Here is a 48,996-nt window from a genome sequence, read left to right on the forward strand (position 1 = left end):
GAAGTCGAAGTGACCGAGACGGGCGGCGGGCTCTTGGTCGAGGAACTGCGGCTCGGTCCACAGGCCGATGCTGACCACGAGCCAGGTGTGAGGGCGGTCCGGGTCGTCGCACAGCCACAGGTCGAACGTGCCGGCCAGTAGGTGCTCTCCCCACTTCCAGACCTTGGCCCGCGGTTCGAGGTCGGCGGCACCGTCAATACGCAGCGGCATCAGCGCCTGCTCGAACGGGGTGATCACATCGGCGTAGGCGGCCCGCAAGGCAGCGCTGGCGACGTTGTCAACCGTCAGCTCACGGTCCGGGGTGATCTCCCACTCCAGGCCGGAGGGCACCTGGCCGTCCAGGTATTCACGGATCGGGGCGAGGGCCAGCGGCAGACCGTCCTTGTCGCGTCGGGCGTGCTCGGCCGCGGGCATGCGGACCCACCAGGCGTAGTAGGGCGTTCCGCTGTCGTAGGAGTCGTAGTCGACGCACAGCCCGTAGACGCAGCCGAGCGAGGCGGCGAGCTGCTTCATCGTCGCCTGGGTGCGCTCGTCCAGGTCCGGACCCTCACCGGCGAGCTGCTGCGGGTCTTGGACCTCCAGCTTCCATACCACCCAGTCGAAGTCCTCCCAGTGCTTCGCCTGCTTCACGTCCTGTGCCACCGCCGCCTGCCCCTCCGCCTGCTTGTGCTGGTTCAAGGGCAAGTACATCAGCGGGTAGGAGGCGCCGTACGGCGTTCACGCTCCCCCGCCCCCAAGGAGCGAATCACCCTGCCGGGTGTGGGGCGTGCCCGGCTGCGCGGCCGGGCTACCAGCGGCGTAGGTCCTTGGTGAGGTCACGGTGCCACTCGGTGCGGCGCGGCACGTACTCATCGGGTGCCGCACCGAGAGCGACGGCCTGGTCCGTGATCCCGTAGGTGACCCGGTAGGCCAGGACCTGGGTGGCGTGGTCCATCCATTCCTGCGTCTTGTGCGCCGGCGGGACGGGACCGAGCACGGTCACGAACCACATGGGCAGCAGGGCGCGGACGCGGATCGCGTCGGCCAGGCGGCCGCGTAGCAGCCAGTTCAGTTTCCGCTCCGCCTTGTCGCCCTGCTCGATCAGGGATGCCTTGGCCTGCCGCAGAGTGTCGTCCTGGGCTAGTGCGGCCTGCGCGGCCTGGGCGGGGCCGGCCAGCTTCTGGGCCCGCTGGCCGTGGCTTTCGGCGAGGGTGCGGGACATGCCGAAGTCCATGACGGCCTGCTTGAACTCGCGGGACGTGCGCGGCTGGCTGGCCAGGATTCCGGCGGCCTCCACCACCTTGTCGCGGTGCTCGTCGCGCTCTTCGACTGCCCCTTCGTAGTGGCGGATGTTGAGGCGGTGGGCCTCGCGCTGGTGTCCGGGGAGCAGGCCGGAGCGTACGTTCCATCCGTGGCTGGCGGTCCTGGCCAGCTTCATCCACTCCGGGTCGATGGTGTCGAGGTCGGCGAGCGGGGCGCCGCCCGCGGCGAGCAGGTGCGCTTCGAGGACCTGGACGCGGCCGGTCAGCCGCTTGAGGGCCTGCTCGGTGTCCTGGATGTCGCCGCGAACGTCGTCGTCCAGCTCGGTCAGCTCGGTGCGGACAGTGCTGAGGTCGTCCTCGAGGCGACGGACATCGCCGCGGATGTCGCTCAGCTCGTAGTCGAGGTCTTCCAGCTCCCCCAGCTTCGAACGCAGCGAGTGCAGCTCGCTCTCCACCCCGCCGGTCCGGCTCTCCAGACGGCGGACCTGATAGCCGTAGTCGTCGCTCACCGCCGCGCCCCCTTCGGGTCCGCGCCCGTGCTGTCCATCACAGACCCGGCGACCAGCATCCAGCCCAGGGCAGCGGCGAAGATGAACCACCGGCTGATCACGCTCAGGCTGATCAGGGCCACCAGGAGCGCGACCACGTGCAGCCCGACGGCTCCGAAGCGGCGGTCACGGTGCTGTTCGGCATCGACCTTCTGGAAGCAGCCGGCCACCGTGCCCGCGAAGTGCGGGACCAGCAGGACCAGCCACCAGGTCGAGCGGTCCATGACGAAGACCAGCGCGATCAGCGCGGCTCCGACGGCCGCCTGGCCGCGCCAGGACCACGTCACGATGCGCTCACTGCGTCTGCGCTCGGGCTCGGCCAGCCGCTCGGGGATCGTCTTCTCGAACTCCACCAGCCTGCTTGTGGAGTTCACCAGCCGGGCGTACTCCACCGCGAACTGGTCGTCATCGACGTCGTGTTTCAGGACCTCCGCATGGCGAGCGCCGACATTCTGCTGAAGCTGCGCCAACTGCTCCTCGATCTGCTGCTCGGTGCTGCCCACCGAACCACCCCCACCCACGATGCGACGACACGCCGACCGGACACTTCCCAGCCGACTGCCACCGCCAGCCGTCAAATCGATCGACCGTATCCGCAGCTGTCCGGGCCCCGCCGGGCAATCAGATGCAGTGGCTGAAACCATGCCGATCAAGTGCATCGGTGCCTGCCCAGGGGCGTCACGTTGTCTCCGTGGCTTGGCAGAGGCAGCCGTCATGAGTTCTGCAGGGCGTACACCTGGTACGGCACGGTGGTTCCGCCTTCAACCTGCCGGTCGGACGTCCCGATGTGGGTGAACCCGGCCTTGATCAGGACGCGGCCGGAGGCTGGGTTGTCGGGGTGGTGCATGGCTTCCAGCCGGTTGAGGCCGACGGTGGTGAAGGCGACGGTGACGACCTGGTCGGCGGCGTGGGTGGCGTAGCCGTTGCCCCAGCTGTCTTCCCGGAGGATGTAGCTGATGGTGCCCATGGACGGGGTGCGCCGCCGCAGGGAGATCAGGCCGATCATCTCGTCTGCGGCGAGGACCCCCCAGCTCCACTGTGCACGCGGGGTTTCGGCAGCTCGGGCGAGGGACGCGCGGATCTTCTCGTGGGCCTGGTCGAGGGTGAGGGGCTTGCCGGTGGTGTGCCGGATGGAGGCTCCGCTGTAGATGCGGGTGAGGGCGGGGGCGTCGTCGAGGGCCAGGGAGCGCAGAGTCACCATGCGGTGGTCAGCTCCTTCGCGGTGGGGCGGTTGGCGGGGTCAGGGGCCAGGCACGCGGTGATGGCGTCCTCGAACTCGGGGAAGGGCCAAGGCCGGACGTCGCGCAGCGCGGTGGTGGTGCCCTGGGCGATGACGGCCAGCTTCTCGAGCCGGTCGAGGTCGTCGTCGTAGGTGACGGGGCGCTGTCCGGTCCAGCACCAGAACAGGGAGGCGCCCAGGCTCCAGATGTCGCCGGAGGGTTGTGCCTGGATGTGGGTGTCGGCGGGGGTGTCGAGGATCTGCGTGGCGAGCTCGGGAGCGGTGGTGTGGGTGAGGGCTCCCCGGTAGGGGACGTGGCGGCCGTCGCCAGGGCCGCAGGCGAGGGCGTAGTCGATGACGGCTGCGTGGCCGTCGTGTGTGACCAGGGTGTTGGTCGGCTGGACGTCGGCGTGGGCCCACCCGGCGGCGTGCATGCGGGCGAGGTGCTCCGTCCAGGTGCGGGCGATGCCCGCGAGCCGGGGGCGGACCGAGGCTCGGTATCCTTCCGGGCCGCGGGCGAGGGCGAGGGCCCGCCACAGGGGCGCACCGTCGATCCAGTTGACGGCCAGCCACCGGCCGCCGTCCCATGTCCCGGCGCTCACCCGGTAGTCGGGGCTGAGGGCGCCGGCGCTGGTGAGGCGAAGGAGGTGATCGTCCTCTTGGGCCATCTCGGCGGCCTTGTCGCGGGCGTTGTCGCCGTCGGGGTTGTTGGCCTTCAGCGCGACGGTGCGCTTGAGGCCCTGGAGCTTCCAGGCCCGGGAGCCGCGCCGGTCGCTCAGGACTTGGATGGCGGTGGGCTCGCCGGTCTGGCCGGTGAGGAGGGCGACGGCTTCGCCGGGAGGAGCAGGTGCCTGGCCCATGTGCGGATCTCCGTCCACTCGGTGGGGATGTGCTCGAACACGTCGCGGCCGTCGTCGTCGGCCGCGGCGAGCACGGCGGCCAGGTCGGGGGTCGCACTCAGGAAGCGTGGGTCGCGGCGCCGGACGGCGGCCCTCACGGGGAGGAACGAAGCGGGAGCGGCCGGGATCCGGTGGCCGGCCGCGGTGACTTCCTCTTCTCCCGCGTAGAACTTGCCGAGCATCACCCCGACCGGCCCGTATAGGTTCTTCAACGCCCAGTGCGGCCAAGCCATCAGGTCACGGTGCCGGGTACCGGATACGTCGCCCAACAGGACGATGTTCTCGCACCGCAGCAGGCCGTGCGGCCGGTTCAGCAAGGGCCGCAGCCATTCCGCGGCCTGGGCGCCCGCGTGGAACAGCTCGGCCTGGACGGCATCGGCGTCGCCGTCGGCGCGGTAGACCGTCCAGGTCGTCAGACCCCGTTGGAGGGAAGGGGCGAGGTAGGGGCAGCGGGCTGTCATCTGCCGCATGTAGTCGCTGATGTCCACGGACGTGGGCCGGGTGGTGCTGGCCTCAACGAGGCGCAGCGCCCCGGCGGTGGGCCGGGGCGCTGCGCTGGTGCGGCCGGTGGTCACCGGCGGGCGGTCTCCGGCTGGTCGGGCGCTACGTCGTCGCCGTCACCGCCGGCGGGGCCGCAGTCCCACTCCGCGACCACGGTGCCGGTCTCCCGGTAGTGGGCGACGGCCTCCTGGTCGAGATTGCCGTCGGCGTCGGTGAACCAGATCTCCGGCAGGGGCCCATACGCCTCTTCGTAGGCGGCGACCCAGGCGATCGGGCCGTGGCCGTTGTTGGCGACGTGCCGGATGGGCTGGCCGGCGGTCTCCAGGCACAGGGCCTCGTAGGCCGGGGTGCCGAGCTGCTCGTGCCACGCCTTGTCCACGGCCGGGGAGAACATCTCGGGTGCGCTCTGGCCGGTCTTGAAGCGCCGGCCGGTGATGGTCAGGAACCGGCGCAGCTCGGTCGTTGCGGTGCTCATGGTGGTGCCCCTCTCGGTCTGTCGGGTGGTGCTCTCCCCGTTCGGGTTGGAACGGGTGCGGTGCCGGGTGGTGCAGTGCGCCGCGCACCCGGGGTCGTTGGTCTCGTCCGGGTGCGCGGCGGTCTCAGGGGGCCATGACGGCTTGGGGTGCGACGCTCACGAGGCGGTCCAGGCGCTCGTACAGGGCGCGTACGAGGCGGGCGTGGCGCTGGGTGCAGCGCGCGGTGCCCTCCGCTGGGACGGACAGGCGTCGGTCTGCTTCCTCGAGGACGACGTCGGCGAGGGCGCGGGGGGCGTGGTCTTCGGGCAGCGGGTCCGCGGCGCGGCGGACGTCGGCGGCGACGGCGCGGGCGGCACCGGTGAGCAGCAGCGTGAGCTGCTTCAGGTCCGCAGGCGGCAGGCCGGGGTCGCCGGTCCATCCCAGCACGGCTTTGACCAGACCCTTGTGGAGCTCCCGGTCCAGGGGTAGCTCCGCTTCGAGGCGTCCTTCGGGGGCGTGAAGGACCACGTGTGTGCTGCTCATCGGTGCCTCGCCGGTTCGGTGGTCGCGGGCGGCACGGTCTCGTTCGTCGGACGTCGACCGCATCCCGACCGTACGAGCGGACCCGATGCGGTAGGACTGACCGTGAGTACGGGTTTGGGTGCGCAGGGCGACCGGGGAGCAGGCCGGTATGGGCAGGCCGCGACGAACATCAGCAGGTGTGGTGACCGGCTTCGTGCTGCGTCTGATCCGCGAGTCGGTCCCGTGCACGCAGGCCGCCCTGGCGGAGGTCCTGGGCGTGGACGTGGACACGCTGCAGGGCTGGGAGTCGGGACGGCGCCCGCTGGCGAACATGCGGGCCGGGGCTCTGCTGGAGCTGCGCAGGCGGCTTCCGGCGCTCGGCGGCGACGTGGCGCTGGTGGTGTGGCTGGACGCGGCGATGGACGCGGACCGGATCATCGCGGCCGGGCTGGACGGCGAGGTCGGCGGGCCGCACCCGCTGGCCGGGTGGGTCCATACCCGGGACACCGCGCACATGCTGGCCTGGGCGCTGAACGGCACCGTCCCGCCGGCGCTCGCCGGACGCTTACCCCGCCCCCGGCGCGGTCCGGTCGCCGTCGCGCCGCAGCTGGCGGCCGCGGACCGGGCGGTGTTCTTCGACCACCTGCGGGGCACGACCGAAGCGGCGGCCCGACAGGGCGAGGGCGGGGTGCTGCTGCACCGCCAGGCGCTCTACCTCGCCTCGTACGACCGGGGGCCGGACGCGGCTGCTTGGACCGCACACACCCTTCACCGGCGCCGGGACGTGCTGGCGAGGCGGGGCTGGTCGCCGCACTGGGCGGAGGCCCGCTCCACCGCGACCGCGCTCGCCCGGCTGGGAGATCCGCAGCCACTGCTGGACTTCATCAACCGCGCCCTGGCCGACGACGACACCGCGGAGGCGGCGAACCTCAACTACTGGGCGCTGTGGCTGGGGGCGTTGACGTTGCCGCAGCCGGACGACGCGTTCATGCGGGACCGGGACCTGTCGGGCTGGGATCCGGTGACCCTGCTGCGGGGCCTGGCCCTCGGGCTGCATCTGGCGCCCGGCTACGTCGACCTGTACGCGCACTCGCTGTGGGCGCTGCTGACCGCGTTCCCGTGGCTGCCGCAGGCCGCCGGACCGCTCGCGGGCCCGCTGCGCGAGCAGGCCGGCCAACTCCTGGACGGGGCGGCGCTGTCAGCGAGATCCCGGCGCGAACTCGCCCACGTCCACTACGTTTTCGATCACAACCGCTGATATCCGGAGGACCTTATGGCCGACGACACCACCAAGGGCACTGCGAGCTTCATCTCCGAGATGGGCGTGCTCAAGCGCGTCGCACGGACCGGATGGTGGTTCACCGGCAACAAGCAGCCGGAGTCCGTCGCCGAACACTCCTTCCGCGTCGGGGTGATCGGCTCCGTCCTCGCCATGATGGAAGGGGCCGACCCGGCCCGGGTCGCGTTGATGTGCCTGTTCCACGACAGCCAGGAAACCCGGATCGGGGACATCGCGCACATCGGCCGGACGTACATCAGGGCCGCTCCGAACGGTGAGGTGACCGCCGACCAGGTCGCCAACGCCCACCCGGCCGTACGCACCGGGGTTCAGGGCGCGGTCGACGAATACGAGGCCGCCGAAACCCCAGAGGCGATCGTCGCCCGCGACGCGGACAAGCTCGAATGCCTGGTCCAGGCGGTGGAGTACCGGGAGCAGGGCTACAGCCTCACCCAGAACTGGATCGACACCAGTCTCGCCTCGCTCAAGACCCCGTCCGCGAAAGCCCTCGCGAACGCCGCGCTGAGCATGGACTCGCTCCAGTGGCAGAAGAACTTCCTGCCCTAACCGATTCCAGGCGAGCGCACTGGTGTTGAGCAGCCTGAGTACGCAGAGCCGGGCCCCGGGGGCGTCATGCCTTCCCCCGGGGCCCCTGGCGTGTCCGCTCGCTCTACCGATAGCAGCGGGCGGGGCCGACGCGCCCGGCATCGCGCACCGGGTCAGCGGCCGGCGGGCTCGGGGTAGCGCTCGCGGCGACGGTCCGGGGCGTCGACGCCGATCTCGTACCAGGGCTCGCCCTGCTGGAGCCGGGGCAGGGTGTTCACCCACACCGCGACGGCGATGCCCCGCACGTCGGCGGTGAGCGCCTGGAGGCGGTTGTCGAGCAGGTGCTCCGCCTTCCCTTCCAGGACGACATGCAGCCGCGGGAAGGTCTTCGAGCGGGTGTAGCGGTGGCGCTGCCAGAACGGGTACGTCCCGCCGATCGTGCCGCGGGCGCCTTCCCAGACGCGGTGCCCGGCGTAGCGCTCGTAGTCCCAGACCTCCTTCGCGAGGCGGGCCTGGGACATGGTGCCGTTGTCGAGCTCGAACAGGCGGACCTCGCTGGTCTTGGTCGGCCACGCGAGGACGGCGTCGGTGTTGAAGCTCAGGCCGGTCTCCTTGACGGCGTGGTTCACCTCCACCTGCCAGTCGTTCAGCGAGCGCCGACCGCCGTAGGCCAGGACCGTGTCGGTCACCGCGAGTCCGTGCGGACCGAACCCGGCCTTCACCGCCTTCGCTCCGGTGCCGGCCTTCGGACGCGGTGGCAGCTCGTTGCCGTCAGCCAGAGCCCTCTGTCCCGCAGGAGTCAGGTTCCAGATCTTGTCCTTGCCGTGCTTCCCGTTCGTCTCCGCCAGCCCGAGCTCCGCCAGTTCCACCATCGCCCTGCGCACGTACGACCGGCCGTCCGACTCCTCCGCCGTGATCACCGAAGCCATCTGCCGAACCGTCGCTATCCGCACACACCCCAGCATCCGCAGCGCATCGGCCCGCACCTTCCCGGCCGTGGGAGTGGACCTCTTCCCCTTCGCCGACGTCTCAGGGGAAGGGGAAGAGGTGTCAGCGTGCCGGGAGGCACCCTGACGGGCGGTGTGAGCTGCGGTGATCGGCACGACGTTGGAATCGTTCACGGCACCGTTCACGGCACTGGATTCCGGGCCGCCCGGAAGGCGCTCAGCACCCCTTGTCCAGGTCGGGCGCGACTCCGGATCGGGCTGCCCGGCACTGCTGGTGTACGTCATGGTGAAGCTCCTCACGCAGGTGGCGCGGGGGTCCGGATGGAATCCCCCTTCACTTGCTAGAGGTGTCGCGAAAGTCGACGGTGTGACGATCCGCCCTTCACCGTTACCGAGCCGTGATCACCCGGTGGGCGCCGCGCAGAGCTCGGAGACGATCGCGAACGACGTCGTCACCATCGGCACCGCCATCGCCGGCGGCATCACCGCGTGGGTGGTCTGGCCGTGCGCCATCCCGTTGCGGATCTGCCGACCATAGTCGAGGTACTCCGCCTGCCGGGACGTCAGGATGCCGTCGGCCGCGCCCTGCTTGATGAGGCCGTGCAGCGGCTTCTTGCCCGCGTCCGGGATCCGGTCGCGCAGCACGATCTCCACCGCGATCAGGGAGTGCATGACCGCCACGGTGGAGAACTCGTAGCAGTAGTACGACTGGCGCAGCAGTTCGCGCGCCGTACGCAGGACGGTCGCCGCGGCCTCGGGCACGCCGTCGGGCACGACCAGGTCCTTCACGAGGTCGTGCATGTCGGCGTAGGAGGTGACGAAGTAGTGGGCCCGGTCGTCGGGGACCGGGAACGGCAGCCGCTGCGTGGTCATCTCCGAAGTCTCCCAGCGGCACGTCCCGGGCGGCAGCGCCTTTTCCCCGGTCGTCGCGCAGCGTGCCGGGACGGAGATTTCTCCCCCGTTGAAATGGGCGGTATGTCGCAGGTAGCGGACCGTGTCAAGGGGAAACGTGGTGAGGGGCCAGGCCGTGGCTGCTCACCGTCGGTGCTCGGACTCTGTCCACAGGGCTGCGGCTCGAAGGTGTCTTCGAGGCCGCCGCGATCAGCGGGGCGGCCCGAAGAGAGGGAGCCACCCATGCCCGAGAACACCGTCACCGCGCCGCTCGCCCCAATGCAGCCGGCCGACGTCGCCGACGCCTTCGCCTACATCCGGGCGATGCAGGCCGGCGACATCGACACCGCCTGCGCGGTCGCCGCCGACGCGGGCCCGGAGCTGCACCGGCTGCTCCTGGACGTCGCCGCGCGCGTCTTCATCCCCATCACCGCCGAGGACGACCACGACGGGGAGCCGTGCGCGCACTCCTTCCTCGCCGCCGCGCTCGGGCGGCTGCTGCTGGAGCTCCTCTGCCACAGCGTGTGCCTGGCCGGTGCACCGAGCATCGCCGACACCATCACCCGCTTCACCGAGAACAGCCTCACCGAGGACCACAGCGACGTCGCCGACGTCCTGCGCCAGCTGGGGGCCGCCGGGATGAAGCAGGCGATGGAAGCGCACCCGCCGCACCGCACCACCGCATAGCGCACCTTCGGGACAGCGGTGGTGCGGTCCGGCGCGCATCCCCGACGCACCACCGTGGTGCGCACCACCGCACCGCACCGCACCAACTCGGTGCGCACCACCGCACCCACCGCACCGCATCGCCGGGCGCCACGGCCGGGCGGGCTCCCCTATCACACACCCCCTTGACCACGACCTGATCGCGAGCCGAAACGGGCTGTGTCAAGGGGAAACGTCCTTGGTGGCGGAGCTGGTCAAGGGGGTGCGGCTGAGCCGGACAAGGGGGTCGCACGCGCCCGGCCGCACCCGGACAAGGGGTCGTCGACGGCGAGCGCACCGGTGCGGTGCGAACTTCGAGCACGGCGCATCGGGTGCGCACGTGCGTGCCGGACATCGTCGGATGGTGCGCACGGGGTGCGGTGGCGGACATCGTGGTGCGCAGCAGAGTGGCGTCCATCGTCATCCGGTGCGCACCACGGTGTCGTCCACTCGGTGCGGCCCACCGGGTGGAGCCCATCGGATGGAGTCCACTCGATGTCGTACATCGCCACGGGATGCAGAACATCGCGGGTTCCACTCGGTGGACGATCTCCGGCATCCTCACCGCAGCCAGGCGTTGGAGTGCCGCACCCGGAACAGGGCGCGGGCATCGCGGCGGGCAGCCGCGTTGCCGATCCGGCTCTGCCGGGAGCGGGGCCGGCGCGACTCCCCCGCGGCGAGGCGGCGCTTGGCGGCGTCCTGGAGCCGCTCCCGCTGATCGTCCAGCTGCTTCTTCTTGGCCGCCTTCGACTTCGGTGTCCGGGGCCGCTTCCAGATCGGCTGCCAGCCCACGGGCACCTCGGGCTCGGGCTCCTGGTCCTCACCGAGCACGGCGGCCATCTCCCCACTGGCTGCGCGGGCTCGGGCGAGGACGTCCTTCACCTCCGGGATCTCGGGGGTCTCCGGTGTGGTCATGCGAGTCCTCCTGTGGGTGTCCGGCCAGGTGTCGGCTGCGCGCCGGGCGGCGGGGTGTGTGACGGTGCGGGCGCCGGCGGGGCGGGCTGCTGCCGGGCTGCGCGGGCGGCTGCGCGAGCGGCGGCGCGCTCCCGGACTGTGTCCTGGAGCCTGGCGGCCATCTGGGCGACGGCCTCGATCGTGGCGCGGGTCTGCTCCAGCGCGGCAGCCTCGGTCCCCTGCTGCTGCTCCTGGGCGCGGTCGGCCTCCCGGTCCAGGCGCGAGGGACGCAGGCCAGTCCTCGAGGTGCCGGGCACGGCGACGGTGTGCGGGCGGGCTCGGGAGCCCAGGCGCTCCGCCCGGCGCGCCGCGTGCATCCGGGCCTTCAACGCGTCGGCGGCGAGGCGGGCCCGCGCGTAGAGAGGGAGCGTCCGGTTGCGGGTCAGCGGGCGCAGCACGGCCTGGTCGCCGGTGTCGCGGGGGTACAGGGCGTGCAGGTCGGCGGTCATCATCAGGCCCCGGCCGACGGGGCGGGTGTAGTCGTCGACGACGGTCTGCACGATTCGTTCGTCCAGGCCCGGCTGGTGGGGTCGGCCGCGCAGGACGTAGGAGAGGTAGCGGCGCGCTTCGGCGAGCAGGTGGTGGCGTTTGAACGCCCCGCGCATCACGTACACCACGGCGACGACGTCAACGGCCGCCAGGGCGACGTCGACGACCGGCCACACCCGCGCCCACACCGCTGCGGCCGCCGCTCGCGCCCGCTGCGCCAGCCGGTCGATGACGTCGGCGCCAAACGAGCCGATGGCTGACTCCCGCCAGCTCTCGCGCAGCTCGGACAGCGCCCGCGGCTCCTTGCGCTTGGGTGGGCGTGTCCGGTCGGCGGCCCGGCAGGCCAGCGCGTAGGCGGCCCTCTCCCCCGGCGCGTGCCCGTGCTCTTCCACGTACTCGGCAGTGAGGACGAACAGCGCTTCCTCGATCTGCTGGCGGCGCGTGGACTGCCAGCCGATGAGCCGCTGGTCGATGCCCGCGATCTCCATGACGGGACGGCGGCCGGGTGTCACCTCGCGCGGCTCCCAGGCCCACCCGAGCCGGGCGGACACCTCTTCCATGAAGAACAGGAGGTACAGGGTGTCGGCGGCGACGATGTGGGACAGCAGCGTGTCCGCCGACAGGTTGCCCCACGTGCCCTTGGCGTCCGGCCGGCGGGCGCGGATTGACACGACCGCGTGATCGTGGAGCAGCGGCTTCGACTCCTCCGCTCTGGACTCGTAGTGCCGGAACACAGCGACGATCAGCCCGTCGCGGACCGGTGTACGGTGCTTGCCGCCGCTCCCCGACCGGATCTGCGCGACCGACTCCCCCAGCCACTTCAGCGTCTTGTCCACGGAGATGTCCTGGCACAGCTCCAGCACCCGGCGTTCCTCGTCGTCCATCAGCGCCCACGCGATGTGCGCCGTCGGCGGCGGCCGGAACACCAGGTCCATGCCCAGCCAGGGGATGCGCTCCTTGGCCTTCTCCGTCTTCGGCGACCGGTTGTGCTCGATCGGCCTGCCCAGCACGCTCGCCCGCCGGGCCTTCGCCGGATCGTCGCCCGCCTCCAGGCGCTCGCGCTCGATCCGGTCGGCGTCCGGGTGCCGGCCTTCCCCCAGGAGCAGTTCGGCCTGCCGCTCGCCCACCACGTCCCCGGCCGTGAGGCCGACCGCCTCCAGACCCCGGCCCCGCCAGATCCCGGGCGGGACGCCGGCCTCGTCCTGGGCGTCGCGCAGCGCCGTGCCTACGGGGCGGTGGCCGTCACCGACCATCACGCCGCGGAAGAGATAGCGCACTCCGTCACCCGGACGGAGCTCCGATTTGCTGATCACCGGGCCATGGAACACCGGTCATGACCTGCACAAAAGCGCGATCCGGGGTCCTTCCCGCCGGGCGGGAGGCCATCACCAAGTCTTTACCGCAGCGCCCGCCAGGCGGGCCGTCACGTCAGCCCGCGACGGTAAGCCGCCGACGTGTGCACAGTCCGCCGCATGACCAACGAACTGCTTCACGGAGACCTCTGCCCGCTGTGCGGCCAGCCCCTCACGCTGCGCGCGACCGCCGACGTCCGCTCGAACACGCCGTACCCCAGCCGAATCGACACGGTGCCCCACTGCACCAGCTGCGCCACCGACATGACCCGCGCGCAGAAGTGGGCCGACCTGATGCGCGCCCGATACGAGAGCTGACCCCGGCCGTGCGAATGCTGCGCGCCGACCACACGAGCACCACCCGCCACGAAATACGACTCCAGCCGACTCCAACGTCCACCAGCGCCAGCACGCACCAACGCACCACTCCCCCGACCAACCACTGAGCACACCGCGCCACCAACGCCCTTCAACACGACCAGCCACCACCGCCCCCGGCCGACCGGCCGGGGGCTTCGTGCGTCCTGGAGGAGTTCACCGTGCCCACGTACGAGACCCTGCCGCGCTTCACCGCCGACCTGGACCGCCTCACCCCGGAACAACGCCGCAAGTTCCACCAGACCGTGGTGGCCTTCGTCGAGGACCTGCGCGCCGGAGGACGCTTCCGCGCCGGTCTCCGCGTCAAGCGTGTTCAACGGGCGACCGGGATCTACGAACTCACCTGGTCCATGGGCGCCGGCCCCGCAGGACGCGCCACCTGGCAGTACGGGGCCGCCCGACGCCCCGGCACCCCGCACGTCATCTGGCGTCGCATCGGCACCCACGACATCCTCACCGGCCCGTAGCGCCTCATCGCGTCGCGTCCGCGTCGGGAGGCAAAGTGCCCGCGGCCTTGTACCGAGGGGGTGGATCGAGGACGTCATCATGTGATCAGCGCGCACGACCTTGCGCGGCTGCATCTTGTTGGGTGGGACATGAAGCTGACTGGTGAGCCCGGCGGGGTCGAGGCGCTGGCGGAGGAGGCCGTCGTCGCGGCGTGCACGCTGGCCGACGCCGCCGACCCGGCGCGGTGGAGCGCGGGCGCGGTGGAGGATGCGGCCGCTGCCCTGGAGGTCCTGGCCGGTGCGCTCGCCCAGCTCGACCCGGAGTGCGCGGAGATCCTCTCCGTCGTGCCGGTCGCCGTGGCCGCCGTCGTCGAGCGCGCCGAACAGGCCGCAGCCGGGACGAGCGAGTCCGCCGACGGCAGGGCGACAGCCGGGACGAGCACGGCGCTGCGCCAGGCGCTCGCCGCGCACGGTCTGACCCGGCACCGTGTCCACCAGCTCGGCGCCGCGCTGGTCACGGTGACGCTGGACGCACCCGAGGCGCAGGCCCTGGCCGCGGTCCTCAGCCGACCCGAGGCCCTCCCCCAGCAGGCGCAGCAGGGGGTCGAGAGCGGTTGGGGGGCCGGGCCGGCGGAGACTGCGGCGGCCGCGCTCGCCGACGCTCTACGCGCACACGGCACGGGCGCGTACGCGCGGGTCCTTGCCTCCGGACAGGTGAGCGCCGGCCTCACCCCGCAGACCGCCCACACGATCGTCACGGCCCTCACCTCCCGGCCCGGGACCGCAGCACGCGGCAAACGACGCGGGCTCGGTCCAGGGTTCAAGGGCATCGCCGCCCAGCAGTCGGCGCCGTAGCGCCCCACGGGATCCCCCGGCCCTGGGCTCCTGATCCTCGCCGAGCGCGGCGGCCATCTGCTCGCGGGCGGCTCGGGCGCGGGCGAGGGCTTCGTCGGGGGTGGGCTTGTCTTCCGGGGTGTTCACGTGGACTCCTGGGGTTGGGCCCGGTGTGTGCTGGGGTGCCAGGTGGCTGGGTGTGCGGCTGCGGGGTCGTCGCCGAGGTGGGCTGCGGGAGGGGCCGTGGGCGGCTTCGCGTGCCCGTCGGCTGTCCTGGAGGGTGGCGGCCACCTGCGCGGCGGCGGCTTCCAAGGTCTGGCGGGTCCGCTCCACCGCGTCGACATCGGCACCGGTCTCCGGCTCCAGGAGGGGGCCGTCCTTCTGGCCGTTGCGGAACGGCTGCGGGTGTGGCCTTGAGGCGGCGGGCACGGCGACGGCATTCGGGCGGGATTCGGCACCACGAAGGCTTCGGTTGGCGAGCCAGGCCGTCAGTCGCTCGGCCTCTGGCGCGGATCGCGGCCGGGGTCTGGCAGCCGGTCAGCAGGACCGGCGCGCCTTTCTGGGACGAGTAGTCAAAGGCCCGCTCCAGCGCGGGGAAGACACCCGTCAGCACCCCGGCCGTCCCCGGCACACCCTCTGCCCGGCACCCCCTCCCTGGCGGCTCGCCTGAGCTGCTTCACGGCCTGCCAGGCCGCGGAGGACGCCTCGTGGGGCACGGTGTATCCGTGGCGGCGGGCTTCGGACGTCGTCCCGATGACCCGCCGCTCGATGGTGTTCAGCGGAGCCGAGACGATCCGGTCCAGGTACGTGACAAATGCGAGGAAGGTACCGACCGTGATGTCACCGTCCGCGAGACGTGTGCCAGTGTGTTCAGCGAGCCAGTCCTGGAACCCGGTCCAGATTTCCCAGTCCCGCGCGTACGCGGCACGGGTCCTCTCAGGCCGGACCCGCCGCGCGTAACGCGTGGAGTCCGTATTGAGCGCTGCAAGAACAGCAGCCACCGGATCGGATACGCATTCCCCCACTGCTGTCACGCCTCTGTCTCCACTACCGCACCTCCACACGCGCACACAGGCCAGGACACGCAACTGCCGATCATCTTGCACCGCAGGCCCGGGCCGAACAGCAAACGGCACGCCGGATGGCCGACCTGCCGCCCCCGGCGCCCGCGGAGAACCCCGGCCCGCCACCGCTACGTGCCCGCGCCCAACTGCCGCCCCGTGCCCGCGGAGAACCCAACGCGGAGCCCGTCGTCCGGAGAAGGGGTCGATATCTCGGAGAGCAGTGCTGACTCACGCAAGCCGCGCTCTTGGCCACGTCAGGCTTTCGGCTGCGACCTCGTACTGTCGGCGCGCAGTTCCTCGTTGATGCGCATTGCTTCTTCGAGCTGGTCTTCGAGGATGACGATGCGGCAGGCGTCCTCGATCTTGGTACCCCGGTCGACGAGTTCGCGGGCGCGAGCGGCCAGGCGCAGCTGGTAGCGGGAGAAGCGGCGGTGACCGCCGTCCGACCGCAGTGGGGTGATCAGTCGGATTTCGCCGAGGGTGCGGAGGAAGGCTGGAGTGGTGCCGAGCATCTCGGCGGCCCGGCCCATGGTGTAGGCGGGGTAGTCGTCGTCATCGAGATTGTCGGCGGGTCGGGGACTGCCAGGGGGCATAGCACCTCTTCTTCCGTACGCGTCAAGGGGCCCGGGTGCTGTACGGCACCCGGGCCCCGAACTTTCAACACCATCTACCGGCTGACTGCGCCGGCCTTCTTGTTCCGCGCGTCCACCCGGGAGGGCGGATGTGCGGGGATCGCGGATGCGTGACCGGGGACCACCTTCCGTTCTGGGGTCTGCGGTACCCGAGCGGTGTCATCCCTCGCCCGGGCGATCCTGATGGCGTCTGCTCCTTATCTCTCCCGTACTGCCGGTCGATACTGCGGATCCTGCGGTGTTACGTGCGGCCCCTGGGGCCGCTCGGCCCGGCAGCCAGTGAAGGAACCCGCCCTTTCCGGCTCCGTCACTCCACTGCCGTTCCGCTTCCTGCTCCGACCTGCATGCACGGCAGTTCATGTCTGCCGTGCCCTCTTCGATCTCCTGGCTACGGGAAAACTCTAACCAGAGCGAACCTCATATGTCTACTCCGCCCACAACAGATTCCCTCATGGGCACAGGACGGCTCTTCTGGTGCATCTGTATGAGGGACGCTCCCGCACCGGAAGTGTGAAACCCGAAAGAGCGGGCACAAGCCCTTCTCAGCGACACAGCCGATGCAGGTGGGATGGTTCGCGCATGAACAGCACGGAGACGACCAGCACGGCAGCCCCCGCGCCCCTCGTCATCGGGAACGACAGCCCGGGCGACGTCTCTCGCACCCGCGATGCCGTCCGGCTCTTCGCCGACAACCTGGACCCCGCTCTGGACACCGAGATGGCGGAGACTCTCATCCTGGTGGCCTCTGAACTCGCCTCCAACGCACTGCGCCACGGGGGCGGCCGATACACCGTCCACCTCAGCGCGACCCCTGAAACGGTGTGCCTCGCGATCAGCGACCCCAGCCCCACGCCACCGCAAGAACGGACCCCAGACCTGAAAGGCGGCACCGGAGGCTTCGGCTGGCACATAATCCGCCGCCTCACCGACAGCGTGACCATCACACCCGGCCCCGGCCAGGGGAAAACCATCCACGCCCGCCTCACACGCCGCCCCCGACAGGAAGAGCACCGCCACAGCACCGCTGCCACGCTGGCGGCGATCAACAACGGCCTGCGGTCGCCGAAGATCCAGGATGCATCTGCACAATCGGCGTCAGCCGCGCAGGTGAACCTTCACCCCGCTGGTCACGACCACCTACCGGTGCAGTCCTTCCCCGCACCGGACAGGTTCCGTCGCCCGGCACATCCATCAGTTCGCGGGCGTCATCATGTGATCAGCCCGCACGGCCTTGTGCGGCCACACCCCGTCGGGCAGGGCATCAAGCAACCGAGCCGGGCAAGCTGAAGGCCCTGGCGGAGGAGGCCGTCGTCACGGCGTGCACGCCGGCCGACGCCGCCGACCCGTCACGGTGAAGCGCGGACGCGGTGGAGGACATGGCCGCCGCCCTCGAGGTCCTCGCCGGTGCGCTCACCCAGCCCGGCCCCGAGTGCCCGGAGATCCTCTCCGCCGTACCGGTCGCCGCGGCCGCCGTCGTCGAACGCGCCGAACAGACCAGCGCCGGGGCGAGCGAGTCCGTCAGCGGCAGAGCGACGGCCGGGACGAGCACGGCGCTGCGCCAGGCGCTCGCCGCTCACGGTCTGACCCAGCACCGTCTCCACCAGCTCGGGGCCGCTCTGGTCACGGTCACGCTGGACGCACCCGAGGCGCAAGCCCTGGCCATGCTCCTCAGCCGCCGCGACGCCCTCCCCCGGCAGACGCAGCAGGGGGGCGAGAGCGGTTGGGGGTCCGGGCCGACGGAGACTGCGGCGGCCGCGCTCGCCGACGCTCTCCGCGCACACGGCAGAGGCGCGTACACGCGGGTCCTCGCCTCCGGACAGGTAAGCGCCGGCCTCACCCCACAGTCCGCCCAGGCCGTGGTCGCGGCCCTAGCCGCCCGGCCCGGTGCTGCACCACGCGGCAATCGGCGCGGGCTCGGGCCAGGGTTCAAGGGCATCGCTTCACGCTGACCGCCCGGAGCGGCGCCGCCAGAAGTCGAGGGACTTCCCCCAATTGGGGAAGTCCCGCTCAACAACAGGGGTCAGTCCTTGACCAGCTCTGCATCGACGATGCCGTCCTTGTCGGCGGTCTCGGTGTCGACGAGGGCAGCCGGGGTGGCGTCGGTGTCGACCTTCACCTTGCTGAGGATTCCGCCGTTGCGATCGGAGAGATACAACGGCCCCATCCGTGGCCGGATGGGGCCGTATTCGGGTGCCGGGCACGGTTCCTCAGGTGGTGCGTGCTGCGGCTTGCTCGACGAAGGAGCGGGCTAGCTCGTGGGCACGGGCTGGATCCCTGTTGAGCGCCTTGCTGCTCAGCATCTCGAGCAGTGAGAAGAAGGCGTCATTATCGTCCATCTTCACGTCCAGCAGCATTGCCAGCTCGCCGGGTCTGTCGAAGGGAACTCGGCGGGGTGGGTTCGTGTCGCTGTTCTTGGGCTCCGGAGAGTCCGTGCGGGGCTCCGGGATCGCGTCCGATGCGTCGGCGTTCGGCAAGGAGCCTGCCGTATGCCTTGCTTCTGCGGCCGCGGTGCTGGCTGGCGGTGAAGTTTCGGCCGTGGCGTCGGTGATAACGGCGTTATCACCGGCGGGTCTGCTCGGCGCTTTGTCCCTGTCGGGGCTGACTTCCCCGGGAGTCACACGTCGCTTGGTTGCCCGTGCCTCTTCTTTGGCTGCTCGCTCGGCTTTCAGTTCGGCCAGAGCCGTCTGCTGTTGTTCGACGGGCTTTTTCCCGACTGCGCGCAGCAGTTCGATGGGTTCTTCCCCGATGCGGGCTTGCAGTTCGGGTTGGAGGTTGAGCAGGGCGAGGCGTTGGGAGACCCAGGGCTGGGAGCGGTGGAGTCGTTTGGCGAGGGCGCGCTGACTGCCGTGGATGTCGAGTAGTCGTTGTAGGGCGCGGGCTTCGTCGAGTTCGGTGAGGTCTTGGCGGTGGATGTTGGCGACGAGGGCGGACTCGAGGATCTCTTCGGGGGTGGTGCCCTGGTCGTCGCTGACCATGATCTTGAGGGAGGGGATGCCTGCTTCGCGGGCGGCGGCGAGGCGGCTGCTGCCGTCGACAACCACGTGAGTGGTGTCTGGCTCGAGGTCGGTCTCTCGGTCCGGGTTGGCCTTGACGTAGACGTCGCGGTTCATGACCGTGATGGCTTGCTTCTGGCCGTGGGTCTTTAGGCTGCCCGCGAGGTCGGTGAGGTCGCCGAGAACGGAGCGGGGGTTGTCGGGGTTGAGGCTGATGCGGTGGGTGGGGAGTTCGGTCGGTGGGGCGATGCCTTCTGTGGGTACGCCGGTGGCGGCGGCGACGGCTTGGCGGCGGGCGCTGATTGGGCGTACTCCCCCGCCGAATCGGCCGGCTCCGAGCTGGTCGGCCTTGTTCATGAGACCTCCCTTGCCAGGGCTCGCATGCCGACGGCTTGCTGTGACTTGGGGGCGTAGGACAGCAGCGGCTTTTTCACTCGGACTGCTTCTTTCTGTTCTTTGAGGTCGCCGATGAGGCCGACGACCTTCGGGTCCTTTATGTCGACCCATCCCTGGAGGGAGGAGGTGGCGATGTATCCGCGGCGGCTGTCGTAGAGGTTGACGACGATGCCGAGGTAGTCGATGTCGACCTGGAGGTCTCCGCGTAGGTCGTCGATTTGGGTGGTGAGGAGTTCGTAGGCGTCGGCTGAGCTGTCCTCAGCCTGGACGACGATCAGGGCGCCGGACTGTCCGGGCCTTTCGCCGTCGCGTCGGCGGGCGTAGTAGGCGGCGGCGTCCATGCTGAGGCCGAGGCTGGGTGGGCAGTCGACGATGATGACGTCGTACTCGGATTCGAGGGGGGCGAGAGCGCGCTCGAGTGCGGCTTCCCTGGCCCGGACGGCGGACAGCCGTACGTCGAGGAGGAAGGCGTCGTGGCATGCGGGCAGAAGGTGGAGACGGCCGTCGAACGCTTCGCTGTCGACCACGATGATGAGGTCCCGCAGGGCGCCCTTGGGGTCGCCGGCCATGTGGTTGGTGAGGCTGTCGCCGTTCATCGGCAGTGGGCTGCCGCCCAGTTGGCTGGTGAGGTGGGACTGGGGGTCGAAGTCGACGAGAAGGACTCGTAGTCCCGGTCCGGGCAGGTTCTCGATGTCGAGGGGATCAGTCCCGGTCTCGGGGTCGTCGTGCGTCTCGCTCGCGCGCAGGGCCTTGGTGAGGGCTTTGGCGACGCGTACGGGGTGGAGACTGTTGGGGTCTTCGGCCAGTGCCTCGCCGAGTCCGGCTGTGATGGCTGTCTTGCCGACTCCGCCCTTCTGGTTGCAGACGACGATGCGTCGGGTGATCGCGGGTCGCTCGATCTCCGGGGTGGGGTTGGTGTCGAGCCAGAGCTGGACGCTTTGGGCCAGGCCCTGGATGAGCGAGACGCCCCGGTCGGTGGCGGCCTGCCGGAACTCGTCCCATTGGCCGGGAGGCAGGAAGGTGGAGAAGGAGTCGGCGCCGGCGGTGTCGATGGGGGCGGGGGTGGAGGCGAGGCTGCACCAGTCGGTGATGCCCTGTTCCACGGCGGCCTGGATCTCGATGCCGTGCTGGGCGGCTCTGATCTTGAGGTTCTGCCGGAGCCATCCCGGCAGTTTGGAGACGACCTTCTCGCGGTCGCTGGAAGCGGCTGACGAACTCATGCTGGACACCATACTAACGCCCTTGATCATTTTCAGCAGTGGCACGTTAGTTAGACCAACTTGGTGATGAGTCAGATCTCCTCGGAGGCGATAACGGCGTTATCACCTGCGAGGAGAGGTCTGGCCGGTGGGGGCACCGGCGGCATCCCCTGTGTCCGGCACCGCGGGCAATCCGGGCCCGCCCGGCGGGGGAGAGGAAGCGGCCAATGCCTGCGCTGGAAAGTGCCGGGCGTGAGCACCGCCTCCGCAGGCTCTGGACACGGACGAGCGTGAGGGGCAGAGGTAGAGGGATCGGCCACACTGCTCGTGGGGTCGTACGCAACCAGCAGGCATGTCCAAGGCCCGAAACACAAAAAAGGCCCGGCACCTCCCCAGATCGTTCTGAGGTGGGCCGGGCCTTCGGTTGTCAGACTGTCCAGATCGCAGGTGCGCCGCTGTCGGGATTGGGGATCCCGACAGCGGTCACTGCGGCGGCCGGGTGCCGTAAGGCGGTCACCGGAACGGCGCCGGGCTTGGTGCCGCGCGCCCAGACCATGCGCCAGGTGCCATCCCACTCGCATCCGCAGACGTGCTCCGGATGCAGGTGCCGTAAGAAGAGGCCGTGCGTCAGGACTGCGCGCGGGATGCGGGGGATGAGCACCGCCGGATCGCCGCCGGGTTACAGATGCCGGTTCCGCCAACCGTGGACCCGGGCCATGTACGCGGCGGCGGCCTCGATGTGTCGGTCCACCGCTGATGCCCGAGGACGAGGAAGCCGACCGGGTAGAGGTCATCTTCGGAGCCGCCGTCGATCCCGGCGACGAACAGGCCCTGGTGGGCGATGAACCCATCGTCGGCCACGCCGTCGGCGCAGGGCGTCCAGATCTGTTCTGTGGGGTGCGGGGCGCCGTCGTCACCCTCGTTGGTCTCGCCGGTGGTCATGCGCCCGCACCGGTGCCGGTGTCGGCCGCCGTCTTCAGGACGCGCGGCAGATGGACGTGGAGGTGTTCGATGTCGGCCTGGAGGCCGCGGGCGCGGACTTCTCGGGCAAGGAGCTCGATGAGGCCGGATGCCCTGTGCCTCCCGCCTGCACAACCGATGGCGATGCGGCGAGGGCCGGCGGGCAGGGTCGCGTAGTCGGCGAGGTTGGCGAGCAACTCGCGGGCGCCGGGGGTGTTGAGGACGACGTCCTGGACGCGGGGGTTGAGGCCGTCGAGGTCGAGGATGTCGCGGGCGGCGGCCGGGTCGCGCAGCCGGGCCCGGACGTCTTCGATCCGGTCGGCGGCGGGCGGGACGGGGGAGCCGTCCTGGCCGGTGGGCAGGTGCAGGTAGCCGAACGAGGTCAGACGGATCGTGCGCAAGGGGAGCCTCCTGCTCGGTGGTGAGGGGCGGGACATGCGGAGCGCCGCGCCCGGCCGGGAAGGGCGGGGCGCGGCGCTCCGAGGTGGTGCTACCGGGTGGTGGCTGCGTTGGCCGCCCTTTGCAGGCGCGTCAGATCGCGTCCGTCGATCACGTCCGGGGGTGCGGCGCCGACCGGGGCGGCGACGTCGACCGTGCGGCCGTCGTCCAGGGTGACCGGGGTGTACAGCATCCGGACCCAGCTGCGCGAGGCGCTGCTCCCGGCGTTCGGCGGGCAGCTCCAGGACCACAGCGCAGAACCGTCCTGCTCCCCGGCTGCGGCCAGCCCGCGTCGAGCCCGGCCGTCACTCGGCGGGCCGGGCTCGACGCGGGCTTGGTGTTACCCGGTGGTGATGTCCGGGTCGGCCTAGAAGATCTCGATCCGAATCACCTTGTGGACGTGGCCGGGGTTCCACGTGGTCCACTTCGCCAGGGTGACGTCCTCGAGCGTCGGGTTGTTCAGATTCCGCTGGAACTGGAGCCGCACCCTGTTGTTGCCGGACTCGACCCAGTTGACGCCGTAGATGGCGACCGGCATGGCCCCACCGTTCGCGAAGCAGAGAACGCTCTGGCCGTTGTTGTTGTGGATCTCCAGGAAATCAGTCTGGTTGCAGGGCACGCCGTTGATGAACGGGGTGCGGCCATCGGTCTGCGGAGCACTCGCGACGGCGGGTACCGCTGCGGCGGCCAAGGCGGCCATTGTGGCGACGGCGAGTCCGAGAGGCCGACGTATGGACGGTTTCATGCTTCTCCTTCGGTGGTGCGGACCAGGCCCGTACCGCAGCGAGCACTTCCGGCTCCCGTATGCCGCTCACGACAGGGCTGCCGCTGAATCCGGTGCGGTCATCTCCGTGGACGACCTCGCCCCGGCGGGACGTGTGCCAGCATCACCGCTGCCGTGCCGTCGCGGCATCGGCGAACATCGCCTATACGGAGATCCGGGAGGACTCACGCGGACGGTCCCCGGGGGTCAGGTCAGCAGCAGGCCGCGCAGCTGGCGGCGGGAGGTGATGTCGAGCTTGCGGAAGATGGTGCGCAAGTGCGCGTCGATCGTGCGCGGGCTCAGGAACAACCGCACGGCGACCTCTTTGGAGGTGGCCCCTGTGGCGACCAGCCGAGCGATGTGCAGCTCGTGGGCGGTGAGCGCATCGGCCGGTCCGGCGGACCGCTGGTGGGGCTGTCCACCGGTGGCGCGCAGCTCGCGGGCGGCGCGGGCGGCGAATCCCGCCGCGCCCCTGTCGGAGAGCATCCGGTGGGCTGTGCGGAGATGCTCGCGGGCCTCCTGAGGGCGGCGTTCACGGCGCAGCCACTCGCCATGGACAAGATGGGCCCGGGCGAGGTCCAAGGTCATGCGGCAGCGGCCGAGCCGTTCGATCGCCTCCAGGTACGACTCTTCGGCCGCCGGCCCGCTGCTGGTCAGCGCCCGCGAGCGGGCGGCCAGCCCCAGGGCCCACTCGGTGCCGCTGGCGCGCGCTCGCGAACTCAGCGTGTGCAGCGCGCCGGCAGCGAGCTCGGGCCGCCCGCAGCGGACAGCCGCCTCGATCAGCTCGGGCAGTGCCAGGTTGCTGTGCACCAACTCGTCGAACTGGTACGGCAGCATCGCGGCGGCGAGCGCGGCGGTGTAGTTCCCCAAGCCGTTGTGCAGCACCGCCAGGGAGTAGTGGGCCAGACCGGCCGCCGTACCCTCACCCTGTCCGTCGGCCGCGTCGACGACAGCCGCGTGCATCTCGTCGACCGCGGTCTGCCGGCCGCGCCAGGCCGCCAGCAGGATGTCGTTGCTGGGCAGCGGTGAGGCGTCCGTGACCCGCGTGTACGCGGCGGCCTCGGTACCCAGCTCGGCGGCGCGGGTGAGTTCGCCGGTGAGCAGGACTACGGCGGCCAGGCAGTGGAGCGCGGAGGGCAGTGCGGCCAGCGCGCCGGCCTCGCGGGCAAGGCGGACATGGCGCGTGGCGATCGTGTGGAGCGCCTCGTCGTCCCAGAGTGCCGTCGCGACGCGGCTCGCCAGCAGCAGCCAACGGCTGTCCCCGCCGTCCCGCTCTCCCCGGTGAGGTTCGTGATCACGGTCATCGAGGGAGGTGAGCGCCCGTTGCAGGAGGGGCACGCAGGCTTCGTGCCCGCTGGTGGCCCTGACCACCAGTCCGTCGAGGAAGAGGTCCACCACGTGTGGCGGCGTCGACGGTGGCGACGCCGCCCGGGCGACTGCGGCCACCTCCAGCACCCCATGGGGGGACGTACCGCGCAGGTGGGAGGATTCCAGGGCCTGTAGGCAGATGTCGCGGGCCAGTGAGGCGTCCAGCGGGGCGAACTCCTTCGCGGCGTCCAGCAGCATTCCGGGCACGTCGTGATTGCGCAGGGCGTGAAACGCGATCTGGGCGCCCAGCAGCTTTGCCCGGGCGCGCCCCAGCGCGGGCAGGGGGCCGGCCTCCGCGACCGTCAGCAACTCCAGGGCGGCGCTGGGCGCGCCGGCCGTGTGCTTGGCGTGCGCGGCGCTCAGGGCACGGCGTGCGCGGTCGCCGGGCCCGGGTGTCAGCATGACGGCCCGTTCCAGGAACGCGGCCGCCGCGGCCGGTCCGCCACGGGCCCGTGCCCGACCGGCTGAACGCTCCAGTTCGGCGGCGATCGTCTCGTCGGCGCCGAGGGTGGCCTGCGCACGGTGCCAGACGCGGCGGTCGGGCTCGGTCCGGGGGTCGGTCGCCATGGCCAGTGCGTAGTGCGCACGGCGGCGGTCGGACGGCTCGGCCGCCCGATAGACCGCCGAACGCACCAGCGGATGGGGGAACCGCACCCGGGTGCCGACCTCCAGCAGGCCCGCTGTCTGAGCCCCTGCGGCCGCGTCGGCGTCGATGCCGAGATGCGCTGCCGCGTCCCACAGCAGTGCCGTGTCGCCGAGTGGCTCGGCCGCCGCGACCAGGAGCAGTAACCGTGTCCCGGCCGGCAGGTCGCGCGATCGGCGCCGGAAGCTCTCCTCGATCCTGCGCGGCACGCTCAGTTCGTGCGGCAGTCCGAATCCGCCTGCCAGCTTCTCCGGCCCTGCGCTCAGGGGCAGCTCCGCCAGCACCAGCGGGTTGCCCCGCGCCTCGGCGATGATCTGGTCGCGTACCCGCTGATCCATCGGCGTCCTGACCGCCGTGGCCAACACCTGTCGTGCGTCCGCCGCGCCGAGCCCGGCCAGGCGCAGCTTCGGCAGTCCCGCGAACGGGCAAGCGTCGCCGAAGCCGGAACCGGAGCCGGAGCCGGAGCCGGAATCGTGGCCGGGGGCCGGGGCGGGGTCGCGCAGCGCGAACAAGAGCCCCAGCCGCTCGGCCCTCACCCGCCGCGCCACGAAGGCGAGGGTCTGCGCGGACTCCGTGTCCAACCACTGGGCGTCATCCATCAGGCAGAGCAGCGGCCGTTCCTCGGCGGCCTCGGCCAACAGCCCCAGGGTGGCGAGCGCCACCAGGAACCGGTCCGGTGGCTCGCCCTCGCACAGCCCGAACGCCACCCCCAAGGCGGTCCGCTGGGGCGGGGGCAGCGCGCCCAGCCGGTCCAGCAACGGCGCACACACCTGGTGCAGGCCGGAGAACGCGAACTCCATTTCGGACTCCACGCCGGGCGCACGCTCCACCCGGAACCCCGACGCGACGTCGCCGGCGTGCTCCAGGAGCGAGGTCTTTCCGATACCGGCCTCACCGCACACCACCAACACGCCGCTGCGGCCCGTCCGTGCCGCGGCGAGCAGCCGCTCGATCGCCTTGCGCTCTGTGCTCCGGCCCACCAGCATCTCTTGGCTCTCCCGGGGGCGACGGCAGACGGTGGGCCGGACTGGCGCCCCGGCCCTGTCCTTCTCCCGCCCGGCACCTGAAAATTTATGCGGCCCCCGTTCCTCCGGGTCGATTGTCGGCCAGAGGGAGGCCCTCGCCGAGCGGGGCCGCTCATGCCGTCCTCCTCGAGTAGGAAGCTCGCGTGTGTCAGGCGAAGTGCCTGCCGTCATGCCAGTACAAAGTGGGACCGGCAGGGCGAGCTCCCGGACGTCGGCGAGCTCCAGGTGCCACCGGCCGGGCTGCGCCCATTCGGTGCAGGGCGGGGAGCCGTGCGGGTCCTGGTGGCAGCCGGTCAGCCGGGCGACACCGATCACGGCGCCGGTCGGCAGCTCGCGGCCTCGAATCGTGCGGACGACATGCGGCAGGTGCAGGGCGGGCCGGTCGATCTGCAGGCCCGCGTGCAGCAGCACCAGGCCGCGCCAGGACCAGGGCTGCGGGCGGTTCTCGACCGTCTTGGCCCCGGCGACAATGCACGTGGTCCACGGCTGCTTCACGCTGATTCCGCGGATCCAGTCGCCCGCCGGCGGAAGGGCTCCGGTGTGGGTGCTCATGCCGCTCGCCCCCAGACTACCGTGCCCGGCCGCCTGGCCCGCCGGCCGTTGACGGACGGAAGCGTGGCGTGCGCGGCGGTGGCGAGGTGGGCGCGGCCGGAGTGCTTGCCGTCGTACAGGGCGGCGTCGGCGGCCCGCTGCAACGCGGTCAGGTCGCGGGTGCCGAGGACGCCGGTGGCTGCGGCGCCGACCGAGGCGGCGACATCGACGGTGCGGCCGTCGTCTAGGACGACGGGGGTGTGCAGCATCCGGACCAGCTGCGCGAGGCGCTGCTCCAGGGGCGCGGCGGGCACCGGGACGACGACGGCGAACTCATCGCCTCCGAGCCTGCCCACAGCGGCGCGCGGGCCCGCCCACGCGGTGAGCCTGGCGGCGGTCGCGGCCAGGACGGCGTGGTCCGGAAAGCTGGGATTCACAGGCCGCGGGCGTCGGCGAGGCCAGCGGCCTGGTCGACCATGCGCAGCGGGGTACGGGCCGATCCGTGGGCGTCGTTGAAGGACGGCACGGAGTCCACGTCGTCGCCGAACGTGCGGCGGATCGCGTCCAGGAGCACCGAGGCGGCGTCGGTTTCCAGGCCGCTGTCGCCACGGGCCTCGGCGCGGATGGCCCCGAGCATGCAACGGGCGCCGTCCTCGTCGACCAGGGCGCCGGAGCACCAGCCGCCGGTGAGCAGCCGGTGGTGGGCCCGCTGCAGAAGCGCGGCGACCGGGGTCGGATAGGCGGCCGGTGGCTGGAGCGTCGGGGTCAGCGGGACAGTGACGACGTCACCCAGGTCCACGGGCCCGGTGGGGATGTGCGCGGTGTTGACGGCGTGGGCGACGGCCGCTTCGTTCAGACGCGCCGTCATCTCCATGTCCACGAGGGTGAGGCGTTCCTCAAGGGTCAGTGCCGTCGGCGGCGCGGCGGCGGCCTGGCGGGTGGTCGGGGCGGGCGGGTGCAGCGCGGGGGAGAGGGCGGTGTCGGGCATGGCGGGCTCCAGGCAAGGAACGCCGGAGGGCGCTGCCGGGGGGCGTTCTCCGGCAGCGCTCTCCGGCGTCGTGCAGCGGGGGAGGGGAGCGGGTGGGGGTGGGGGTGATCAGGCGTCGGTGAGGCTCTTGATGGCCTCCAGCGCCTGGCGGGGCGAGGCGACCTGCTCGGAGCGGCGACCGCCGCCCTTGGAGCCGCGCTCGCCGAACTTGCCGCCTCCGCCTCCGCCGCCGCGCCGGCGGGGCTTGCCGTCGCCGTCGTCGTCCTCGTCGGGTTCGGGCCAGAACTCGCCGGGCCTGACGGGCTCGTTCCAGTCGAACCACAGGCCGCGCTTCTCCAGCTCCGCGATCTCGTGGTCGGTGAGTCGGTTGACCTCGGCGGGGAACAGCTCGGAGAGGTCGGTGTCGAAGTCCGCGTACAGCGACCGCATGAGGACGGCGCGGCCGTTGTCGAGGACGATGACCGCGACGCCGCCCGTGGAGACACCGTTCTCCGGGTCGGCCTCGCCGCGCATGGCCCGCTCGATCGCGGAGCCCTCGGTGCGGGAGTAGCGGGCGGGGATGGTCGGCACGTCGTAGGCGTTCTCCATGGTGCCCTCCGCTGCCTTGCGGGTGGCGCCGGGCGAACCCATGTTGAAGATGACCGGCCTCGAGTTCTGGCGCAGGTTGTCCTTCATCTCCGTGGAGAACCCGTTGTGCGCGAACGGCGACTGCCCGGCCGGGTTGAAGCCGATGCCGTACTTCAGGCCGGTGACCGTGAGGTCCTCGCCGTCCTTCTGGATGAACTCGCCGAAGTCCGCGTCCTGTGCCGCGGTCATGAACTCGTCACCGTAGACGTTGAGCTGCCGGTACGGGCAGCGCGCATCGCCCGGCTTGTAGTCGTGGGGCTGGCCGTCGTGGGGCCAGGGCATGTCCGCCCTGATCTCGCACAGCGCCTTCGCCGCCCGCAGCGAGCGGGCCATCCACAGTGCGGTCGAGCCCTGACGGTCGATGTACCGGCCGAGCACGCTCGTCTTCTCGTCCTTGCGGACGGTGCCCAGCCACACGACCTCGCCGTCCAGGCACTGGGCGGCCATGTGGATCGCGAAGAACTGCGTCTTGCCGGACCGGGAGACCCCGAGGGTCAGGCCGTGGGCCGGGGCGTTCTTGTCGTGCTGGTACACCATCGTCTTCACCGGCTGGCCGGTGATGGTGTACCCGCACACGTACATGCCCTTGGAGTCCGGGGTGAGCAGCTCGCGGGTCGCCCGGAAGATCTGCGACAGCGGCGGTGAGTCGAACACGCTGATCAGGAACTCGCTGCCGTCAACAAGGACGAACACGCAGGAGTCGTCCTCGGGCAGGCCCAGGCCGCGGCAGACCTTGGGCAGGTCGACACGCGGGGTCTCGGTGGAGTCGGCCATCCGGGCCCGGTAGAAGGTGACGCCGCGTTCGTCGTCACGGGTCTTGTGAACCAGTTCGGAGCCGGGGGCGCCGCCCTTGGGCGAGCCGACTTTGTCGACCCAGCGTTCCTGGTCGGTGGGGGCCTTGCGGCGGCGCTGGCTGGCGTCGGGGGTGATGCGGGCCTCCATCCAGCCGGGGCCGCCCTGGCGGCCGGGCTGGACGGCGACCTCCGCCAGGACGACGTCGCCGGAGGGCACGCCGAACGGCGCGGCGACCGCGGCTTCGGTGAGGCCGGTGATGGGCCGTCCGGTCTCCGAGGCGCGCAGCAGGATCGTCATGTCGTGCTGCTGGCCGGGGTGCCGGGTGGCCTTGACGACGTGGGTGCGGCCGGGCATTCCGGCCTGTTCCCACATCATCCGCACCCCGCGGGTGAGGAGGTCCGCGCTGTCGTCCGGCACCACCGGGGCCGCCGGCTCGGGGACTTCGGCGGGCGCCGGCCGGGGGGCGGGGGCGGCGAGGGCGGGACGGTGATGGCTGCGGGTGTGCCGGGAGTAGGGCAGCACCAGCAGCCCGGCGGCCGCCCATGCGGCGGCGAGCAGTCCGTCGAGCCAGTACGGGCCGAAGCCGGCGGTGTGCCCGGCAGCGACGTCGATCGCGGCGGCGGCCACGAGCGGGGTCCAGCGCAGGATCTTGCGTCCGGCGCCGGGTTCGTCGCTCCTGACCGCGAGGACGATGCCGCCGATCCCGGCCGCGCCGGCCAACTGCACGACCTGGTTGACGGGACTGTCGGGGCAGAGGTTCGGGGCCGCGGCCAGTACCGGTGCGGTGAGGGTGTAGGCGAGGCGTTCGAGCACGGCACTGCGCGGCGTGGTCACCGGCTTCTCCTTCGGGAACGGGCACGGGCGGCCCCGCGAGGTGTGCGGGGCCGCCCGTGGCGGGATGGGGTGGGGGAGGGGAAGGTCAGCGGTTGAAGAACCCGGGCTTGGGGGTCTTCTCGCGCCGGGTGGAGCGGATGTCGTCCAGCGCGCCGTAGAGCCTGGAGTGGGTGTGCCGGGTCTCGTGGGTGAGGTCGGCGGTCTCCTGGGCGGTGTCGCACAGGGTGCGGACCGCGCGGGCGGCGCCTGACAGGGCGGTCTCGACGGCGTTCGTGAGCACCACGAACCTCGGGTCGAGCTGGGCGTTGGCGATGTCCTGGGCGATGTCGCCGGAGTCGTTGGCGGTGGCCTGCATGCTGCGCTGCAACGACTCCAGCTCGAGGCCGGCGTCTTCCATCGCCTTGCCGAGCCGGGACAGCTTGGCCTGGACGGCCTTGTAGCGGTTGTCGCCGTCGGCCTGGGCGGGCGCCGTGCTGGTGCTGCGGGGCGTCAGATCGCTCATCAGCGGAAAGTCCTCCAGGTCGTTCTAGTCGTGGTGGACCGCGGCCGACGCGTGCGCGAGGCCGGAGTCCTCCTTGGCGGCCATGTCCTCGCCGTACACGCGGGCGACTTCCCTGGCGGCGAGCTTCGCGGCTTCCTTGGCGATGTCGCACTGCTCGGCGCACCGCTCGGCCTGGGCCTTCATGCGGGTCGCGGAGTCGGCCAGGTCCGCGATCAGGTCGGTGACCGCGGTGGCCACGTTGTGGTCGCCGACCAGGTCGGCGGCCATCTCCCGGAGCGCGTCCGCGACCTTGCCCAGGGCCTCCATCAGGGCTTCGGCACGCTCCTGGTCGGAGGCGGTCTTGATGGCGATGTTCGCCATCCCCACCAGGTAGTCGTCGAACGTGATGTCCGTGCGGTGCTGGGCGGCCAGGCCGCCCGCACCGGACGGCCTGCTGACTTCCGGGCTCACGCTGCTCTCCTCCGTGCTGGTCGGCCGACTGGTGCCGGGCCTGGCGGTGTGTTTTTCCGGCGCGGGCGGCAGGCCGGCGGCGCCGGCCGTGACGGCTGCGGGCGCGTCTGGGACGATGTCCGCGTCGACGATGTCCTCCCCCTTCTTCGCGGCGCGGCGGGGCGGGCGGGTCTCGTGTCCGGGCCACTCCACGGTCGGGGTGGTGTCCTCCTCACCGAACGGGCTGCCGGCCGGGCGGCCGCGCTGCCCCGCCCCGCGCTTGCCCGCGCGTCCCGGCCGGCCCGCCGTGCGGGCCCGCCCGCGCCGCCGGGTACGGCCCGCGCCACCAGCGCGCCGACGCCGGGGCCGGCGACGCTTCTTCTTCGAGCCGTCAGGCGCCCCGTCACCGGCCTTGGAACCGGTCCCCGGCTCACCCCCCTTCGCGGCGCCAGAGGCTCCGTCAGCGCTGTCCTTGGCGGCCCTCCCACCCGCGCCGCCCGCGCCCTTGTCCTTCTCCTTGGTCAGGCTGACCTTCTCCGCGCCGGTCTTGCCGTCCTTCGCGTCGGCGGCGGCCTGCGCGTCGGCGCGGCGTTTGTCCCAGCGGCGCTGGGCTTCCTCGCCGACGGCCTGGCCCAGCGTGGTACGGCCCGGGCCGGCCGTCGCCGCGGCTTCCCGCTTCGCCCTGCGGACCTCGGCCCGCTCCTGCCGCTTCGCACGGCGGTCCTCCCACGCCTGCTGCCTCTGTGCACGGGCCTGGTCGCGGTCCTTGGACCGGTCCGCGACATCCGCGGCGTGCCCGGTGCTGCGCCGTTCCTGCCGCCCGCTCTGCCGGGCCCCGGCGCGGTCCTGGCGGCCCCGGGCCCGCTCGGCGCCGGCGCCGGATGCCGGAGTGCGCTCTGTCCGGCCGCCGCCGTCGCTCTTCGAGTTGCCGCTGCGGCCGGAGCCGCCAGAGCCCGCCTGAGAGCCTTTCGACCCCCCGGACGAACCGTCGCGCCCGGAACCGGGTGAACGGCCACCAGAACCCCCTCCGGAGCCCTTCGCGCCACCCTTGCCGCCCCCGCCTCCGTTCGCGCCGGACCCCGAACGTCCGCCAGGGCCGCCGGAGTTGGAACCTCCGGAGTGGGAACCGTGCGACGGCCCGGACCGGTTCGGACCCGGACCGGTCCGGTTCGGCCCCGGGCCCGGGGCGTTGTTGCGGGCCGGGCCCGTGCCGCCTCCGCCGCGCGAGGACCCGCCACCACCGCCGCCGGTCTTCGAGCGGCCCTTGTCCGCCCCCATCCCGGAGCCGGACGCCGGGCCGGACGCCTTCGTGCGGTCGGCATCGGCCTTCGAGCGCGCCGCCGCCCTGTCGCCCTTCGCTTTCATCATCGCGGCGCGGAGCCTTCCGTTCTGCTCCATCATCGCGACTTCCTGCGCGGTGCGTCCCTCCAGCAGCGCCGCCTTCCGCACTATTTCAGCTTCACGGAAAGGCGTTTCGCTCTCATGCCTGGCCCGCGCCGTTTCAAGCCGGAACTCCAGCCAGTCACCGAGACGGTCGGCAAGAGAACGCGACTGGCCGTATTCACCTTCCCCGTATTCATCTTCGCCTTCATTCGGTTCCGGGGAATTAATTCCTTCGGAACGCAGTGCCGTTGACGGGTCCGGTGCGGCCGGAATCGGCGGCAGTTCCATCGTGGTCTCCTCCGGACGCTCCGGGGGAGCCTCCGGAATGCCTTCCGGAGGCGGAATGGTGTCGATGAAATCCGGCGTCGGAGGCAGCGAATAGGTGGAATCGCCGCTCCAGGGGCCTTGGACCAGGCTTCCGTCGCCGGTGTCGTCAGGGTCGTCGGACACGGGCACCCCCCCTTCCTGGGGACTTGACAGACAGTGGGGTCTCGTGTGCACGCGCGTGCACGTGCACGTGTGCACGCTTTACGCGCGCGAGGCCCCGCCGGAGCCCGGCGAGGCCTTCGTGGGTGACGCTCAGTGACGCGGGCCGTGCTGCTTCAGGACGGTGTCCGCGTACTGCATGAGGTGGTCGAACAGCCGCGGGTCGCCCGCCTGCCGCTTCTCCAGCACCAGCCTGAAAAGACGACAGACCAGCGTGAAAGCGGTGAGGACATCACTACGACCGGCTTTGACTTCCCTGGTGATTTCAGTCCGGGTGACGCGGAGCCAGAATTCCATCCGGCCGGTCTCACCACGACTCTCGATCGCCTTGCGCTCTTCTTCCTCCAGCCAGCCCACCCGCCCCTGAATGGAGCGTTCGATGCTGCTGAGGGGGCGCATCACGCCGACTCCCTCTTACCGAGGTCGTAAATCGACGCGGGACCACTGTAGCCAGAATTCTGCGGCTGCGCATCCTGCTGCAGAGGGCCGGGCGCGGCCTGGAGGACCGGCGGGTTCTTCTTCCGCTGCCTTTCCAGCTCCTTTTCCTCCCTTTCCTTGGCCGTATTCACCACGGCCTCATCATGGGCACGGCGTTTGTAGGCGCTCTTTTCCAGGCCCTCGGTGAGGCTGTTCAGGTTCCTCAGGACCTGCCCGAGGGCCTTTTCCACGGGCATCGCGCGCAGCCTGGCGTGGTACCAGCGGTCGCCCTCCACGTGTGTCTTGCGCAGGTGCACGCGGGTCTCGATGGCGAGGGTCTCCAGGTTCTTGCCGATGTCCAGCAGGACCCGCTGGACATCGGCCAGGTAGCGGGCGGTGGCCTCCGGGCTCTGCGCGACATCGCGCAGAGGCGAGTGGTTCGGGTCGTTGCTGTTCACGGCGGGGGTTCCCTCCTGGTGTACTGGTGGCTGTGACTGCTTCCGGCAGTCGCAGCGAGGGCCAGCCCGATTAGCGCGGGCTGGCCCTCACTGGTGTGTGCCGGACGGTGGATCAGGGGCGGTAGCCGCCGGCGAGCAGCTCGGCCGCCTCCTGGCGGTACTCCGAGGCCGTGCCGGGCGAGGTGACTGCCAGCTCGTTCTGGATGTGGGAGAGCGGCAGCTGGTCGGCGCCGCCGCCGACGGCGAGGATCATCCGGGCGACCTTGCGGACCGCCCGCTCGCGCGGCTTGAGCTTCGCCGCGTCCTCGGCTTCGACCGCGCGCCGCTCGGTTTCGGCAGCGGCCCGCCGCGTTTCGGCAGCAGCCTTCTCGGCTTCGGCGGCCCCCTTCCGGGAGCGCGCCGCGTCGGCGAGAGCGGCCGCCTGGCGGCGCTCCTCCTCCGCCTTCTTGCGGTCGGTTTCGGCAGCGGCGCGCCGCGTTTCGGCGGTGGCCTTCTCCGTTTCGGCAGCACGCCGGTCGGCTTCGGCAGCGGCCTGGCGGGCTTCGGCGATGGTCTGGGTCTCGATCGCCTGCGCCTCCGCCGCGGCGACCCGGTCGGCCTCCGCCGCTTCCTTCCGCTTCTGGGCTGCCTGGTGCTCCAGCCCGGCCGCCTCCAGATCGGCGGCGGCCGCCGCCTTGCGCGCCTGCGCGATCCGCTCGGTCTCGATCGCGCCGGCCTCCGCGGCTGCGACCTTGTCGGCCTCGGCCGCCGCCCTGCGCTGCTCGGCGGCCTTCTGCTCGAGGCCGGCCCTTTCCAGATCAGCGGCGGCCGCCGCCTTGCGCTCCTGGGCCTCCTTGCGCTCCGCCTCCGCTTCGCGGGCGCGGGCTTCGGCGACCACGGCCTTGTCGAGGGCCTGCTGCTCCAGCTCAGCGGCCCGCTCTGCGGCGTTGACCTGGGCACGGGCGTGGGCGCGGGCCTGGCCGGTCTGGCCGTCGACCTCCGCCTGGACCAGCTCCACCTTGCCCTTGGCGCGCAGCCGCTCGGCTGCGGACTCCGCCTTGGCGACCTCGCTGCGGGTCTCCGCGTCCAGACGGCGGCGCTCCGCGTCTTCCTCGCGTTCGGCGGCTGCCTGTTCCTGCTCGTCGGGCATGGCCAGGGCCTGGGCGACGGTGTAGCCGTAGGGGGCCATCTTCATCGGCAGCAGCTCGTCCTCGGTGGCCTGGGAGATGTCGCCCTCGTACTTGCGCCTGAGCCACTGCTCGTAGGCGATGAGCTCCTGGTCGCGGCGGATCATCTCCGGGTAGGAGGTGACGCCCCAGAGCCGCATCCGGCGGAAGATCCGGGCCGTCGCGACCGGGGCGAGGATCCAGCGCAGCCACGGGATCGAGTCGCGTTCGGCCTGGTCGGGCCGGACGACGCGGTCGATCGCGTCGCGGCCGAGTTCCACCACCATGATGAAGAGGACCGGTACGACGCCGTGGGCGCCGGCCGCGACGTAGTCCATCAGCGCCCACGCCCGGTCCCGGGGAGCGCCGGACGCCGCGTTGAGGACGACCGTGACGGCCGTCAGCAGCCACACCGGGTAGCGGATCCAGCTGATGGGGCGCTTGAGCCAGGCCATCAGCAGGTCGACGGCGATCATGACCATGATGCCGACGTCGACGCCGACCGCGAACATCTGGCCCTTGCCCAGCGAGCCGAAGCGGAGCCGCTCGTAGGCGAAGATCGCGACATGCTCGAAGGACAGGTACAGGCCGATGCCCGCGAGGACGAGCGCGGCGATCACGATCGCCCCGGCCGCCCACTTCTGGCTACCGGTCAGCTTCCCCGGGGAGGGCTTGGCTCCGGTTCCGCTTTCCGTCTCCGAAACGAACCCCGCCGTCTCCGAAACGGCACCGGGCGTCCGCGAAACCGGTGTGGACGTTCCCGAAACGGCGGCCGGTGAAGCAGAGTCGGGGTCGGGTTCGACCGCGGTCTGCGGCCAGTCGGTGAGCGTCATGTAGGGCCTCCCAAGGGGGCGTTCAGGGCGTGCGCGAAACGGCAGGGGCTGCTCCCGAAACGCGGCGGTGCGTTCCCGAAGCGGGGTCGGTGCGGTCGGTTGATCACGAAACTGGCACCCGCCCTACCCGCTCCGCGCGCGCCAAAAGGCCGACGGCCCGGGGGAGGGGCGGCCGGTCTCGCGAAGCGTCACGGGGCGGGCTCGAAACTGGGTGCGGCTCCCACCGGGCGGGCGCGAAACCAGCCCGGGCGGGCGCGAAATCAGCTCTCGGGGAACTGCGCGCCGTTCCGGGTCAGGTCGGCGGTGGTGATGCCGAAGCGGCGGCACCGGCCGGTCAGCGGCTGGAGCCTGCTGCCGTCGGCGAACGCCTGGGGCGAGCCGGCGCCGTACCGCTGCTGCGTGGCGGGCAGCTCGTTGAGCGCGGTCGCGGTGCGGGCGGCGTGCCGCTCGACCCGCCCCTCGCCCGCCCACTCCTCCGCGATGACGTGAAGGGTGGTGCGCCAGCTGCCGTCGCAGTCCTCGGGATCGACCGGGGGGATGTCGCTGCCGAAGATCGCGAAGGCGCATGCCTGGGCAGCGGCTTCCGTGCCGGGCTGGAGCGGGGTCATCGTCGTGGCCATGAGGGCCTCCCTCAGCTGTTCGGTCCGGGCTGTCCGGCTCCCCTTTCACCGCCCGTCCCGGCCGCCGTGGTCGGCGGTCGGTGCGGGCGGATCAGGCAGCCGCCAGACCGGATCAGGAGCCGGTGCGGCGGCGCTGCCGCTCCAGGTAGGCGTCCTGAAGGGACTCGAACAGCTCCCAGGTCCGCTCCCCTTCGGGGCAGCGGGTCTGGCCGGTGCAGCGGCCGCAGGCGGCGGCGTGCTGCCGGTGGGCCTGGTGGGCGCTCTGGTAGCGGTCGTAGAGGGCGCTCACGGTCACCAGTCCCCGTAGGTGCAGACGACCGCGCATCCGGCGGCCCGGCAGTCGTGGGCGCGGATCTCGGCGGACCGGCGCCGCTCGTCCTCGCGGGCCCGGCTGGTGCTCCAGCGGACCGGGGCGGCCCCGGCGTCCAGCTCGTCGCAGCGCGGGCACCCGTCCACGCGTCGGCCGAAGGTGGGACCGTGGGTGTGCTGGGTGGTCATTGGTTCTCCGTGTTCGTGGCGGTGTAGGTCGAGGACCCGGTGGCCCCGGTCCCACGCGGCTGCCGCGGTGGCGCCGGCGGCGGCCAGGAGCAGGCGGGTCAGGGGATGCCGGGACCCGAGGCGGGCGGCGGCCCGGGCCGCGCGGTGCTGCGCGGCCCGGGCCGCCTCTATGAGGTGAGCCATCGGACGGTCAGCGGGGCCGTCGTTCGGACTCCTTGTTGGCCTCGCGGACCTTCCGCGAGAGTTCCTCGCGCTCGGCGTCGGTCAGACGGGTCACGGACATCTCCATCAGGCGGCCCCCGTCCCGTTGCAGGCCTGGCAGGTCTGCCACGACTTCCGGGTGATACCGCCACCGCTGGTGTCGATGACCCAGCCGCCCTTCCCGTCGCACGTACCGCACGGCCGCTGCGCCCGCGGGGCCTGCGGGGCCGGGCTGGTGCACCGCCAGGCGGCGGGCGTGCCCGGCCGGGCCGGGAGCAGGGTCAGGATCGGCTGGCGCTCGTAGCCGGGCGCCATCTCCTGGAGCGTGCGCCGCGCCCGACGCTCCGCCGGGATACGGGTGTCGGCCTCGCGGACCATCCGCTCCAGCAGCTCGCCGAGCCGGCGGTGCGCGGCGGCCGGGCAGGGACCGGAGTGGAAGCCACGGCACTGGTCGCACCAGTACTCCGGACCGGCTGCGGCCACTGTCGTACGGGCCGCGGGTCGTGTCATGATCGTCGTGGTCAAGGGGATCTCCTTCAGGACCGTTGACCGGACAGCCCCGGGGTTGCGCCCCCGGGGCTGTCGCCTCGTCTGGCTGGCCGGACGGCCAGCCACGACCCCTCTCCCACCCCCCTTCCGTGCTCTGGTTGGGTGGGAGAGGGACCGTGGCGGGCGGTCAGGCAGCAGTTCCCCATCCGGTGCGGGCCCGGCGGGCGGTGCGGATCTCGCGGATCTGAGCGGCAAGGTGCCGAATGCGCGCGCTCTGCGCGGCCTGTCCATGGCTGCCCCTCTCGCCCCGGCTCCGGTCGGGGCTCGCCAGGGCGGTGTGAATGAGCCCGATGACGAGCGCGTCCAGGCGCCGGCCCTCGGTGTCCCGGTCGGCGTCGGTCGCGGCCGCCAGCCGGGCAGCGTGCTCGGTACGGGCAGCAGCGAGTTCCGGGCCGGTCCGCCCTCCGCGGACCATGTCGTCCGCAGCGGCCTGGCCGTCACCGTCCCGCAGCGCGAGTTCCTCGCACGCGGCACGCACCGGGCATCCGGAGCACACCCGGAGGGCGTCCGCACGCCGTGCCTGCCAGCTCCTCTGCGCCTCCCCGTCCTCACGGAAGAAGGCATCCGGGTCGCTGTCGGCGCACTCGGCGGCGGCATCGACTGCCGCCTGGAGTGTGGCCCGGCGGGACCGGCGGGCCTGTTCCGGCTCGTAGCCTTCGGCGTCGTCCTCACGCTCGGTGGTGCTGGGCCGACGAGACGTCGGGGGCAGGGGGACAGGCATCGGATCCTCCGGATCTGGTGGTGGGGCAGGGCAGGGACGGCTACGGCCTCGCCCGGGCGGGGCGAGGCCGTGGTGGTGCTGGCGGATCAGGCGGCGAGTGCGGGCCGGTGGCAGCGAGCGGCGTACACGGTGACGGTCTCGCCGGGGGCCGGGGCGGGCAGTGCGGCCCTGACCGCAGCCACCAGAGCGGTGTGCGCGGGCTGGTCCGCCGGGGTCAGGGGGCGGCGCCAGAGTGTGGCCAGGTGCGTGTAGGCGGCGCGGGTGAGGTGCTCCTCGAGGACGTCGCTCGCGGAGCGGTCCTGGTTGGCGTCGGCCAGGGCGCGGGGGGTGCCGGTGGCCAGGGCGCGGACGGAGCGGCTGTCCCCGGCGGTCTGGGGGGTCATGGCCAGCGGGGCGCCGGCGGGTCCGTCTACGGCCCGGCCGCAGGTGGTGGGGATCGCGTCGGCGGGGACCGCCCGGGCGGCGTCGGCCTGGCGGGCGGCGGGAACCACACGCTCCCACTGGGCTCGCCGGTCGGCGGGGCGTTCCTGGGGCCGGGCGACCTTGAGGGTCTGGACGGTGGCGCGGCGGTGGCGGGTGAGGTCGACGGCGAGGCGTTCCTCGCGCGCCCACTCGTTGTACTGGCGGCGCCAGGCGTAGTCGGTGATGTCCACGTCGACGAGGCGGTTGCTGGAGGGGCAGCGGATCGCGTCGGCAACGCCGGCCTTGCCGGTGTGGTGCGGGACCGTCTTGACCAGGTAGGTACCGCGGTGGGGGGTGACGGCCACCCAGGTTTCGCAGTCCGGGCAGACCATCGAGATGCGGCAGGTCTGCGTGGTCTCCACGGTCCGCATGTCGATGTGGCCTGGCGACAGGGTCGAGAGGACGATCGGGGCGAGGGGGCTGAGGCGGGAGGTACGGGTGCGGCCCTTGCGCTTGGCGGCCTTGGGCATGGCGAGCTGAGGCATGGCGACTCCTCGGCAGAAAGGAAGAGGCAGAGGGAGGGGTTCACGGGGCGGATGCTCTCTCCGCCCACCAGGCCCACGAGCCATCGGCCCGAGTCCTGGCGGACAGGCAGCGCATCAGCGCTGAGGTCGTGCACACAGTCCTGCCAGCCGGGGGGTTTGATCGTGCTACCGCCTCCGACCACCTGCCCGTCTCCGAAAAAACGAGCTGAGGAACTGCGGTGGTACAGGTCGTGACTACTCCCCGCGCTTGGCTGCTCGCCCTGCGCTGGGATCACTTTGATTAGATCCCCTCACCCCGGAGGTGTCAAGATGGTTGCTAAGCTCCTTGACTAATGTCAACCTAAAGCTGCACAGGCTTGACACGACTAGGCTGGACATACGCAAGGCACAGAGAGGAGAGACACGATGACTGCGAACGCGATCGTGACCGACATCCGAGCGGGCATCGCCGCGGGCCAGTACCGCTACGGCACTCGTCTGCCTAGCGTCCGAGACCTAGCCGAGCAGTACGGAGTGAGCCAGCAGACCGCTGCGGCCGCATATGCGGTGCTGGCCGCGCTAGGGCTCACCCGCACCGCTGCTGGAAGCGGCACCACGGTGACGGCCGGCCCGGCGGCCGACGCCTACCTCGGCACCTATTCGCCGCCGGACCTCGCCCAAGGAAAGGCGTGGACCCCCAGTGTTCCCGAAGGAGCGGCTACCGAAGAGACCTACCTGGTGCGCCAAAGCACAGCACCTGCGGAATGGGCCAACTGGGGCCTACCGGAGGCAAGCTCTGTAGTCGAGCGGCACCGAGTACGCCGGATCGACGACGTGCCGGTACAGCACAAGCTGACAGTGCTGCCGTATGAGGTCGCTAATCGTCGGCCAGAGGGGCACGAGGGCCTCCCTCCCATGCTGGCCCCGGTTGGCGCGCCTCCCCTGAAGCCGCCGCATGGGGTTCGTGTGGCGGACTGGCTGGGGTGGGACGTGGCTCGCACTACCTGCCAGATCACGGCGGATCCGATGCCAGCTGCCGCCTCGACAGCCCTCGGGATGCCGGAGGGGAGCCCAGGGTTCCAGATCGTCAGCATCGCAAAGACCGCCGACGGAAGCACCCTCTATGTCACGGTCACAACAGCACCGCTCCACCACCGCGTAACGATGGAAATCCAGGGCTGAAGGGACAAATGATAATCAAACACGGCCCGTAGAACGGGCGAAGCCGCTCCGCCCTTGCAGGGGTGGAGCGGCTCCTTGAATCGACTCGACAGAACTTCCAGGAACCTCGAGTCGTGTCCGGTGAGGTGACCTCTCCGGGGTGATGCCCGTGGACCCGTGGGTCCGCGCAGTCACCTGTACCCAGGATAAGCGTTCCGCCACGCGGGACGCCACTGTCAGTGGTCTCCGTCAGGTCGCACCTTTGGTCACGGCTCCCCTGAATGGGGAGAAAATGCACCACCGCCATCAGCACTGCCATCCGGTACGGTCCCTCGTCGCGCTACGGGGCTACGTCCCGTGGCGCGGAACGCGTTCCGAAGTCGTGGCCCACCCCATGGGAGGGATCGCTCGTCGGTCTCTGTCCACAGGTAGTCCGCGCGAGGCTGCCGGGGCGATCACTTCCCACACCGCCGTGCCCGCCGTCCGCTCCTGTGGACACGGCCGCGCCACGCCGTCTACCCGGAGCACCCCCGTCTACCGCCGCTCGTGTGGCGTCGGAGGTGTCCGATGAGTAAGCCAGGCAGCGAGAAGGTGGTGGACGAGGCGGGTGGAATCACCCGCGGGAAGGCGCCGACCGGGGCGGTCACGGTGTTCCGCGACATGGTCTACGGCGGGGGCCTGGTGCACTCGCTCGACTACGTCGTGCTGCTGCACCTGCTGTTTGCGACGGCGGAGGGCCGGACCTTGACGCCGCCCCAGCTGTGGGCGGAGCTGAAGGAGCAGGGGATCCGGTCGGCGAAGAACGCGAAGGTGCTGGTTGGCAGGGATGCGGTCTACGACGCCTTCAACCGGCTGATCGAGGCGGGGTACGTGCGCCGGGTCCAGTCTGGGGAGCCGGGGAGGTTTGGGCAGGTCTCGTACGAGGTGTACGACAACCCGGCGTGGAACCCTGCCCGGGAAACGTCCCCGGAGGCGGGGGAGGAAAGGCGTACCTCGCTTTCCGGTTTGGCATCGTCGCAGGTCAGCCCGCTTCCCGGAACACCGGAAGCGACAAACTCGCAGAACGGTCATTCTGACGTTTCCGCAGGTCACACCGCTTCCCGGAATGCCGGAAGCGGTAACGCCGTATCCGGCGTTCCGGGAAGCGGTCGGCAGCGTGTTCCCGCAGGTCAGCCCGCTTCCGGCGTTCCGGGAAGCGGGAACGGGTTTCCCCCCCACACCCCCCCTGGTGGGTTGGTAAACCCCCCTACCGTCCCCCCACGGGCAACGACTCCCGGGTCGGATGCTGAGGCTGTGGCGGGTGGGAACACCACGCGCACCGCGCCCAACACCAACCCCGGCGATGCCCAGGGCGTAGGCGAGGCAGAGCTCACTGCGGCGGCGGGATTTCTGGAGATGCTGCCCGGCCGGTGGGCGTGCGGGCCGCAGGACGTGGCGAAGTACGCGCCGCTGCTCGCGGAGGCGGTCCGCCGTCAGGGCTGGCCCCTCAATGCCGAGCTGGAGCGGTGGCTGACCGCGGACGAGCGCTCGATCCGGGGCGCGTACCCGCGGGTGATCCCGGCCCGGCTGAGGAACCTGCCCCGCCACGCCGCCTGGTCCCGGCGCCCGGACGCCTCCGCCGGGACCGCTCGAGGCACCGGACCGGGCGCGGTGGACGACCCCTGCCCGCAGCACCCTCACCGGCCTGCCGCTGCGTGTGTCCCGTGCCGCAGCAGCCTCGACGACGGCGACCAGGCCCCGGCCGCCGCTGCTGCGCCTGTCGCCGAGGCGGCGCTCGATATGTCGGACGCGATCGCGGGGGCCCGGGCGTTCCTGGAGGCGGGCAAGTCCCGGCGCCGCCGCAGCGACCGGTCCCCCCGGGGAGACGCCCGCGCGCGCCGTCAGGCCGCCGCCGCCCGTTCCGTCGAGGCAGAGGCCGAGGCGGAGGAGAACCGGCGCAAGGCAGCGACCCTGCTGGCCGCCGCCGAGACCGCCCTGGACCACCCCGCCGTCCCCGCGCAGAACCACGACCGCGGCATCGACCGCATCCGGCTGTGACCCACTCTCCACGCAGTGCGGGCCGCCCGTTGCACCGGGCGGCCCGCCGACACCCCGCCAGCTCTCATACCGACCAGGAGTGCACATGACCACCGTAGAGGCCACGCCCCACCACGCTGCCGACCGGTACGGCGACACCGACGGACCCCAGGAGTCCCGCAAGCAGCTGCCGTCGTTCGAACGGATGCCGCCCCAGGACCTCGCCGCCGAGCAGTGCGTGGTCGGCGCGATGCTGCTGTCGAAGGACGCCATCGGCGAGATCCTCGAGATCCTCACCGGCGGCGACTTCTACCGGCCCGCGCACGCCACCGTGTTCGGCGCGGCCCTGGCCCTCTACGGCCGGGGCGAACCCGCCGACCCGATCACCGTGGCCGCCGAACTGACCAAGAGCGGAGACCTGGCCCGCATCGGCGGCGTGCCCTACCTCCACACCCTCGTCCAGGCCGTGCCGACCGCCGCGAACGGCGCCTACTACGCCGACATCGTCCGCGACCACGCCCGTAAGCGCCGCCTCGTCGAGGCCGGGGTCGCCATCGCCGGCCTCGGCTATGCCGACGGCGATGCGGACGACCTGGCCGACGCCGCCGGGGCCGCGTTCAACGCTGCTGTCGACACCGTCTCGCAGACTGCGAGCTTCCGCCCCCGCGACCGTGCCGCCGCGCTGCTGGACCGGCTCGGAGCCCGCGCCCGCGGCGAGGTCGTCTCCGGCATCCCCACCGGCTTCACCGACCTCGACAGCCTCACCGGCGGGCTTCGCGGCGGCCAGGTCATCGTCGTCGCCGCCCGCCCCGCGATGGGCAAGTCCACCCTCGCCGTCGACTTCCTGCGCGCGGCCACCATCAAGCACGACCACACCGCCGCGCTGTTCACCCTGGAGATGAGCGGCGACGAGGTCCACGAACGCATCGTCTCCGCCGACGCCCGCGTCGGCTACCACCACCTGCGCAGCGGCCAGCTCACCGAGGAGGACTGGGCCCGCGTCGCCCGGAGCATCCAGCGCCTGGAAGAAGCCGACCTCCACATCTTCGAAGAGGCCGGGGTCAGTGTCCTGCAGGTCAAGGCCCACTGCCGGCGGCTCAAGCAGCGCGGCTCGCTGGACCTGGTGGTCATCGACTACCTTCAGCTGATGCAGACCGGCGCCCGCCGAGCGGAGAACCGTCAGGTCGAGGTGGCGGAGATGAGCCGCCAGCTCAAGCTCATGGCCAAGGAGCTCGACGTCCCCGTGGTCGTCCTGGCGCAGCTCAACCGCGGGCCCGAGCAGCGCACCGACAAGAAGCCCATGGTCTCCGACCTGCGCGAGTCCGGCGCGATCGAGCAGGATGCCGACATCGTGCTCCTTCTCCACCGCGAGGACGCCTACGAGAAGGAGTCTGCCCGCGCGGGCGAGGCCGACGTGATCGTCGGCAAGCACCGAGGGGGACCGACAGCCACGATCACCGTCGCCGCACAACTGCACTATTCGCGCTTCGTCGACATGGCACACACCTGACCCACCCGACCCAACAGGCCTCACGAACTGCCTGAACGGCCCGTACGACGACGCTCTCCGCCCCGGCGGCCCCCCGGCCATCCGGGGCGGAGAGCGCCCCCCTGTGATCCACCGAGCCCTCCCCCTGATAGAGCACGACACCCTTCTCGTGGACGTGCCACTTCAGACGGCGCCGGAACTCGTACTCGGGCAGCGCATGTGCACCTGAACGATGGGGTGATGCGTGATGGCATCCCGAAAGGTGAGCGGTCTGGCACATGATGACGTAGGGGTAGGTGCCGGGATCCTGGGCGATGTCGCACCGGAGCCGGTTGCCCCCGCCGTTCCGGTGGAGCGCCGGCCGCCGCCGGACGGCTACCGCCGCGCGATCGAGGCGCACCGCCAGGCCGCGCCGCCGTCCCGGGTGGATCCGGGGATCGCGGAAGCGGTGGAGCGGCAGACCAGGGCGATGCGCGAGCTGAGCCGACGGGCGTTCCCGGAGCCGGAAGTACCCTCGGACGACCAGCCGGCCTGGGTCGGGACGGCTCGCATTCAGCGCCGACGCGAGTCCGAGGCCACCCGCGCCCTGGCACTACGCCGGGCCCGGGCGGAACGTGCCGCCCGGCAGGAGCAGACAGTGGCCGGCATCGCCCACCCGGCTGCACTGCGCACCACCGCGTAAACCGTCGTGCCGCCGGGACAACGACTACGAGCCCTCGAAGCACCGAATTCTCCTCGAGACAACCACCCGACGGCGGGGCTACCCGGTGGAGGCAGCCGTCGTTGGGCATGACCAAGGAACCCTCTTGCACGGCGCGCGCCGCCATGCCAGAACTGGAAGGCCAAAGCGATGGACATGGAACGCCCGGACTGGTTCGGCCAGGCCGACGACTGGTGGCGCGCTGCCGCGGGAGCCGATGTGGCCCGCCATGCCCAACCGGTTGGTGTCTCTTCCGACGGCAAGCTCTGCGTGCTGTGCTCCGACATGCCCTGGTCCGTCAACCTGCGCCTTCTTGCACCGCATATCGCCAGCCGCCTCAACGTCCAACGTCCTCCCGCTGTACCGGAGGTATCGGGGATCGCCGTGCTGAAGCCTTCCCCTCCCGAGGTACTGATCCAGCAGTGGGCGGACATGGTCGGCGTGGACCTGGCCGCCCAGGTCCGCCCACGCAGCCTGGCAGACTGGGGCCAGGAACTCGTCACGGAAGCGGACACAGCTCAGGCACGCGACCAGCTGGCCCAGCGCGCCCCCGATGTCCTCGCCCGTCTGCGCTCCGTCCTGCCCGAGACGTCCATCGTCCGGCTGCGCGAGAGCAGCCTTCGCCCTGTGTGGGTGCTGGTCGTTACCTCACCCGACTTCTCCGACCGGCAGTGTCTGGAGAACGTCCTCATGGACGTATGGCATGACGCGACGCAGACGGCCGGCCCCGAACACCCATTGTGTCTTCTGCACGCTAATGAGACCGCGGCCGACCAGATGATCGAGGAATGGGCAACGTCTGTCCGATCGACTGATCTCCCAACCCCACCACACGTCGACACCTTCACGTACCTCGGCACGGTCAGCCAGGGCGATGCGGACGCCCGTCGCCGGCGCAATGAGTGGCTGGTGGGCACAGAGCGCGATCTCTGCGTCGCCTTCGTAGTCAGTGAAGGTGAAAAGCTTTCCCTCGCCGAACTCGCCCGCGAAAGCGGAGCAGCCGTCTTTCAGGCTTGCATGCCGTGACCGTCAGACTCATCGGATGTCCGAGAAGGCGGCATGATGTCCTCATTCACCCCTGTAGGCCGAGCCTGGACGTTCCGGAAACGCCGCAGTCACCGTTGCATACAGTGTGCAACTGTGACTGATGAGATGAGCACGGTGCTGGCCGGGCTGACTCCCACCGTTGTTCCGGTCGACGGCGCCGACCCCGAGCTGATCGCGATCGGCGAACGCTACTGGGCCATGGCCGGCTTCCATCCTGAGCTGGGCACGCCTGTCTGGTGCGAGAAGACCGCAGACATCGACACACTCGGCTGGGGTGGCCCTCTCTACGTAATCGCGGCAGGTGGCGTGCGCGCCGTCGTCGACCACACCTGCCCTGAGTGCCAACAGCAGCTCAGCCTGACCTCCCGGACCGCGCTTGCCGACCTGGCCAAGGGCGAGAGGCCTGTGTGCGTGGCGTGCACGGAATCCCTGATGTCCGCCCTGCAAACGCTCAACGACCCGAAACGCAGGGCCAAGCGTGAAGCAGCCCGTGCCCGCGCTGCAGAGCAGCAGGCACTCGACACAGCTGCAGCTGCCTGGCGACACACGCAGCGCGAGGTCATGGAAGATCGGTACCGGCTCACGTTCTCCGAGACGGTGCCCAGGGCCTCGGTGCGCGAGATGATAGCAGCCTTGGCGTTGCTCCGGTACGCGCCATCGACCACGCCGATCTCCGCGATCGGATCCTGGCTCGATCCCTTGCACCCCGCACAGCGCGAAACCGCCCAGCTCCTGGGCACACTGGTCCGGGCCGACCTCATCAGAATCCACCCCACCACCTCGGTCACGCTATGGAGTGGGAACCGGCCTCATTCCAGGCCGCCCTCGCCGCGGCGGACGGTGATCCCGACTCCGTACATGTGAGCCCCCAGCTGACATCGCAGTTCTTCCCGCTGGACAGCTGCTTCTACGCACCGTTCGCCACGAGCGCGGGAACCGGAGCCCAGCACCTGGACACCGTGCTGAGCGAACGACTGGCACCGCAACGCCTCACCGCAGGCCAGCACAACGACCTCCTCGCCCTGACGCAGGAATGCATCGCTGAAGAAGCGCTGCGCTATTTCACCTACCGACTGGAAGACCTCAACCTTCCGGCCGTGACCGAAAATCACATCGAGAGATTGCGTGAGGCCGCCTACAAGGTGGCACGGCACCGGCCGCTGGGAGAGATCTACAACCTGGTCTGGCGCTCCACCCGGGCTGCTGCGGAATCTGCGCAGAAGAACCCCCGCGCCCCGCGCGTCAACATCAGTACACACGCGGTCAACCAGTTCGAGACCCACGCACTGCGCGCTGTCACCGAACCCACGTGGCCAATCAAGGCTTTCGGCGAGGTGGCGGGCTGCGGACTGAGCGCCATGACCCGCACCCTCTTCTACACGGTGCTGGATCTTCAACCGCTGGAGCCGTCTTTCTGCGACATCGAGCAGGGGCTTCCCCAGCCGGCCTCTGATCCGGCACCCCCGGTTGCTGACACCGGAGTCCAGCCTGATGAGGCAGGCGTCCCGGACGATGACGACGAGCTGGCATTCTTCATCCAGTGGCTCCACACCTACCCCGGCAGCTGGGACCCGGAGGCCGTCTTTCGGTGCCTCGATGGCTTGGAGCAGACCGCTGCTGGGATGGAGTACGACGTTGAGCAGCGGGTCGCCAGGCGGGCAGTCGCGCACCTCAAGTTGCTGCACGAGCGTCTGGCCGTTGTGCTCGACCCGCGTCAGGCCGCTCTCGCAGTCGTGGCGGCTACCGATCTTCTGCAGCACCCGGTCACTGGCAGAGACCCGGAGTCAATGCGGCCCGTCGGAGCCGTTGTGCGCCAACGCCTGGTGGAGACCGTCCTCCAGACGATGCCGGAAGCCTCGGCTGATGAGTGATCCGGCAATACACCGAACCTTCCAGGGTTCAGACCTCACGGCGAAGGCCGCCCGGATCACCCGGCGGCCTTCGCACTGCATCGAACCTCCGTGCCGCTGCGTAGTTGGTCGTGCCGCTATGGGGTGCGGTAGCGGTCGTGGAGGATCTTGACGGTCTCGGTCCAGGCGCTGTCGGCCTGCTGGGGCAAATGATGGCCGGCGTGGTCAGCGAGCTGCCGGTAGACCGGGTGCATGGCCCCGTCCTCCGTAGTGATCAGAGCGGTGAGCAGGGCCGGACGTTGGGGTTTCGCGCTACGGGGGCGCACGGTGGGCCTGACCCGGAGCAGCACCTGAGCCTGATCGGATTCCGTCAGCTCGCCCAGGCCCTTGACCTGGGCACACAGGTCAGTGAGGGGCACGGTCTTGCCCAGTCGGGCTGCGTGTTCCAGAACGTCGCGTACGCCGTCAGCCAGGCCTGCCCCGTCGAACGGCTTTGGGCGGGAAGCCGGGGGGCGCGGTGAGCGGCCGCGCGGCGGCTGAGGGGCCCGCGGCGCGGGTGCGGGTTCCGGATCGTTCTGCCACTCCTGCACCTGGAGGCGTTGTTCGTCGGTGAGCCAGGCCGAAGCCTGCTGCGCGGCCTTCGCGAGCTGGTTGCGCTGGCGGAGCGTGACCCCCATACCGTGCGCCTTGTACTGAGCGAGAACGCGTAGCAGCCGTTCGACGTTCTGCAGGGCCTTGCGCTCCTGGAAAGTCGGTTGCCGCGGCGTCGGCACGCCGACTCCGCGCTCCAGCCTCAGCAGCGCGTCGGCAGCCTTCCTGATCAGTTCGTTTTCTTCCGCGGTGGCCCCGCCGTGCGTCACTTCCTCTGCCCTGTTCAGCCAGCGGCGGATCTCCGTACGGCTACGCCCGTCACTGACCGCCTCCTCGAGGGCGGCCATGACAGCGTCACGGTCCTGCGACGGGACACCGTGCGTTTCGTCGCTGACGGCCCGCGCGGTCGGCCGACTCTGTGGCGGCGGGGCCTTGGGCGTCCGTACACCGATGGGCCGCCATATGGTGCGCAGCCGGCGGATTTCTTCGACCGCCGGGGTGGTGAGCCCCGAGTCGGTGAGCTCCACCTCGTCCAAGTCGAACCAGTCGGTGGTCCCGCCATGGCGTTCGGTGCCTACCTGGATCCGGCGGCGGGTGCCGTCGGGGACAAGCTGGATGCGGTTGACATAGCCCTGCCGCAGCAGCACGTCCGGATCCGGCGTCATCTCCGGGCCGAGCACCAGACGGGCGGGGTCCTCTTCCCTCGATGCGGAAGAGCCGGGTGATGAGAGCAGCACCCGAAGGCTGTCGCGCCCGGCCGGGTCGAAGAGCACGTCCCGGCCGATCGAGCCGTCGGCATCGCGCGCGATGGTGGCTGTGGCGGTGATGTCCTGGCCCGCCAACCAGTCCAACAGTCCGTGCTTGATGTACAGGTGGTCCGCGCTGGAAACCCCGGATGCCTTGCGGGCGCAGGTGGAGGTGTGCTTGGGATCGGGCCCGTGCGCGAAGTGGCAGGCGCGGTCGGTGTACAGCTTGGTGAAGAGCTGGTGGCCGCACCCGCCCAGCCACGTCCCGCACCAGTAGGTCTGGTTGGCGTGGCGGGTCCGGAAGTCGTCGAGCTCTATCGCTTCCATCGGAAGGACCACGGGGAGCTCGGAATCGGGGTTGCCGATCACTGCGGTCTGCACGCGGCGTTTGTCCAGGGCCATGCAACCTCCAGCCGTACTGGAGACGAGAACCGCCTCCGGCCGGCACCCGGCCACGCTGCCGGGCGCCCAACTGATTGACAGTACATTCCGCCACTGACAACGCTGGAGCGCCGCTAAGCATGGTGTTCGGCCCGGCAGTCTCCCCTGTCGAGGTACGGGCCTCGGCTGTCGGTGCCACGCCGTAGCGTGCGCCCATGAGGTACACGTTCACGCCGCCGGTTCCGGCGGAACAGATCCGGCAACTGCCCACCCGAGACGTTGCGATCCTTCTCCTGGAGCTACCCCCGCGGATGCGGGGACGACTCGACCACCTTCTGGACCGCCTTGCCCCCGGCCGAGCTACCCCCGCGGATGCGGGGACGAC

General features: G+C 71.1%; 51 protein-coding genes and 2 pseudogenes. 16 read left to right on the forward strand and 37 right to left on the reverse strand.

What is annotated here, in order from left to right; all coding sequences use genetic code 11:
* From GTY84_RS16965 to GTY84_RS17000, 8 genes are all read right to left on the reverse strand, one after another.
* Nucleotides 1-690, reverse strand: a 690-nt coding sequence (locus GTY84_RS16965) for a hypothetical protein (protein ID WP_161227122.1), incomplete at its 3' end; no start/stop codon positions are given.
* A gap of 97 nt (nt 691-787) precedes the next feature.
* Nucleotides 788-1,750: a hypothetical protein gene (locus GTY84_RS33030; protein ID WP_345943466.1), complete on the reverse strand. Its 963-nt coding sequence runs from the start codon at nt 1,748-1,750 to the stop codon at nt 788-790.
* Complete coding sequence (locus GTY84_RS16975; protein ID WP_161227123.1) at nt 1,747-2,310, reverse strand: hypothetical protein; 564 nt, start codon at nt 2,308-2,310, stop codon at nt 1,747-1,749. The genes GTY84_RS33030 and GTY84_RS16975 overlap by 4 nt, the downstream gene beginning before the upstream one ends.
* A 191-nt stretch (nt 2,311-2,501) precedes the next feature.
* The gene (locus GTY84_RS16980; protein WP_161227124.1) at nt 2,502-2,990 is read right to left on the reverse strand and encodes a GNAT family N-acetyltransferase; all 489 of its coding nucleotides are present in this window, start codon (nt 2,988-2,990) and stop codon (nt 2,502-2,504) included.
* The gene (locus tag GTY84_RS16985) at nt 2,984-3,868 is read right to left on the reverse strand and encodes a hypothetical protein (protein WP_161227125.1); all 885 of its coding nucleotides are present in this window, start codon (nt 3,866-3,868) and stop codon (nt 2,984-2,986) included. The genes GTY84_RS16980 and GTY84_RS16985 overlap by 7 nt, the downstream gene beginning before the upstream one ends.
* Nucleotides 3,784-4,482, reverse strand: coding sequence for a DUF6875 domain-containing protein (locus GTY84_RS16990; RefSeq protein ID WP_161227126.1), 699 nt, complete (start codon nt 4,480-4,482; stop codon nt 3,784-3,786). The genes GTY84_RS16985 and GTY84_RS16990 overlap by 85 nt, the downstream gene beginning before the upstream one ends.
* Nucleotides 4,479-4,883: a hypothetical protein gene (locus tag GTY84_RS16995; protein ID WP_161227127.1), complete on the reverse strand. Its 405-nt coding sequence runs from the start codon at nt 4,881-4,883 to the stop codon at nt 4,479-4,481. The genes GTY84_RS16990 and GTY84_RS16995 overlap by 4 nt, the downstream gene beginning before the upstream one ends.
* 124 nt (nt 4,884-5,007) lie before the next feature.
* Nucleotides 5,008-5,406 carry a DUF6415 family natural product biosynthesis protein gene (locus GTY84_RS17000; protein WP_202551263.1) on the reverse strand — a complete coding sequence of 133 codons (399 nt, stop codon included), beginning with the start codon at nt 5,404-5,406 and terminating at the stop codon, nt 5,008-5,010.
* A 178-nt stretch (nt 5,407-5,584) separates the two neighbouring features.
* Here GTY84_RS17000 and GTY84_RS17005 point away from each other — a divergent pair, with 178 nt between their 5' ends.
* Nucleotides 5,585-6,643, forward strand: coding sequence for an XRE family transcriptional regulator (locus GTY84_RS17005; RefSeq protein ID WP_161227128.1), 1,059 nt, complete (start codon nt 5,585-5,587; stop codon nt 6,641-6,643).
* Between the two features lie 15 nt (nt 6,644-6,658).
* Entirely contained in the window at nt 6,659-7,231 is a 573-nt protein-coding gene (locus tag GTY84_RS17010) for an HD domain-containing protein (protein WP_161227129.1), read from the forward strand.
* A 152-nt stretch (nt 7,232-7,383) separates the two neighbouring features.
* Here GTY84_RS17010 and GTY84_RS17015 read toward each other — a convergent pair whose 3' ends face one another.
* Both GTY84_RS17015 and GTY84_RS17020 read right to left on the reverse strand, forming a co-directional pair.
* Nucleotides 7,384-8,442, reverse strand: a complete 1,059-nt coding sequence (locus GTY84_RS17015) for a replication-relaxation family protein (RefSeq protein WP_345943467.1) — start codon at nt 8,440-8,442, stop codon at nt 7,384-7,386.
* 117 nt (nt 8,443-8,559) lie between these two features.
* Entirely contained in the window at nt 8,560-9,030 is a 471-nt protein-coding gene (locus GTY84_RS17020) for a hypothetical protein (RefSeq protein WP_161227130.1), read from the reverse strand.
* 261 nt (nt 9,031-9,291) lie between these two features.
* On the opposite strand from GTY84_RS17020, the gene GTY84_RS17025 reads away from it, so the two are divergent.
* A complete protein-coding gene (locus GTY84_RS17025) occupies nt 9,292-9,735 on the forward strand; it encodes a hypothetical protein (RefSeq protein WP_161227131.1) in 444 nt (147 codons plus the stop codon).
* A gap of 579 nt (nt 9,736-10,314) precedes the next feature.
* On the opposite strand, the gene GTY84_RS17030 is transcribed toward GTY84_RS17025, so the two are convergent.
* Together GTY84_RS17030 and mobF are read right to left on the reverse strand one after the other, a co-directional pair.
* Nucleotides 10,315-10,668 (reverse strand): hypothetical protein, encoded by a 354-nt coding sequence (locus GTY84_RS17030; protein ID WP_161227132.1) that lies wholly within the window; start codon nt 10,666-10,668, stop codon nt 10,315-10,317.
* Nucleotides 10,665-12,449 (reverse strand): MobF family relaxase, encoded by a 1,785-nt coding sequence (gene mobF / locus GTY84_RS17035; protein ID WP_202551276.1) that lies wholly within the window; start codon nt 12,447-12,449, stop codon nt 10,665-10,667. Before mobF ends, GTY84_RS17030 begins: the two co-directional genes overlap by 4 nt.
* A 219-nt stretch (nt 12,450-12,668) precedes the next feature.
* Between mobF and GTY84_RS17040 the strand changes: the two genes are divergently transcribed.
* The 4 genes from GTY84_RS17040 to GTY84_RS33035 all read left to right on the forward strand — a co-directional run bounded on the left by GTY84_RS17040 (nt 12,669) and on the right by GTY84_RS33035 (nt 14,623).
* Nucleotides 12,669-12,866 carry a hypothetical protein gene (locus GTY84_RS17040; RefSeq protein WP_161227134.1) on the forward strand — a complete coding sequence of 66 codons (198 nt, stop codon included), beginning with the start codon at nt 12,669-12,671 and terminating at the stop codon, nt 12,864-12,866.
* A gap of 221 nt (nt 12,867-13,087) precedes the next feature.
* Nucleotides 13,088-13,393 carry a hypothetical protein gene (locus GTY84_RS17045; protein ID WP_161227135.1) on the forward strand — a complete coding sequence of 102 codons (306 nt, stop codon included), beginning with the start codon at nt 13,088-13,090 and terminating at the stop codon, nt 13,391-13,393.
* 129 nt (nt 13,394-13,522) lie between these two features.
* The gene (locus GTY84_RS17050; protein WP_161227136.1) at nt 13,523-14,227 is read left to right on the forward strand and encodes a hypothetical protein; all 705 of its coding nucleotides are present in this window, start codon (nt 13,523-13,525) and stop codon (nt 14,225-14,227) included.
* A gap of 222 nt (nt 14,228-14,449) precedes the next feature.
* The gene (locus GTY84_RS33035) at nt 14,450-14,623 is read left to right on the forward strand and encodes a hypothetical protein (protein ID WP_202551282.1); all 174 of its coding nucleotides are present in this window, start codon (nt 14,450-14,452) and stop codon (nt 14,621-14,623) included.
* Nucleotides 14,624-14,656: 33 nt separating this feature from the next.
* On the opposite strand, the pseudogene GTY84_RS17055 reads toward GTY84_RS33035, so the two are convergent.
* Both GTY84_RS17055 and GTY84_RS17060 read right to left on the reverse strand, forming a co-directional pair.
* Nucleotides 14,657-14,816 (reverse strand): annotated as a pseudogene (locus tag GTY84_RS17055) (IS110 family transposase); the annotation flags it as partial.
* 708 nt (nt 14,817-15,524) lie between these two features.
* The gene (locus tag GTY84_RS17060) at nt 15,525-15,863 is read right to left on the reverse strand and encodes a MerR family transcriptional regulator (protein WP_161227137.1); all 339 of its coding nucleotides are present in this window, start codon (nt 15,861-15,863) and stop codon (nt 15,525-15,527) included.
* A 618-nt stretch (nt 15,864-16,481) separates the two neighbouring features.
* Between GTY84_RS17060 and GTY84_RS17065 the strand changes: the two genes are divergently transcribed.
* Nucleotides 16,482-17,189, forward strand: a complete 708-nt coding sequence (locus GTY84_RS17065) for an ATP-binding protein (protein ID WP_161227138.1) — start codon at nt 16,482-16,484, stop codon at nt 17,187-17,189.
* An 89-nt stretch (nt 17,190-17,278) separates the two neighbouring features.
* Nucleotides 17,279-17,851 carry a hypothetical protein gene (locus tag GTY84_RS17070; protein WP_161227139.1) on the forward strand — a complete coding sequence of 191 codons (573 nt, stop codon included), beginning with the start codon at nt 17,279-17,281 and terminating at the stop codon, nt 17,849-17,851.
* Between the two features lie 71 nt (nt 17,852-17,922).
* On the opposite strand, the gene GTY84_RS34665 is transcribed toward GTY84_RS17070, so the two are convergent.
* The 22 genes and pseudogenes from GTY84_RS34665 to GTY84_RS17170 form a co-directional block, all read right to left on the reverse strand.
* Nucleotides 17,923-18,057 carry a hypothetical protein gene (locus GTY84_RS34665; protein ID WP_272919224.1) on the reverse strand — a complete coding sequence of 45 codons (135 nt, stop codon included), beginning with the start codon at nt 18,055-18,057 and terminating at the stop codon, nt 17,923-17,925.
* Between the two features lie 52 nt (nt 18,058-18,109).
* Complete coding sequence (locus GTY84_RS17075; protein ID WP_161227140.1) at nt 18,110-19,252, reverse strand: ParB/RepB/Spo0J family partition protein; 1,143 nt, start codon at nt 19,250-19,252, stop codon at nt 18,110-18,112.
* Nucleotides 19,249-20,511 (reverse strand): ParA family protein, encoded by a 1,263-nt coding sequence (locus GTY84_RS17080; RefSeq protein ID WP_161227141.1) that lies wholly within the window; start codon nt 20,509-20,511, stop codon nt 19,249-19,251. The genes GTY84_RS17075 and GTY84_RS17080 overlap by 4 nt, the downstream gene beginning before the upstream one ends.
* Nucleotides 20,512-21,117: 606 nt before the next feature.
* Nucleotides 21,118-21,432, reverse strand: a complete 315-nt coding sequence (locus GTY84_RS33905) for a hypothetical protein (RefSeq protein ID WP_237532327.1) — start codon at nt 21,430-21,432, stop codon at nt 21,118-21,120.
* Nucleotides 21,429-21,851 carry an RNase adapter RapZ gene (locus tag GTY84_RS17090; protein WP_161227142.1) on the reverse strand — a complete coding sequence of 141 codons (423 nt, stop codon included), beginning with the start codon at nt 21,849-21,851 and terminating at the stop codon, nt 21,429-21,431. The genes GTY84_RS33905 and GTY84_RS17090 overlap by 4 nt, the downstream gene beginning before the upstream one ends.
* A gap of 89 nt (nt 21,852-21,940) precedes the next feature.
* On the reverse strand, nt 21,941-22,081 hold the full coding sequence (locus GTY84_RS33040) for a hypothetical protein (protein WP_202551283.1): 141 nt from the start codon (nt 22,079-22,081) through the stop codon (nt 21,941-21,943).
* Nucleotides 22,082-22,255: 174 nt separating this feature from the next.
* Nucleotides 22,256-22,507 carry a beta/gamma crystallin domain-containing protein gene (locus GTY84_RS34670; protein ID WP_345943468.1) on the reverse strand — a complete coding sequence of 84 codons (252 nt, stop codon included), beginning with the start codon at nt 22,505-22,507 and terminating at the stop codon, nt 22,256-22,258.
* 351 nt (nt 22,508-22,858) lie between these two features.
* Complete coding sequence (locus GTY84_RS17100) at nt 22,859-26,239, reverse strand: AAA family ATPase (RefSeq protein ID WP_345943469.1); 3,381 nt, start codon at nt 26,237-26,239, stop codon at nt 22,859-22,861.
* A pseudogene (locus GTY84_RS17105) lies at nt 26,236-26,631 on the reverse strand (GGDEF domain-containing protein); the annotation flags it as partial. The gene GTY84_RS17100 and the pseudogene GTY84_RS17105, both read right to left, overlap by 4 nt.
* A 20-nt stretch (nt 26,632-26,651) precedes the next feature.
* Complete coding sequence (locus tag GTY84_RS17110; protein ID WP_161227144.1) at nt 26,652-27,206, reverse strand: hypothetical protein; 555 nt, start codon at nt 27,204-27,206, stop codon at nt 26,652-26,654.
* A gap of 108 nt (nt 27,207-27,314) precedes the next feature.
* Nucleotides 27,315-29,462, reverse strand: a complete 2,148-nt coding sequence (locus GTY84_RS17115) for a chromosome segregation protein ParM (RefSeq protein ID WP_161227145.1) — start codon at nt 29,460-29,462, stop codon at nt 27,315-27,317.
* A gap of 85 nt (nt 29,463-29,547) precedes the next feature.
* Nucleotides 29,548-29,964, reverse strand: coding sequence for a conjugal transfer protein TraB (locus GTY84_RS17120; protein ID WP_161227146.1), 417 nt, complete (start codon nt 29,962-29,964; stop codon nt 29,548-29,550).
* Between the two features lie 24 nt (nt 29,965-29,988).
* Nucleotides 29,989-32,226, reverse strand: a complete 2,238-nt coding sequence (locus tag GTY84_RS17125) for an ATP/GTP-binding protein (RefSeq protein ID WP_345943470.1) — start codon at nt 32,224-32,226, stop codon at nt 29,989-29,991.
* Nucleotides 32,227-32,355: 129 nt separating this feature from the next.
* Nucleotides 32,356-32,661: a hypothetical protein gene (locus tag GTY84_RS17130; RefSeq protein ID WP_202551279.1), complete on the reverse strand. Its 306-nt coding sequence runs from the start codon at nt 32,659-32,661 to the stop codon at nt 32,356-32,358.
* Complete coding sequence (locus GTY84_RS17135; protein WP_161227148.1) at nt 32,661-33,137, reverse strand: hypothetical protein; 477 nt, start codon at nt 33,135-33,137, stop codon at nt 32,661-32,663. The genes GTY84_RS17130 and GTY84_RS17135 overlap by 1 nt, the downstream gene beginning before the upstream one ends.
* Before the next feature lie 112 nt (nt 33,138-33,249).
* Nucleotides 33,250-34,902 (reverse strand): DUF2637 domain-containing protein, encoded by a 1,653-nt coding sequence (locus GTY84_RS17140; protein WP_345943471.1) that lies wholly within the window; start codon nt 34,900-34,902, stop codon nt 33,250-33,252.
* Between the two features lie 473 nt (nt 34,903-35,375).
* Complete coding sequence (locus GTY84_RS17145; RefSeq protein ID WP_237532328.1) at nt 35,376-35,735, reverse strand: hypothetical protein; 360 nt, start codon at nt 35,733-35,735, stop codon at nt 35,376-35,378.
* A 112-nt stretch (nt 35,736-35,847) separates the two neighbouring features.
* A complete protein-coding gene (locus GTY84_RS17150; protein WP_237532329.1) occupies nt 35,848-36,024 on the reverse strand; it encodes a hypothetical protein in 177 nt (58 codons plus the stop codon).
* 2 nt (nt 36,025-36,026) lie between these two features.
* Nucleotides 36,027-36,233, reverse strand: coding sequence for a hypothetical protein (locus tag GTY84_RS17155; protein WP_161227151.1), 207 nt, complete (start codon nt 36,231-36,233; stop codon nt 36,027-36,029).
* 288 nt (nt 36,234-36,521) lie between these two features.
* Nucleotides 36,522-36,959 (reverse strand): hypothetical protein, encoded by a 438-nt coding sequence (locus tag GTY84_RS33045; protein WP_202551284.1) that lies wholly within the window; start codon nt 36,957-36,959, stop codon nt 36,522-36,524.
* 151 nt (nt 36,960-37,110) lie between these two features.
* Nucleotides 37,111-37,704, reverse strand: coding sequence for a WhiB family transcriptional regulator (locus GTY84_RS17165; protein ID WP_161227152.1), 594 nt, complete (start codon nt 37,702-37,704; stop codon nt 37,111-37,113).
* Nucleotides 37,705-37,790: 86 nt separating this feature from the next.
* Entirely contained in the window at nt 37,791-38,651 is an 861-nt protein-coding gene (locus tag GTY84_RS17170; RefSeq protein ID WP_237532330.1) for a hypothetical protein, read from the reverse strand.
* Nucleotides 38,652-39,056: 405 nt separating this feature from the next.
* Between GTY84_RS17170 and GTY84_RS17175 the strand changes: the two genes are divergently transcribed.
* From GTY84_RS17175 to GTY84_RS17205, 7 genes are all read left to right on the forward strand, one after another.
* Entirely contained in the window at nt 39,057-39,812 is a 756-nt protein-coding gene (locus GTY84_RS17175; protein ID WP_161227153.1) for a GntR family transcriptional regulator, read from the forward strand.
* A 1,272-nt stretch (nt 39,813-41,084) separates the two neighbouring features.
* The gene (locus GTY84_RS17180) at nt 41,085-41,828 is read left to right on the forward strand and encodes a hypothetical protein (RefSeq protein WP_161227154.1); all 744 of its coding nucleotides are present in this window, start codon (nt 41,085-41,087) and stop codon (nt 41,826-41,828) included.
* An 85-nt stretch (nt 41,829-41,913) separates the two neighbouring features.
* Nucleotides 41,914-43,317, forward strand: coding sequence for a replicative DNA helicase (gene dnaB, locus GTY84_RS17185; RefSeq protein WP_161227155.1), 1,404 nt, complete (start codon nt 41,914-41,916; stop codon nt 43,315-43,317).
* Between the two features lie 328 nt (nt 43,318-43,645).
* Nucleotides 43,646-43,978, forward strand: a complete 333-nt coding sequence (locus GTY84_RS17190; protein ID WP_161227167.1) for a hypothetical protein — start codon at nt 43,646-43,648, stop codon at nt 43,976-43,978.
* A gap of 168 nt (nt 43,979-44,146) precedes the next feature.
* Nucleotides 44,147-45,022: a DciA family protein gene (locus GTY84_RS17195; RefSeq protein ID WP_161227156.1), complete on the forward strand. Its 876-nt coding sequence runs from the start codon at nt 44,147-44,149 to the stop codon at nt 45,020-45,022.
* A gap of 114 nt (nt 45,023-45,136) precedes the next feature.
* On the forward strand, nt 45,137-45,907 hold the full coding sequence (locus GTY84_RS17200) for a hypothetical protein (protein ID WP_161227157.1): 771 nt from the start codon (nt 45,137-45,139) through the stop codon (nt 45,905-45,907).
* On the forward strand, nt 45,904-46,914 hold the full coding sequence (locus GTY84_RS17205; RefSeq protein WP_161227158.1) for a hypothetical protein: 1,011 nt from the start codon (nt 45,904-45,906) through the stop codon (nt 46,912-46,914). Before GTY84_RS17200 ends, GTY84_RS17205 begins: the two co-directional genes overlap by 4 nt.
* Nucleotides 46,915-47,030: 116 nt before the next feature.
* On the opposite strand, the gene GTY84_RS17210 is transcribed toward GTY84_RS17205, so the two are convergent.
* The gene (locus tag GTY84_RS17210) at nt 47,031-48,632 is read right to left on the reverse strand and encodes a hypothetical protein (protein WP_161227159.1); all 1,602 of its coding nucleotides are present in this window, start codon (nt 48,630-48,632) and stop codon (nt 47,031-47,033) included.
* Nucleotides 48,633-48,996: the final 364 nt, after the last annotated feature.

Source organism: Streptomyces sp. SID8352 (genome assembly GCF_009862265.1).
GTDB lineage: Bacteria > Actinomycetota > Actinomycetes > Streptomycetales > Streptomycetaceae > Streptomyces.

What these genes read in the sequence shown, in the direction of transcription:
- GTY84_RS16980 (WP_161227124.1), bottom strand. Translation starts at nt 2,990, where the DNA reads ATGGTGACTCTGCGCTCCCTGGCCCTCGACGACGCCCCCGCCCTCACC.
- GTY84_RS16985 (WP_161227125.1), bottom strand. Translation starts at nt 3,868, where the DNA reads ATGGGCCAGGCACCTGCTCCTCCCGGCGAAGCCGTCGCCCTCCTCACC.
- GTY84_RS16995 (WP_161227127.1), bottom strand. Translation starts at nt 4,883, where the DNA reads ATGAGCACCGCAACGACCGAGCTGCGCCGGTTCCTGACCATCACCGGC.
- GTY84_RS17000 (WP_202551263.1), bottom strand. Translation starts at nt 5,406, where the DNA reads ATGAGCAGCACACACGTGGTCCTTCACGCCCCCGAAGGACGCCTCGAA.
- GTY84_RS17010 (WP_161227129.1), top strand. Translation starts at nt 6,659, where the DNA reads ATGGCCGACGACACCACCAAGGGCACTGCGAGCTTCATCTCCGAGATG.
- GTY84_RS17015 (WP_345943467.1), bottom strand. Translation starts at nt 8,442, where the DNA reads ATGACGTACACCAGCAGTGCCGGGCAGCCCGATCCGGAGTCGCGCCCG.
- GTY84_RS17020 (WP_161227130.1), bottom strand. Translation starts at nt 9,030, where the DNA reads ATGACCACGCAGCGGCTGCCGTTCCCGGTCCCCGACGACCGGGCCCAC.
- GTY84_RS17025 (WP_161227131.1), top strand. Translation starts at nt 9,292, where the DNA reads ATGCCCGAGAACACCGTCACCGCGCCGCTCGCCCCAATGCAGCCGGCC.
- GTY84_RS17030 (WP_161227132.1), bottom strand. Translation starts at nt 10,668, where the DNA reads ATGACCACACCGGAGACCCCCGAGATCCCGGAGGTGAAGGACGTCCTC.
- mobF (WP_202551276.1), bottom strand. Translation starts at nt 12,449, where the DNA reads ATGGTCGGTGACGGCCACCGCCCCGTAGGCACGGCGCTGCGCGACGCC.
- GTY84_RS17040 (WP_161227134.1), top strand. Translation starts at nt 12,669, where the DNA reads ATGACCAACGAACTGCTTCACGGAGACCTCTGCCCGCTGTGCGGCCAG.
- GTY84_RS17050 (WP_161227136.1), top strand. Translation starts at nt 13,523, where the DNA reads ATGAAGCTGACTGGTGAGCCCGGCGGGGTCGAGGCGCTGGCGGAGGAG.
- GTY84_RS17060 (WP_161227137.1), bottom strand. Translation starts at nt 15,863, where the DNA reads ATGCCCCCTGGCAGTCCCCGACCCGCCGACAATCTCGATGACGACGAC.
- GTY84_RS17065 (WP_161227138.1), top strand. Translation starts at nt 16,482, where the DNA reads ATGAACAGCACGGAGACGACCAGCACGGCAGCCCCCGCGCCCCTCGTC.
- GTY84_RS17070 (WP_161227139.1), top strand. Translation starts at nt 17,279, where the DNA reads ATGGCCGCCGCCCTCGAGGTCCTCGCCGGTGCGCTCACCCAGCCCGGC.
- GTY84_RS17075 (WP_161227140.1), bottom strand. Translation starts at nt 19,252, where the DNA reads ATGAACAAGGCCGACCAGCTCGGAGCCGGCCGATTCGGCGGGGGAGTA.
- GTY84_RS17080 (WP_161227141.1), bottom strand. Translation starts at nt 20,511, where the DNA reads ATGAGTTCGTCAGCCGCTTCCAGCGACCGCGAGAAGGTCGTCTCCAAA.
- GTY84_RS33905 (WP_237532327.1), bottom strand. Translation starts at nt 21,432, where the DNA reads ATGACCACCGGCGAGACCAACGAGGGTGACGACGGCGCCCCGCACCCC.
- GTY84_RS33040 (WP_202551283.1), bottom strand. Translation starts at nt 22,081, where the DNA reads ATGCTGTACACCCCGGTCACCCTGGACGACGGCCGCACGGTCGACGTC.
- GTY84_RS17100 (WP_345943469.1), bottom strand. Translation starts at nt 26,239, where the DNA reads ATGAGCACCCACACCGGAGCCCTTCCGCCGGCGGGCGACTGGATCCGC.
- GTY84_RS17110 (WP_161227144.1), bottom strand. Translation starts at nt 27,206, where the DNA reads ATGCCCGACACCGCCCTCTCCCCCGCGCTGCACCCGCCCGCCCCGACC.
- GTY84_RS17120 (WP_161227146.1), bottom strand. Translation starts at nt 29,964, where the DNA reads ATGAGCGATCTGACGCCCCGCAGCACCAGCACGGCGCCCGCCCAGGCC.
- GTY84_RS17130 (WP_202551279.1), bottom strand. Translation starts at nt 32,661, where the DNA reads ATGCGCCCCCTCAGCAGCATCGAACGCTCCATTCAGGGGCGGGTGGGC.
- GTY84_RS17145 (WP_237532328.1), bottom strand. Translation starts at nt 35,735, where the DNA reads ATGGCCACGACGATGACCCCGCTCCAGCCCGGCACGGAAGCCGCTGCC.
- GTY84_RS17155 (WP_161227151.1), bottom strand. Translation starts at nt 36,233, where the DNA reads ATGACCACCCAGCACACCCACGGTCCCACCTTCGGCCGACGCGTGGAC.
- GTY84_RS17165 (WP_161227152.1), bottom strand. Translation starts at nt 37,704, where the DNA reads ATGCCTGTCCCCCTGCCCCCGACGTCTCGTCGGCCCAGCACCACCGAG.
- GTY84_RS17170 (WP_237532330.1), bottom strand. Translation starts at nt 38,651, where the DNA reads ATGCCTCAGCTCGCCATGCCCAAGGCCGCCAAGCGCAAGGGCCGCACC.
- GTY84_RS17175 (WP_161227153.1), top strand. Translation starts at nt 39,057, where the DNA reads ATGACTGCGAACGCGATCGTGACCGACATCCGAGCGGGCATCGCCGCG.
- dnaB (WP_161227155.1), top strand. Translation starts at nt 41,914, where the DNA reads ATGACCACCGTAGAGGCCACGCCCCACCACGCTGCCGACCGGTACGGC.
- GTY84_RS17195 (WP_161227156.1), top strand. Translation starts at nt 44,147, where the DNA reads ATGGACATGGAACGCCCGGACTGGTTCGGCCAGGCCGACGACTGGTGG.
- GTY84_RS17210 (WP_161227159.1), bottom strand. Translation starts at nt 48,632, where the DNA reads ATGGCCCTGGACAAACGCCGCGTGCAGACCGCAGTGATCGGCAACCCC.